This is a genomic window from Mycobacterium sp. UM_CSW, assembly GCF_000455205.1.
Classification (GTDB): domain Bacteria; phylum Actinomycetota; class Actinomycetes; order Mycobacteriales; family Mycobacteriaceae; genus Mycobacterium.
In genome coordinates this window covers 1-51,958 of sequence record NZ_AUWQ01000058.1, presented here as the reverse complement: position 1 = coordinate 51,958, position 51,958 = coordinate 1, and the positions used below count along the sequence as shown (strand labels likewise).

The following is a 51,958-nucleotide window of genomic DNA, read 5'->3' as shown; positions in this document are numbered from 1 at the left end:
CCCGCCGGCCGCACCGGCGCCGCCCAGGCCGCCGGCCCCGCCGTTGCCGAAGATCCCGGCCTGCCCGCCGTTGCCGCCGGCCACGCCGGAGATGGTGGAGTCCCAGCCTTTACCGCCATTGCCGAGCAGCAAGCCACCGTTCTGGCCATTGGGGCTGGCTTGGGTCCCGTCGGCGCCGTCGAAGAACAGCGGGGCACCGACGAGCTGCTGGCTGGTCTGGTTCAACTCGTACATCACGGTCCCCAGGATGTCCGTCCTGGGCGGCGGGGTCGCCCCGGAGGCGTCGGCCACCGCGTTCCAGATCGGCGCGAAAATCGAATAGGGCGAAATGCTGGCGGCGTTGGTCGCCTCGGCCGCCGCATATGCCCCGCCCGACCCGGTCAGGGCCTGCACGAACTGGGATTGAAACGTCGCCGCCTGAGCGCTCAAGGCCTGAAACTGCTTTGCGACGTCGGAGAACACGGACGCGACCGCCGCCGAAACCTCGTCACCGGCCGCCGCGACGACACCGGTGGTCGAGGCCGCCGCCGCCGAATTTGCGGCGCTGACCGACGAGCCGATGCTCGCCACCTTCGCCGCCGCGGCCGCAAGCACATCCGGCGCTGCGATCACATAGGACACGGCTGACCTCCGAAGACCGCCTCCGGCTCGCAGGCCTTCACACGACGATCACGATCCACTGACGAAAGTGAAAACGTATCCCGTTGCACACGTGTCTTACAACGTTTCACGGGATTTCGTCCATCGTGTTCCGCACCCGCGGCGGGCCGGTCGGAAACGGCGACGAGGCGGCGTCCCGGCGTACGCGCTTGCCACTGCAGCGCGGTCACCGTTGCCAACCCCGGTCATGATCGGCACACATAACGTCATTCATCTCATCCCGCCGTAATCGATCCTAAATCACGATCCGGTGCGGCATTCTCAACTTTGCGTATCTTTCGGTCGTCCGGCGCAAAAGTTCGCGAAAACGCGCCGGGTTGCCGCTACCGAGGACGTCGGATGCCATCGGCGGGGCGCGTCGACGCGCCGAGAGCCGTCCGCCCCGGTTGGCCGGCTGCCCCGAACCGGTGAAATTTCCGTTGCCGGCAATTTCCCGGGCTCGTCGGCGCCCGTCTCGTCGTCGCCGTTCGGGCTGGTGAACTCCAATTACGTTCGGCAGCCGGCGTGCGGGTCGGCAAACCAAGTGAAAACCTAAATTTGCGTCAGGGAAACTTCGCCGGCTTCGAAAAGGAATTTGCCCTCCCCGAGCCCAACGACCCGTACCATCGACCCTTCCACGAACCCCGGCCGGTACCAGATGCCATGTCAAGCAGGGCAATCAGTTCGTAATGTCCGCACGGGAGGTCCATTTCCGGGCGATAGTTGCCGACATGAAAATGTTTACTGGATCCATTCTCACTTGGCAGATGTTTAATAGCGAAATGCCGCGGGTAAAAATTGCTAAAACTGCCTTCCAGATGGAAAATTACCGATACTGGATCGGTGGCGCGCGATTGGGGGAGCATGGACGAGGACGACTTTCTGGTCGCCGTGGGGGAAGCGGCGCAGGACGCGGTGTGGAAGACGCAGCACCCACTCACCCACCACTTGGCAGAGGACGACCCGCGCCGCGTGCAATACCTGCGTGAGTACCAGATGGCAGTCGGTCGCCAAGTGCTCGCCGCGATCGAGAAACTGCGGCGCGGCGGTTCCTGCCTTGACACACCCAGAGAATGCGCGCCCGTAGCTGATTTCGCGTTCCTTCCGGTAGCGCAGGTGCCGGGTGAGCGCCTCCTTCCGTAGGCCTTAGCCGACTCGACGCCCGCGCCGGACCCCACCCCGGGGTCCGGCGTATGGCTATCACGAATCGCCCACATCCTTCGGGTGGGCAACGGTAGTTTCAGTGCTGTGCCGCCGGTATGGCTGCGGCAATTAACGCTGCGCTCTTGGCGTCCCGTGCGGACGGACGAAGGAGGATGGGTGAAAACCATTCCTAAAATGCTGGTCTTCGGTGTTGTCGAGTTCGTCGTGTTCGGCGCGATGCTGTTTTTTCCCGCGGGCACATTCAATTACTGGCAGGCATGGGTTTTTCTGGTGGTCGTCGGAATCACGGCCTGGATCCCCGCGGTCTACCTACTGCGTAGGAATCCCGCCGCGCTGGAGGCCCGGATGCGAGGGGGGCCGGTGGCCGAGGCCCGGCTGGCGCAGCGCGTCATCATCGCCGGCTTGTACGGATCGCTGGCCGCCATGGTCGTGGTCAGCGCCCTCGATCATCGCTTCGGCTGGTCGCCGGTGCCGACGGCGGTCTGCGTGTTCGGCGACGTCCTGGTGGCCATCGGGCTGGGCGTGGTGGCGCTGGTGATCATCCAGAACAGCTACGCGTCGGCGACCGTCCAGGTGCAGTCGGGCCAAGAGGTCGTCTCCAGCGGTCTGTACGGGCTGGTGCGGCATCCGATGTATACGGGCAACGTGATCATGATGGTCGGCATCCCCCTTGCGCTCGGTTCTTACTGGGGACTGGTTTTCGTCGTTCCCGGCCTGCTCGTGCTGGCCTCGCGCATCCGCGACGAGGAGAAGCTGCTCCAGCAGGAGTTGAACGGATACCGCGAGTACACGCAGAAGGTTCGCTACCGGCTAGTGCCATCCATGTGGTAGCGACCGCGCCGGCCCCGGGTGCGGCTAATCGCCGGCCGGGCTGGCGGCGGGAACGTCCACCGCGCAGGCATGTCCGGCCAAGCGCTGGCTCAACCGCCTGACCGACGGGGCCTCGAACAGCGCGGTCACCTCGAGGTCGGCGTCGAGGGCCGTGTTGATCGTGGCGGTGGCTCGCATCGCGGCAAGGGAGTCCCCGCCGAGGTCGAAGAACGACTCGTCGATTCCGACGTGGTCCACCCCGAGCACCTGCGCGTAGATGCCGGTCAAGATCTGTTCGACCAGGCTGGTGGGGGCATGGTGGCCGTTGCCGTTGCCGTTGTGGTTGTGATCGGGCACTGACGGCGCCGGCGCCGGGTGGTAGCTCGACCGGTCCGGGCGCGCGTGCTTCCCGTCGTCTCGTACCTCGATCAACGACAACGGTCGCGTCGGGCCGGTGGTCATCGCGACCAGCGTCTGCTGGAACCGCTCGATCAGCGCCTCGATGTCGGCCGGTGAGAAAACGTCCGCGCGGAATTGGACGTGCAACTCCAACTCTCGGCCCGGCAATGCTTGGACGGTGAGCGGGTAGTGGTAGTAGTCGCGGTTGGCGATGTCGGTGATGGCCAACCCGTCGGTCCCCGCCAAGGCGGCGGGATCGGCGGGGTAGTTCTCGTAGACGAACACGGTGTCGAAGAGCCTTGCGTGGCCGGTGACGCGGTGGACCTCGCTCAGCGCCAGATGCTGGTGATCCAGCGTGCGGTTGTGTTCGCCTTGCAACTGATCCAGCAGGTCGGCGGTGGTGGTCTCCCCCGTGATGGTCGCCCGCACCGGCACCGTGTTGATGAACAGGCCGACCATCGAGTCCGCGCCGGGCACCTCGGCCGGCCGCCCGGAGACCACGGCGCCGAAGGCGACGTCGCGCTGGCCGGTCAGCCACGTCAGCAGCTGCGCCCAGGCGGCCTGCAGCACGGTGCTCACGGTGGTGTGCCGCGTGCGCGCCAACTCGCCAAGCGCGCGGGTGGTGTCTTCGGGCACCCGGAACGACGCAACGCCGCGCCGGCCCAGCCCGAACCAATCCGGCGGCCCGACGAGTGTGGGCGCGGCGAAGCCGTCGAATATCTCGCGCCACACCGCGCGGGCGCCGTCGACGTCGCGGCCGGCCAGCCACGACACGAACCTGCGATACGAGCCGGCCGCGGGTAACCGCTGGCCGTAATAGCTGGCGAACAGTTCGCCCAGCAGGATCGGCAGCGACCACCCGTCCAGCACGATGTGGTGATTGGTCAGCACGAACCGGTGCCGGTCTTGCCCGGTGCGGATCAGCGCGACCCGCAGGGCGGGATGGTCGGCCAAGTCGTAGACCGCGGCGCGTTCGGCGGCGCAGATCTCCTGGATCTGCTCGTCGACGTCCGCATCGCCCCCGCTGAGGTCGAGATAGCGCCACGGCACCACGGGGTCGGCCGGGATGATCTGCACCGGTTGGTCGAACCGCGCGCTGAAGCGGGCCGCCAGGTTGGGGTGGCGGGCGACCACGGTGTGCACGGCGTCCCGCAGGCGGTGCTGGTCGAGCCGACCGCTCAGCGTGACGTCGAGCTGCACCGCGTACACGTCGTCGCCGCCCTGGGCGGTGCTGGCGTGGAACAGCAGCCCCTGCTGCAACGGGGTAAGCGGCAGCACGTCGGCGATGCGGTATTGCCGCGCCAGCTCGTCGATCTGCAGTTGGCTCAGCCGGGCGGGCGTGATGTCCGACGGCGTCAAGCCGCCGCCACCGCTGCGCACGTGCGCGCAGATGCCGGCCAGCGCGTCGAACCACAACCGGCTCAGCCGGGTGACCCGCGCCTGATCCAAAGCCGACGGGGCCCACGTCCACCCCGCGCGCAGGCGGGGACCGGTCTCGGCGTCCAGGGTGCCCGCGTTGAGCTCGACGGTGTGCATCAGCGGCATGGGCGTCGCCGCGGCAACGCCGGTCACCGACCAGCCGTCCTGGCGGATCTCCCAGATGTCCCCGGACACCTCGGTCGCCGCGGCGCCCAGCCGCCCGAGGTAGTTGAACCCGATCGTCGGGTCCGGCCCCTCCAGGTCGACGTCGCTGTTCAGGTAGCGCAGCATCCCGTAGGTCAGACCGTCCGGCAGGGCGCGAAGCTGCTCCTTGGCGTCTTTGATCACCGCGCCCAGCCCCGCGTCGCCGGCCAGGACCTGCGCCCAGTCCAGCCCGCCCACCGCGAGCGCAACGGGGTACTTGGTGGTGAACCACCCCACGGTGCGCGACAGGTCGACGGTAGAGTCCAGCTCCTCCTGGCGCCCGTGGCCTTCCGCGTCGATCACGATGGGCGCGGCGCCAGTGCCCAAGAACTCGGCACAAGCCAAGGCGAACGCGATCAACAAGATCTCGTGGATGCCGGCGTGGAACGCCGCCGGCACCTCGCCGAGCAGCATCCGGGTCGTCTCGGCGTCGAGCTCGACCGACAGGTTCCCGGCGGTCGCATAGGTATCCACCGCGGGTTGCACCGCCGGCAACTCCGCGGGCAGCGCGGCGATCTGCCGCCACGCGCGCGCCTGCTCCACGACCTCGGGACGGTGGGCGTGCTCGGCCAGCAGCGCCGCCCACCGGGCGAACGACGTCCGTGGCGCCGGCAACACGACCTGCTGGCCGCCGCGGTGCTGCGCCCAGGCCAGGTTGAGGTCCTCGAGCAGGATCCGCCACGACACCCCATCGACCGCCAGGTGGTGAACGATCAACAGCAGCTGCCCGGTGGGAGCCGCCCACAGCGCGCTCAGCATCACCCCGGTGGCCGGGTTCAACCGCGACCGCGCCGCGGTGACCGCGTCGTCGGACAGCACGTCCACCGTCTGCACGCACCCGCGCGCGTCCACCGCACCGGGCTCGGGCACCGTCACCGACCACCCGTCGGTGCCGTCGGTGTTGTAGTCGTCGACGCGCAGCCGCAACATTGGGTGCCGATCCAGCAAGGCCTGCAACACCGCCACCACGTCGGACGACGTCACCCCCACCGGGGCCTGCACCAGCACGGTCTGGTTGAACTCGTCGACCGGTCCATCCACGCTCTGCAGCCAGCGCATGATGGGCGTGGCCAGCACCGCGCCGACGCCCTCGTCGATCACCTCGGCGTCGTCGGCGACCACCCCGGCCGCCCGGGCGAGCTTGGCCACCGTCTGCTCAACGAAGATGTCGCGCGGCCGAACCACCACGCCGGCGGCGCGCGCCCGCGCCACCACCTGCATCGACAGGATGCTGTCCCCGCCGAGTTCGAAGAACGACTCCTCGACCCCGACCCGCTCCAGCCCCAGCACCTGCGCGTAGATGCCGGCCAGGATCTCCTCGACCGCATCGGCCGGGGCGCGGTAGTGATCGACGTCCTGATACTCCGGCGCGGGCAGGGCGCGGGTGTCGAGTTTGCCGTTGACCGTCAGCGGCAGCGCGTCCAGCGCCACCACTGCCGCCGGCACCATGTAGGCCGGCAGCCGGTCGGCCAGCGCGGCGCGCACCTCGGCCGGGTCCGCCGTCCCGGTCACGTAACCCACCAGGCGCTTGTCGCCGGGGCGATCCTCGCGGGCGATCACCACCGCCTGCTCGACGCCGTCGAGGCCGTTCAGCGTCGCCTGGACCTCGCCGAGCTCGATGCGATAGCCGCGGATCTTGACCTGCTCGTCGGCGCGGCCCATGTAACGCAGCTGCCCGTCGGCGCCCCAGCTCATCAGGTCGCCGGTGCGGTACATGCGCGCCCCCGGCCCGCCGAACGGACACGCGACGAACCGCGTCCCGGTCAGGCCCGCCCGCCCGATGTACCCGTGCGCCAAGCCGGCGCCGGCGACGTACAGCTCGCCGACCACACCGGGGGGCGCGGGCTGCAACGACCCGTCCAGCACGAAGAAACCCAGATGGCCCAGCGGCACCCCGATGGGGCTCACGGCCGTGTCGACGTCGTCGGCGACGATCTCGCGGAACGAGGCGTGCACCGTCGTCTCGGTGATGCCGTACATGTTGATCAGCCGGGGCCGGGCCGGGTGACTGTCCAGCCACGTGCGCAGGCGCTGCGGTTCGAGCGCCTCGCCGCCGAACACCACGGCCTCCAGCTGCAACTGGGACGCCAGCTCGGGCTGCAACGCGTCGGCGGCCTGCAGGGCGTAGAACGCCGACGGCGTCTGGCTCAGGACGCTGACCCGTTCGGTCACCAGCAGGGCGTGCAGGTCTTCGGGCGAGCGCACCACCGAGTCGGGCGCCACCACCACGCGCCCGCCGTAGAGCAGCGCGCCCCAGATCTCCCACACCGAGAAGTCGAACGCCAGCGAGTGACACTGCGACCACACCCGGCCCACCAGGTCCATGTCACCGGCCAGGGTGTCCAGCAGCCGGGTGACGTTGCGATGCGGGACCGCGACGCCCTTGGGCGTCCCGGTCGTGCCCGAGGTGTAGATGATGTAGGCGACGTCGTCCGGGCAGGCCGCGGGCAACGACGTGCCGAGGCGGGCGTCAACGGCGGGGGCGGCGGTGTCTTCGGAGGCGTCTTGGACATCGATGATCAGCAGATCGTGTCCGTCCAGCCGCGCGCGGTACTCCGCGGTGGTGATCGCGGCGACGGGCGCGGCGTCGCCGAGCACGAACTGCATCCGGGCCTCCGGCACCGCCGGATCGATCGGCACGTACGCCGCCCCGGTCTTCACCACCGCCAGGATCGCCACGATGGCCTCGGCCGAGCGGGGCAGCAGCAGCGCCACGCGCCGGCCCGGCCCCACGCCCCCGCGGACCAACAGGCGCGCCAACCGGTTTGCCGCGTCGTCGAGTTCGCGATAGGTCAGCGACCGGTCTTCGAAGGTCACCGCGGCGGCGTCGGGCACCCGCGCCACCTGCGCGGCGAACAGCTCCGGAATCGACACCGGCGGGCTCGCCGGTTCGGTCAACGCGACCCGATTGCCCCAGTCCTCCAACCGGATTCGCTCGGCGTCATCGAGCACGCCGATCGACGACAGCCGCCGGGTCGGGTCGCTGGTCATCGCCACCAGCACGCGCTGCAACCGCTCGATCAGGGTTTCGATGGTGGCCGCGTCGAACACGTCGGTGCGGAATTCCACCACCCCGCCGATGCCGGCCGGCTCACCGCCCGCGTCCAAGTGCTCTTCCAGGGAAAGCGCCAGGTCCATGCGGGCGGTGCCGGTGTCCACCGGCATCTGGGTGAGCTCCAGCTCTCCCGCGGCGAACCTGGCGGTGGGGTCGCCGGCGGTGTCGTGCAGGGTCCGCCAGGCCAGCATCACCTGGACCAGCGGGTGGTGGGTCAGCGACCGGGTGGGGTTCAGCCGCTCGACGACCACTTCGAAGGGCACGTCCTGGTGTTCGTAGGCGGCCAGGCTGCGCGCCCGCACCTGGGCCAGCAGGTCGGCGACGCTCGGGTCGCCCGCCACGTCCACGCGCAACACCAACGTGTTGACGAAGAAGCCGACCAGCTCGTCGAGCGCGGGGTCGCGGCGTCCCCCGATCGGAAAGCCCACCGCCACATCGGAACTCGCGCTGAGCTTGGCCAGCAGCACGGCCAGCGCGGCTTGCATCACCATGAAGTTGGTCGCGTTGTGTTCGCGGGCCACCCGCACGACCTGCCGCTGCAACTCGACGGGCCACTGCAGCACCACGCTGGCGCCCCGCTGATCGGCCACCGCGGGGTAGGGCCGGTCGGTGGGCAGCCCGAGCCGCTCGGGCATCCCCGCCAGTGCTTCCTGCCAGTACGCGAGCTGCGCGGCGATGGGGCTGTCCTGATCGTTGAGATCGCCGAATTGCGCGCGCTGCCACAGCGTGTAGTCGACGTACTGGACCGGCAACGGCGTCCAACCGGGTTCCTGCCCGAGACACCGACTGGCGTAGGCGACGGATATGTCACGCACCAGCGGGGGGATCGACAGGCCGTCGGCGGCGATGTGGTGCACCACGGCGACCAGCACGTGTTCGTCGTCGGCGACGCGGAAAAGCCTTGCCCGCAAAGGGATCTCGGCCCCCAGATCGAAGCTGTGCCGCGCCGTCTCCTCGATGCCCGCCTGCAGCCGGCGTGGCGACCACGCGGTCGCGTCGACCACGTCCCAACCGAAGTCGGCCTGCTCGGCGGGCAGCACCAGCTGTTGCGGTATCCCGTCGGGGGCGGCGAACAGCGTGCGCAGGCTTTCGTGGCGGCCCACCACGTCGGCCAGCGCCGCGCAGAACGCGTCGGCATCCAGCCGCCCGCGCAGCCGCAGCGCCACCGCCAGGTTGTAGACCGGTGACGGGCCCTGCAGCTGGTCGATGAACCACAACCGGTGCTGGGCGAACGACAACGGAATGACCGCGGGCCGCTCGACGGCCACCAACGGGTCCAGGCCGCCCTCGTCACCGTGCAGGCGCGTCGCCAGCTGGGCCACCGTGGGCGCCTCGAACACGGCGCGCACCGCGACGCCGGCGCCCAGGCCGGTGTTGATCGCGGCGACCAGGCGCATCGCCGACAGCGAATCCCCGCCCAGGTCGAAGAACGAGTCGTCCACCCCGACCCGGTCCACGCCCAACACCTGGGCGTAGATGCCGGCCAAGATTTCCTCGGTCGGATTGCTCGGGGCGCGGTAACGATCGGTGGCCTCGTATTCCGGTGCCGGCAGGGCCCTGGCGTCGAGCTTGCCGTTGACCGTCAGCGGCAACGCGTCCAGCGCCACCACCGCGGCCGGCACCATGTACGCCGGCAGCCGCTCGGCCAGCGCGGATCGCAGGGCGGCCGGGTCCGCGGTCCCGGTGATGTATCCGACCAGGCGCTTGTCGCCGGGGCGGTCCTCGCGGGCGACCACCACCGCCTGCTCGACGCCGTCGAACGCGGCCAGAGCGGCCCGGACCTCGCCCGGTTCGATGCGGTATCCGCGGATCTTGACCTGCTCGTCCGCGCGGCCCAGGTATTGCAGCTGCCCGTCGGCGCGCCACCGCACCAGGTCGCCGGTGCGGTACATCCGGGTCCCCGGCGCGTCCGCGCCGGCGAACGGGCAGGCCACGAAGCGCGAGGCGGTCAGCCCGGTCCGGCCGACGTATCCGACGCCGACGCCCCGGCCGGCCACGTACAGTTCCCCGACCACACCGGCCGGCACCCGCCGCAGCGACTCGTCCAGGACGAACAGCGCCGCCGTCGACACGGGCGCACCGATCGGAGCCGCGCCGGACCCCGCCTGCAGCGGCGCGCTCATCGAGGCGTACACCGTGGCCTCGGTGGGTCCGTAGGCGTTGACCACCACCCGCCCGGGCGCCCATTGGTCCACCACCTCGGCCGAGCAGGCCTCGCCGCCGAGCAGCACCGCCTCGGCCTCCAACCGTTGCGGGGACAGGGCGGCCACCGCCGACGGGGTTTGGGTGAGCACGCTGACCCGCTCCCGGGCCAGCAGGTCGTGGAAGTCCTCCGGTGAGGCGACGACGGACGGGGGCACCACCACCAGCCGCCCGCCGCCGAGCAGTGCGGCCCAGATCTCCCAGACCGAGAAGTCGAACGCGTACGAGTGGCATTGCGTCCACACCTGCGTCGCCGGCAGGGACGGGTGCGACGACTGCGCCAGGTGCGCCAGGTTGCGGTGGGCGATCGCGACGCCCTTGGGCGTCCCGGTGGTCCCCGAGGTGTAGATCAGGTACGCGATGTCGTCGGCCGACGGCGCCGGCAGCGCGGTGGCCGGTTGGTCCTCGACGGCGGGGTCGTCGAGATCAGCGATGTCGATGACCGTCAGCTCCCGCCCGTCCAGCCGGTCGGCCAGCCCGGCGGTGGTGACCGCGGCGACGGGCGCGGCGTCGCCCAGCATGAAGTCGATCCGGGCCGCGGGCAGCGCCGGGTCGATGGCCAGGTAGGCCGCCCCGGTCTTGAGCACCGCCAGCATCGCCACGACGGCCTGGGCCGACCGCTCCAGCAGCAACGCCACACAACCACCGGGGCCCACGCCGCGGCCAGACAGCAAGTGCGCGAACCGATTAGCGGCCTCGTCGAGTTCCCGGTAGGTCATCGTTTGGCCCGCGAAGGTCACCGCCGGCGCCTCCGGGGCGTGGGCCACCTGCGCGGCGAACAGCTCCGGCACCGACACCGCGGCCGGCGCGGGCAGGCTCAAGACCGCGCGGTTGCCCGCCTCGTCGAGGCGGGCGTGCTCGGCCTCGTCGAGCAGATCCACCGACGACAGCCGCCGCCCCGGGTCCGCCGTCATGGCGGCCAACACCCGCTTCAGCCGCTCGATCAGCGTTTCGATGCTGGCGGCGTCGAACACGTCGGTCCGGAATTCCACCGACCCGGCGATTCCGGCGGGCTCGCCGTCCTCGGTCCACGTCTCCCCCAGCGAGAACGCCAGGTCGGTGCGGGCGGTGCGGGTGTCGAGCGGCAGCGGTGTGACCTGCAGCCCGCCCAGGGTCAGCCCGGCGGGTCCGCCGGCGCCCTGCCCCTGCCCGCTCTGCCAGGCCAGCATCACCTGGACCAGCGGGTGGTGGGTCAGGCTCCGGGTGGGGTTGAGCCTTTCCACCAGTACCTCGAAGGGCACGTCTTGGTGCTCGTAGGCGGCCAGGCTGCGCGCACGCACCTGAGCGAGCAGTTCGGCGACGCTGGGATCGCCGGCCAGATCGACCCGCAACACCAGGGTGTTGACGAAGAAACCCACCAGCTCGTCCAGCGCGGGGTCCCCACGCCCGGCGATCGGAAACCCTACGGACACATCGGAACTCGCGCTGAGCTTGGCCAGCAGCACGGCCATGGCGGCCTGCATCACCATGAAGCTGGTGGCGTTGTGTTCCCGGGCCACCCGGGCCACCTGCTGCTGCAGCTCGGCGGGCCAGTCCACCGACACGGTCGCGCCGCGGTAGTCCGCGACCGGCGGGTAGGGCCGATCGGTGGGCAGTTGCAGATGCTCAGGCATCCCGGACAGGGCCTCTTGCCAGTAGGCCAACTGCGCCGCGATGCGGCTGCCGCTGTCGCTGAGATCGCCGAGCTGCGCGCGCTGCCACAGCGTGTAGTCGGCGTACTGGACCGCCAGATCGGCCCAGTCGGGAGCCTGCCCCACCCTGCGGCAGGCGTAGGCCACCCCGAGATCCCGCACCAGCGGGTTGATCGACGCGCCGTCGGCGGCGATGTGATGCACCACGGCCACCAGCACGTGCTCGTCGTCGGCAATCCGGAAAAGCCTTGCCCGCATGGGGATCTCGGATGCCAGGTCGAAGTGGTGGTGGGCCACGGCGTCGAATGCCTCGGCCAGCTGGCTTTCCGACCAGCCGGCGGCGTCGACGACGGCCCAACCGAAGTCGGCCCGCTCGGGCGGCACGATCAGCTGGCGCGGTATGCCGTCGTGCGCGGCGAACAGCGTGCGCAGGCTTTCCTGCCGGACCACCACGTCGGACAGCGCGGCGCCCAGCGCTTCTTCGTCCAAGGCATCCATCCGCCCGCGCAACCGCAGGGCGACCGCCATGTTGTAGATCGTCGACGGGCCCTGGAACTGGTCGATGAACCACAACCGGCTCTGCGCGAACGACAGCGGGATCACCGCGGGCCGCTCCACGGCCGCGAACGGCAGCAGCGGCTCCAACCGGGCTTCGTCCCCGCCGATTCGGGCCGCCAACTGGGCGACCGTGGGCGCCTCGAACAACGTGCGCACCGAAAGACCGGCATCCAGGCCGGTGTTGACCGCGGCGACCAGGCGCACGGCCGAGAGCGAATCCCCGCCGAGGTCGAAGAACGAGTCGTCCACCCCGACCAGCCGCGGCGGCTCCACGCCCAGCACCTGCGCGTAGATGCCGGCCAACAGCTCCTCGACCGCGGTGGTCGGGGCGCGGTAGTGATCGCCGTCGGAGTATTCGGGTGCCGGCAGGGCCCGGGTGTCGAGTTTGCCGTTGACCGTCAACGGCAGCGCCTCGATGACCATCACCGCCGCCGGCACCATGTAGGCCGGGAGCCGCTCGGCCAGCGCCGCACGCGCCGACGCCCCGAACGACACCGGATCGACGCTGCCGGTGACGTAGCCCACCAGGCGCTTGTCCCCCGGGCGGTCCTCGCGGGCGATCACCGCCGCCTGCTTGACGCCGTCCAGCGCCATCAGCGCCGCCTGGATCTCGCCCAGTTCGATGCGATAGCCGCGGATCTTGACCTGCTTGTCGGCGCGTCCGACGTAGCGCAGCTGGCCGTCGGCGCCCCACCACACCAGGTCGCCGGTGCGGTACATCCGGTGTCCCGGCTCCCCGAACGGGCAGGCCACGAACCGCGTCGAGCTCAGCGCCGGCCGGCCGACATAACCGTCCGCCACCCCGGCGCCGGCCACGTACAACTCCCCGACCACGCCTGCCGGGACCGGCCGCAGCCACCCATCGAGCACGAAGAATCCGAGATGGGCCAGCGGCACCCCGATGGGGCTGGCGATGCTGTCGACGTCGCCGGCGACGATCTCGCGGAACGACGCGTGCACGGTCGTCTCGGTGATGCCGTACATGTTGATCAGCCGCGGCAAGCCGGGATGGTTGTCCAGCCAGCCCCGCAACCGCTGCGGTTCCAGCGCCTCGCCGCCGAACACCACGGCCTCGAGCTTCAGGCGGGGTTCCGGCTCGGGCTGTGCCGCGTCGGCGGTCTGCAACGCGTAAAACGCCGACGGGGTCTGGCTCAGCACGGTGACCTCTTCGGCCACCAACAGGGCGTGCAGCTCCTGCGGCGAGCGCACCACCGAGTCGGGCACGATCACCAGCCGGCCGCCGTAGAGCAGCGCCCCCCAGATCTCCCACACCGAGAAATCGAACGCCAGCGAGTGACACTGCGACCACACCTGGCCCGCCAATTCCAGGTCGACGTCCAGCGTTTCGAGCAGCCGGGTCACGTTGCGGTGCGGGATCGCCACGCCCTTGGGGGTTCCGGTGGTGCCCGACGTGTAGATGAGGTAGGCGACGTCGTCGGGGGCCGGTGCCGGCATCGGGGTGCTGGGTTCGCGATCGATGGCGGGGTCGTTGATGTCGATGACCAACACATCGCGCCCGTCCAGCCGGTCCGCCAGGCCGGCGTTCGTGATCACGGCGATCGGCGCGGCATCGTCGAGCACAAACCCCATCCGGGCGGCCGGCACCGTCGGATCGATCGGCACGTACGCCGCCCCGGTCTTCAACACCGCCAGCATCGCGACGACCGCGTCGGCCGACCGCGGCAACAACAGCGCCACGCGCTGCCCCGGACCCACGCCCTGGCCGGCCAGCAGGTGCGCCAACCGGTTCGCCGCCTGCTTGACCTCGCGGTAGGTCCACGAGCGGTCCCCCGCGCTGATCGCCACCGCCTCCGGCGTGCGCGCCACCTGCGCGCCGAACAGCACCGGAATCGACACCGGCACACCCACCGGCTGGGTCAACCCCGCCCGGTTGCCCCACCGCTCCAGCTGGGCGTGCTCGGCGGGGTCCAGCACATCCGTCGACGACAACCGCCGACCCGGATCGGCCGTCATCGCCGCCAGCACCCGCTTGAACCGCTCGATCAGCGTTTCGATGTCGGCCGCGTCGAACACGTCGGTGTCGAATTCGACGCGCAGACCCATTTCCGTGCCGGGCATGGCCTGGACGGCGAGCGGGTAGTGGTTGTACTCGCGGTGGGTGAAATCGGTGATGGCCAAGCCTTGGTCACCTTGGCCGCCCGACAACGCGGCCGCGTCGAGCGGGTAGTTCTCGTAGACGAACATGGTGTCGAACAGCTGGTCCTGGCCGGTGATCCGGTGCAGCTCGCTGAGCGCCAGGTGCTGGTGGTCGAGCGTGTGCTGGTAGGCGTTTTGCAGTTGATCGAGCAGGTCGGCGGTGGTGGTGTTCGCGGTGATGCTCGCCCGCACCGGCACGGTGTTGATGAACAAGCCCACCATCGTGTCGGCGCCGGGCACCTCGGGCGGCCTCCCCGAGACCGTGGTGCCGAAGGTGACGTCGTGGCGGCCGGTCAGCCACATCAGCAGCTGGGCCCAGGCGGCCTGCACCACGGTGCTGACGGTGGTGTGGCTGGAGCGCGCCAGCTCGCCCAACGCCAGCGTGGTCTGCTCGGGCACCTGGAACGACGCCACGCCGCGCGGCCCCAGGCCCAACCGGCCCGGCGGGCCTATCAGCGTGGGGGTGTCGAATCCGGCCAGCGCTTCGCGCCAGGCTTCGCGGGCGGCATCTAGGTCGCGGCTCGTCAGCCAGGTCACGAAGCTGCGATATTTCGCCGCCGCCGGCAGCCACCGCCCGTGATAGCTGGCGAACAGCTCACCCAGCAGGATCGGCAGCGACCAGCCGTCCATCACGATGTGGTGGTTGGTCAGCACCAGCCGGTGCTGATCTTCGCCGATGCCGATGAGAGCCGCGCGGAAGGCCGGCTGATTGGTGAGATTGCAGACCGCCGCGCGTTCGGCGGCGCACACCTCGCGGATCTGCTCGTCGGTGTCCGGGCGGCCCCCGCGCAGGTCGACGTAGCGCCACGGCACCACGGGATCGGCCGGGATGATCTGCACCGGCTGGTCGAACTTGTCGGAGAACCGGGCCGCGAGGTTGGGATGGCGGGTGACCACCGCGAGCACGGCGTCGCGCAGGCGGTCCTGATCGAGCGGACCACTCAGCGCGATCTCCAGCTGCACCGAATAGATGTCGTCGCCGCCCTGGGCGGTGATGGCATGGAACCACAGCCCCTGCTGTAGGGGGGTCAGTGGCAATACGTCAGCTATCCGCATATTGCCGCTGAAGGTCGTCGATTTGTTGCTGACTCAGGCCGGCCGCGATGTCGGAGGGCGTCAACCCGCCCCCGCCGCCGCGCACGTGCGCGCAGATGCCGGCCAACGCGTCGAACCACAACCGGCTCAGCCGGCTGACCTGCGCGTGATTCAGGGTCGAGGGCGCCCACGTCCAGCGGGCGTGCAGCTGCGGGCCGGTGTCGGCGTCGACCGTGCTGGCGTTGAGCTCCACGGTGTGCATCAGCGGCATGGGGATGGCCGCGGCGACGTCGGTGACCGACCACCCGTCGTGACCGAGCCGCCACACGTCGTCGGACGCCTCGGCCGGCCCGCCGAGCCGTCCCAGATAGTTGAACCCGATCGGCGGGTCGGACGGGGGCAACTCGACATCGCCGTTCAGGTAGCGCAACAGACCGTAGGTCAAGCCGTCCGGCAGCGCGCGAAGCTGCTCTTTGGCGTCTTTGACGACCGTCCCCAGCCCCGCGTCACCGGCCACCACCCGCGCCCACTCCAGCCCTCCGACCGAGACCGAAACCGGGTATTTTGTGGTGAACCAGCCGACCGTGCGGGACAGGTCGACATCGGGGGCCAGGTCCTCCTGGCGCCCGTGACCCTCCACGTCGATGACGATCGGCGCGGCAGCGCTGCCCACGAATTCCGCCACCGCCAAGGCGAACGCGATCAACAGGATGTCCTGCACCCCGGCATGAAACGCCGCCGGCACCTCGTCGAGCACCGCGCGGGTGGTCTCGGCATCCAGCTGCGCCGACAGGCTGCCCGCGGTCTGGTAGGTGTCCACCTCGGGGCGCACCGCCGGCAGCGCCGCGGGCACCGCCGCGATCCGCCGCCAGGCGTCGGCCTGCGCCACCACCTCAGGGCTGCGGGCATGCTCGGCCAGCAGCGACGACCAGTGCGCAAACGACGTTCCGGGCGCCGGCAGCACCAACTGCTGCCCGCCGCGATGCTGGGCCCAGGCGATGTTGAGGTCCTCCAGCAGGATCCGCCACGACACCCCGTCCACCGCCAGGTGATGAACGATCAACATCAACTGCCCGGTGTCGGGCACCCACAGCGCGCTCAGCATCATCCCGGCGGCCGGGTCCAGCCGCGAGCGCGCCTCGATCACCGCCTCGTCGGACAAGGCCGGCACCGCGCGCAGGCACCCACGGGCGTCCACCGAGCCGGCCTCGGGCACCGTCAGCGACCAGCCGTCGTTGCCGTCGCCGTCGACCCGCAGCCGCAGCGTGGCGTGGCGATCCAGCACGGCCTGCAAGACCGCCACCACGTCGGCCTCGGTCGCTCCGGCGGGCGCCTGAACCAACACGGTCTGGTTGAACTGGTCGACCGGCCCCGCGACGCCGCGCAGCCAGCGCATGATCGGCGTCGCGACCACCGGACCGAGGCCCTCGTCGCTCGCGCCGGCGCCACCGGTGGCGACTTCGGCCACCCGGGCCAGCTGGGCCACGGTTTGCTCGACGAATATGTCCCGCGGTCGGCACACCACCCCGGCGGCCCGCGCACGCGCCACCACCTGCATCGACAAGATGCTGTCGCCGCCGAGCTCGAAGAACGACTCATCCACCCCGACGCGCTCCAACCCGAGCACCTGCGCGTAGATGTCGGCCAGGATCTCCTCGACCGCGTTGCCCGGGGCCCGGTAGCGATCGACGTCCTGGTACTCGGGCGCCGGCAGGGCCCGCTTGTCCAGCTTGCCGTTGACCGTCAGGGGGACCGCGTCGATCACCACCACCGCGGCCGGCACCATGTAGGCCGGCAGCCGCTCGGCCAGCGCGGCGCGCGCTGACGCTGCAAACGAGGCCGGCTCGACGGTTCCGGTCACATACCCCACCAGGCGCTTGTCGCCGGGGCGGTCCTCGCGCGCGATCACGACGGCCTGCTCGACCCCGTCCAGGCCGGCGAGCGCGGCTTGAACCTCGCCCAGCTCGATGCGGAAGCCGCGGATTTTGACCTGCTCGTCGGCCCGACCCACATACCGCAGCTGCCCGTCGGCGCCCCACCACGCCAGGTCCCCGGTCCGATACATGCGGGTACCGGGCGGCCCGAACGGGCACGCGACAAACCGCGTCGACGTCAAGCCCGGCCGCCGCCAGTACCCGCACCCGGCGGCGCCGCCGGCCACGTACAACTCACCGACCACCCCGGCCGGCACCTGCCGCATCCACGCGTCGAGGACGAAGAAGGCGTACCGGCCCAACGGCACGCCGATGGGGCTGAGGGGGCTGTCGACGTCGTCGGGGAAGATCTCCCGGAACGAGGCGTGCACCGTCGTCTCGGTGGTGCCGTACAGGTTGAGCAGCCGCGGCGATTCCGGATGGTTGTCCAGCCAGGTCCGCAACCGCTGCGGCTCCAGTGCCTCACCGGCGAAGATCACCGCCCGCAGTTGCAGCTGACGTCCGAGCTCGCGCGCGAGCGCGTCCGCGGTTTGCAGCGCATAAAACGCCGACGGGGTCTGGCTCAGGACTTCGACCCGTTCTTTGACGAGCAGGGCATGGAAATCCTCGGGCGACCGCGCCACCGACTCGGGAACCACCACCAGGCGCCCGCCGGACAGCAGCGCACCCCAGATCTCGCAGACCGAGACGTCGAATGCCAGCGAGTGCCACTGCGACCACACCTGCCCGGGGGCCAGCTCGACGTCCAGGGACTCCAGCAGCCGGGTGACGTTGTGGTGGGTGATGGCCACGCCCTTGGGGACGCCGGTCGTCCCCGACGTGTAGATGAGGTAGGCGACGTTGTCCGGCTCCGGCACCGGCAGCGCCGTGCCGGGTTGGGGGCCGACGGCGGGGTCGGCGAGCTGAGCGACGTCGATGATCAGCAGATCGCGCCCGCCGAGCCGCTCGACCAGGCCGGCGGCGGTGATCGCCGCGGTCGGCGCGGCGTCGTCGAGCATGAACTCGATTCGGGCCGCCGGCACCGCCGGGTCGATCGGCACGTACGCCGCGCCGGTCTTGAGCACCGCCAGGATCGCCACGATCGCTTCGGCCGAGCGCTCCAGCAGCAGCGCGACCCGCCGCCCCGGGCCCACCCCGTGGCCGGCCAGCACGTGCGCCAACCGGTCAGCGGCCTCCTCGACCTCGCGGTAGGTCCACGACGAGTCCCCGAACGTGATCGCCACCGCCTCCGGGGCGCGCGCGGCCTGCGCGGCGAACATCGCCGGAATCGACTGCGAAGCGGGCGCTGGTTGGCTCAACACCGCCCGGTTGCCCCACCCGTCCAGCCCGTCCAGCTCCGCGGCATCGAACAAATCCATCGACGAGATCCGCCGCCCCGGGTCGGCGGTCATCGCGACCAGCACCCGGCCCAGGCGCTTCGCCAATTCGGCGACGTCGAAATTCGCCAATGGGCTGTCGGTGCCCGCCGTGCTGAGGAAGATCTGGTCCCCGCCGCCGGAGAACATCAACGCGAACGCGCCCACCTGAACGGGGTTGGTGAAGGACGCCGACGCCGCGACGCCGGCGAAGTCCATGGTCATCTTCGACGGCATGAAATTGACGCTCACCCGATTGGCCGACCGCCCCTGACCGGCCTTGCGCTCCAGGGCGTGCACCGGGAACCGCTGATGCTCCAGCGCCTCCCGGATTCGCGCATCGAGATACTCACAGAAGCCGGCGACGGTGGATTGCGGCGAAACGCTCAACACCAGCGGCACCACCCCGGAGACCATCCCCGGCAGCGTCTTGGACTCCGGACGCACGCGCCTGCTGACCGGAAACTCGAGGACCACCTCCGAGCCCTCGGCGCACCACCCGCGCACCAACAGCGCACATGCCGCGGTGATGACCGACGAGCGCGGCACCTTCCACTCGTCGGACAACTCCTGAACTCGTCGCAGAACGGCCGGGTCCAGGCGAACCGGCGCGGAAGGCGCGGACCGCTCTCCCTCATCGGCGGCCGGGAGGAACCCGTTGTGCGGTCGGCTTTCCGGGGGCAGGTTCGCCGTCCAGTAGTCCTGATCGTCCCGGTAATCGGGGGACGCTTCGTACTCCGACTCGCAACGCACCAAGTCCGGCAACGAGCCGAAGAACGCGGGCGGAATGGTTGCGTTTGCAACAATCGCGGCGTACACGGTCGCAATTCGATTCGCGATAAGCGTGATTCCGGTACCGTCCACGATTATGTGATGGAAGCACCCGAACAAATAGAATTCATCGGACCATGTTTGAAATAACGTGAAATTGAAAAGCGGTCCGGCCGGGGGCATTGGTGTCTGTTGGATCGACAATGCCATTCGACGGGCTTCCTGCACCGGATGGCGGGTGTCGCTCAGGTCGTGGAAGGCCACTTCGAGGTCCGGGTAATCGATCGCCCTTTGAAAGACCTGGCCGTCCACCTCGAATACTGCGGCTCTGGCCGGTTCGGCCTCCCGCATCACATGGCGGATCGCCCGCTGAAGCAATTCGCGGTCTACGGTGCCGTCGAATCGGACAAGCACGCCAAGCTGCCACTCCGTGCCGGAGTGACCCGTTTCTTGCGCGAGCCAAATGTCCAGCTGTCCCCGCGTCAGCGGGAGAGCCCGGTCATCAAGTTCCATCCGGATTACCTATCAAACCCCTGTCCCGCCGCTAACCTTTCGCGCAGAGTTTTCGGCCGTATATCGGTCCAGTTCTGTTCGATGTAGTCCAGGCACGCTGCGCGGTCCGCTTCGCCGTACACCACCCGCCAGCCGGCCGGAACATCGGCGAACGCCGGCCACAGGCTGTGTTGTTCCTCGTCGTTGACCAAGACGAAAAAACTGCCGTCGTCGTCGTCGAACGGATTAGTGCTCACCGCGTCTCCAGACCGTCTAACTGGACATGGGTATAACAAGTTCTAAACCATACTGGAGGCCCACAGAGCTTGTCTAAGCCTTCGTGGAATTTGCGGCGGCCGGGATCTACTAACGCCATCGCATCCGGAATCTTGCCTAGACAAACTAAAGGTACGGTTTTACCGGGCGCTTGCCGATCGGTGGTCTGCGGTGCGGCATGGGTCCGTGCGCCCCTGCCGCGACCTGCGGCGACTGGCGTGACGAGCGCGAGGACGCCGACGCGGTGGCCTCCGTCGTCGACATGGCCCCGGCCCGGAGCGGCACCGGGAGATCCGCCGGGGGGTCAAAGTAACCGGGAACCGGTTTCGCCATCGGGCCACACCGCCCTGCCCGCGCGAGGCGCCGCGACCCTCGCTCGGCGTCGCCCGCACACGATATGTATTAGGTGGCGGAAACTGCGGCGCGTCGCCTCGGCGAGACCGTGCCGGCTGCCCGGCAACGCCCGCGGCCCTCGGGCGCCCTTCGAACGGCGAAAGCAGCCATGCCAGGGCGACCTGACCGATGAGCCGGCGGCGCCGGCCGGGGCGAATTGGAGGCGTCCGGACCAGATGAATTTATGACGTTAACCCGTCCGGGTTGAGCTCTCACCAGACGCGAGCCGGTCGTGTAGCATCCAACCTGATTGAGTGGCGCGAACAGTGTGTATTCGAAATCAAAATATCCACAAATTAGAGCTGGTTGGGGCGAAATAAATGGACAGCCATAGCGAATCTTCGGCGCAGGTTGAATCGAAGGATAATTCATCGGTTGCAATGTCGGAGCACCTCGCTGACGACCTGCTGTCCACGACCGCCGGCGGGTGGAAAAGCTTTTATAATTTGCTCAGCCGGCGCCTCGAGGACGCCGGGGTCGCCGATTCATCGTTCTTCCTCAATTACGGCTACGCCCCGATGGGATCCAACGACGAATCCGCGTTCACCATTCGCCCGGGAACCTTCAACGCCAACTCGGTCCGGCTGGTGTTCGAAGTCATCGGGTCGGTCGACCTCAACGACCGCACCGTCGTCGAAATCGGATGTGGCCGCGGCGGCAACGCCGCACTGGTGGCGGAGAAGTTCAACGCCCAGGTGATCGGCATCGACATGTCCTCCGAAGCCATCGCGTTCTGCAGCAAGACGCACGTCAAGCGTCCGATCAACTTCATGGTCGGCGACGCACTGAATGTCCCCCTCCCCGACGCGTCGTGCGATGCCATCGTCAACATCGAGTCCTCGCACTCGTACGGCAACCTGCCGAAATTCCTGGGTGAGGTGCGCAGGATCAGCCGGCCCGGCGGATGGTTCCTACACACCGACTTCTTGAGCCCCGAGGACTGGGACCAGGTGCGGATGCGGTTGAAGCGCTCGGGCTTCGTCACCGAAAACGACCGGGACATTACGGCGAACGTGCTGGCCTCGCGCGACCAGGCCAGCGACACCTGGGCCCAGGTCTACGGCGACGGAAATGCCCGCGTCGCGAACTTCCTCGCGCTGCCGGGCTCCGCCATCTACGAGCAGATGCGCGCCGGCCTGTTGGAGTACCGGATCCTGAGATCCCAACTACGCACCGAAGCCGCCTAGCCTCCGGGCAGACATCACCACTCGAGGTCCGAATAGAACAGCGTCGATACCTCGCTTGTTCGCTCTTTGATGGCGAGAATTTCGCGGTCGCTGAGCCGGCTCTTCCAGTTTGAGACATTCACTTTGCTGTTGCGTCTGATGCTGAATTCGTCGCCCCGCTCCGGTTCGGAAGGGTTCTGTTCACCCGAGCTTGACTCGATCGCTGCGTGGACGCCGGCCGTGAATTCCAGGCCGAGCGTCGCATAGATTTTCCGAAAACTGCCCACGGGGTCCAGGGACAATTCTTCGTGCTTGAGGAACAACCACCCCGGATGACGCGTGCGATACTCGTCGATCACTGCGTATATGCAGTTCCATAGGAGAGCGCCTACCGGGATGATTTCCTGCTCATGCTCGGCGAAATAACGAATCTCCGATTCGAAGTCCGCCAACCGGGTCTCGCGCATCAGTTGCGGCTGACGCAGGAAGTGGTTGAAGTCGAATTTCCAATTCAGAATCTTCAGGCTGGAGCACAGCGCCGCGGGATGCCGGATCATGACCACCACGTTCATGCCGAACTGGCGGGCCAACCAGGGCGCGGAAAACACGGCGTGCGGATCTTTCATGACCGCCGTGTCTTTTCTTATCCGGTGCGTGGAAAGATTGGCAAAGGCCAAGAGGCTTCGTCCCGCTTCGCGCACGCTCCTGGAGTGCAGGAAATTTGTTCGCAGCGGGTATTTGAAATCAACCAGGTCATCAAGATATCTCGAGAATCGGTGAGAATTCTCGTCCGTTATGTACTGGAATTTCGCCCTGATGGGATTGGCGAAGCCGCACAAATCGCCGTTTTCCGGAGTGAAGGGCTCGTGGATATAACCCATTCCCGGCGCGTGGGCGATCATTCGGCCGGTCCAGGTCGTGCCCGATCGGGGGGCGCCGGTGACGAGAATCCGCTTTCTGACCTCGGGTGGGTCGGCGCACTCCCCTGCAATGGCCACGTCCCGCGTGCTCCCGTCTAGTTTTTTGACCTGCTGGCGAGGCGCAACGGAACGTTATCGGCCTCCTGATTAGCGACCTGGTCGTTGACTTCCGGGAGATGATTACGTGGGCTCGGCCAATCCCACCGAATCCGCCTTATCCGATTCCGGCACCTGACCGGCCAGGTACTCGGCCAGCGACCCGATGGTCGGATAGTCGAATACCGCGGTGGCGCTGATCGTGAACGCGCCGCCGAATTGCGGAAGCAACCGGTTGCTGAATTCGACCGCCATCAGTGAGTCGGTGCCCAGCTCCAGGAACCGGCTGGTTGCCGCCGGCGGCTGCGCCAGCCTCAGGAAATTCTGGACCTCGTAGCGCAGGTATTCGGTCAGGAAGCTGCCGCGCTCCGCCTCGGGCACCTCGTGCAGTTGCCGCAACAACTCGCTGTCGCCGCGCGTGGCCGTGACAGCGCTCGGCAGCACGTGGTCGAGCATCGCGGGGCGGGAGGCGCCCAGCCCCTTCGCCGCGCGCTGCCAATTGGCCTTGATGACCGTCGCCTGCCCGGTTCCGTGGGCGAGGATCTCGTCGAGCGCGGTGAGCGCGGCCGAGGGTTCCAGCGGGATCAGGCCCTGCGCGCTGAGGTTGGCGCGGGCGGCGTGCGAGGTGGCCATGCCGCCCTTTGCCCACGGACCCCAGTTGATCGCCGTCGCGGGCAGCCCTTGGGCCCTGCGCTCGGCAACGAGCCCGTCGAGCAGCGCGTTGGCGGTCGCGTAGTTGGCCTGACCGGGCGAACCGATCACGCTGGAGGCCGACGAGTAGACGATGAAGAAATCGAGATCATCGTTCTTCGTGAGCCGATGCAGGTGGCAGCCGCCGAAGGCCTTGGGCGCCAGGGCCTTGCGGAACCCTTCGAGGCTCTGCTGCGGCAGCAGCGCGTCCTCGAGGACGCCCGCCAGGTGCGCCACCCCCGCCAGCGGCGGCAACTCCGCCCGGATCCGCTCCAGCAGCTTTTCGACCTCCGGCTCGTCGCCGACGTCGGCCGTGAAGACGTGGATGCGGCTCCGGTACCGCTCGGTGATGTCGTCGATGGCCAGCTGTGCGTCCGCATCGGGGGCGCGACGGCTGGTCAGCACGATGTCGCCCGCACCGAGCTGGGCCAGATGGGCCGCCGTGTGCAGGCCGAGCGCACCGACGCCACCGGTGATCAGGTAGCTGCGGTCCCCGCGCGGCTGCAGCGGTTGCGGCATCTGCAGCACGATCTTGCCGATGTGCCGGGCCTGCTGCATGCGCCGGAACGCGGTCTTGGCCTCCGTCACCGGGTAGACCTCGGCCGCGAGCGGCGTCAGTTCGCCGGCGGCCATGCTGTCCGCCAGTTCGGCCAGCAAGTTCCCGGTCCGCTCGGGTTCGTTTTCGATGCACCAGTCCAGCGCGATGATCTCGTAGGCGATGTCGGGACGGGTCGCCGCCATCTGCTCACGCGTCCAGATGTCGCGCTTTGCGATCTCGGCGAACCGGCCGCCCTGTGCGGTCGCCCGCACGGTCGCTTCGATGAAGCCCTCGTTCGTGAGGCTGTTGAGCACCACGTCGACCCCGGCACCGCCGGTGTCGGCCAGGATCTGGTCCGCGAAATCCGTGCTGCGCGAGTCGTAGATGTGCTGCACGCCCATCTTGCGCAGCGTCGCGCGCTTGTACGCGCTGGCGGTGGCGAACACCGTCGCACCGCGCTGCTGGGCTATCTGGATCGCGGCCAGACCCACGCCACCGCTGGCGGCGTGGATCAGCACCCGATCACCCGGCCCGACCTGCGCCCAGTCGAACGCCAGCCGCGTCGTCAGCGCCCCGGCGGGGATGGTCGCCGCTCCCACGGCGCTCACCCCGTTCGGCACGGCCGCCAGGAACCGGGCCGGCACGTTGACCCGGGTGGTGAACGACCCCGGCATGAAGCCGAAGACGCGCTGGCCCACCTCGAAACCGGTCACGCCGGAACCCACTTCGGTGACGACGCCGGAGAGGTCGCCGCCACCGATCCGTCCCGGATCGCCCGGGTACAGGCCGAGCACGTTGAGCACGTCCCGGAAGTTGAGGCCGGCGGCCTCCACCCGGATCTGCACCTCACCCGCGCCCGGCGCCGGGACATGGATCTCGGACAGACGAAGGTTGTCGATCGCGCCGCGCTCGGTCACATCCAGGAGGTAATCGCTCGAGCGCGGTACCTCGAGGTGTCCGTCGCGCGCCCACGGCAGCAGCCGCGGCACGAAATACTTTCCTTGTCGCAGTGCCAGTTCGGGCTCCTCGGCGGGTGTGCCGAGCAGGCCCGCCAGCGAGCGCACCGCGTCGTCGGCCCCGTCGCTGTCGACCAGCCGGCAGCGCAGGCTCGGCTGCTCGGTGATCACGGTGCGCCCGAAGCCCCACAGCGCCGCCTGCGCCGAGTCCACCGGCTCGCCGGACTCGGTCGCCACCGCGCGTTCGGTGACGATCCACAGCCCGCCGGTGAGCTTCAGGTCTTGCTGCGCCAGCAGCGCGCGCACCACCGTGAGCAGCTCGTCGATCTCGGTCTCGAGCCGCGTGGCGAATTCGGGGCCGGTTTCTTCCGTCTCGGGCCGCCCCGGGCTGCGCCAGACGACGCCGGAGACGGGGGCGCCGCGCTCCTGCGCCTCATTGAGCAGCCGCCTCCAGTGCTCGGGATCGGTGGCACGGTCCACCGAGACTGCGCCCGGCAGCTCGGCCGCCAGCCCGTCGAACCCGGCGATCAGCCAGGTGCCATCGCCACTCTTGTCGGCGCCGCCCGACGCCGGCGCGGGCACTTCCTCCCAGCCGAGGGTGTACAGGTTGCGGGTGGCATCGCCGCCGAGCCCGCGCAGCAGCGCCTCCCGCGGCGCGCGTTTGACCGTGAAGTCACGAATCTCGCCGAGCTGGCGACCGTCGCGGTCCACGAAGTCGAGGTCGAAGGCCTGCGTTTCGCTGTCCAGGCCGCCACTCTGCCACCGCGCGCGGCAGTAGAACCGCCGCGGCATCTTGTCGTGCAGCACCACCCGCCCATACCGCAGCGGCAGGAACAGGTCGCTCAGGCCCTGGCCTTCCTCGGTCGCCGAGAGCGCGGCCTCCAAGGCCGGGAAGGCGATTCCTGTGCACAGGTCGAGCAGCACCGGGTGGATCGGCTCGCTACCGAGCTGCTCGGCAAGCTCCTCGCCGATCGCGATGTCGCCGACCGCCTCGCCGTCACCGGCCCACAGCGATTTGAGCGACGTGGACCAGGTCGGACCCCAGGTCAGCTCCATGTCGGCGAAGGTGTCGAACAGCTGCTGCGGGCGCGTGCGCCCCAGCCGCTCGCACGCGGCGTCGATGGATTCCGTCGGCTCCAGCGCGGGCTCGTCCGCAGCGTCACCGTCGCCGCCGACGATCCGACCGTCGGCGTTCAGCGCCCACTCGGCGTCGCGATCGCCATACGGCCGGCTGTGCACCTGGAAGGTCCAGCCGCTGCCGTCCTCGAGGGGATGCACCGTCAGCTGCACCTCCCGGGAGTTTTTGTCCGGCAGGATGATCGGCTCGTAGAAGAAGACGTCGCGCACCTGGGCCGGAGCCCCGACCGCGGCGATGGCCATCGCGGCGTACGTCGCGCCCGGAACGACGACGGTGCCGTAGATGACGTGATCGGAAAGCCATGGCTGCGACTTGACCGACCACCTGCTGGTGTAGACCGAGTCGCCGGACGCGAGGTCCTTTGCGCTACCCAGGATTCCGGATGCGACGGCGCCGTCGATCGCGACGTCGGCGGTCTTGGGCCAGAAGCGACGGCGCTGGAACGGATAGGTGGGCAACTCGACCGTGTGATGCGGCCGGTGGTACAGCGCGGCGAAATCGGGCCGGTGGCCCGCCACGTACACCGCGGCCAGCGCTTCCGCCATCTGCTGCCAGGCGTCGACGCCCTTGCGCAGCGACACGATCGAACGCGGGGTGGCCGAGGATTCCGGCCAGGCCTGCACCGCGGCCCCGGTCAGGACCGGTTGCGGTCCGATCTCCATCAGCACCGAGCAGCCCAGCGCCGCCACGGTTTGCACGCTTTCGGCGAACTGCACCGGCTGGCGGGAGTGCCGCCGCCAATACTGCGCGTCCAGCGGGGTCTCCGCGGTGATCACCGCGCCGGTGCGGTTGCACACCAGGGGCAGGGTCGGAACGGCGAACTCGAAACCGTTTGCGAACGACTCGAATTCGTCGAGCGCCGGCTCCAGCAACTCCGAGTGGAAGGCGTGACTGGTTTCCAGCCAGGTGCAGCGGGTGCCGTCGCCGCTGAGCCTGGCGACGATCTGTTCCAGATCGCCCGCCGGACCCGACAGCGCGGTGTTGGGGCCGTTGTAAGCGGCAACCGAGATGTGCGGGAACTCGTCGGCGATGCGTTCCACTTGCTGCGCGTCGGCGAACACCGCCACCATCCGGCCACCCTCGGGCAGGTTCCCGAACAGCCGGCCGCGCTCGGCCATCAGCCGGGCCCCGTCCTCGAGGCTGAACACGCCGGCCACGCAGGCCGCCGCGTACTGGCCCACGCTGTGGCCGAGCACCACGTCAGGCTCGATGCCCCAGGACTGCCACAGCCGGGCCAGGCCCATTTCGACGGCGAACAGCGCCGGCTGGGCGAATGAGGTGTGCCGCAGGGTGTCTCCCGCGTCGTCGTCGAACATCACCTCGAGCAACGGGCGCGGCAGCATCCCGTCGATCGCCGCCGCGCATTGCTTCACGGTGTCGGCGAAAACCGGCTCGGTGTCGAACAACTCGCGCGCCATCCCCGAGTACTGGCTGCCCTGCCCGGTGAACAGCCACGCCGTCTTCGGCGGGTCACCGCACTCGCCGCGCACCGCACCCGGTCCCAGCCGGTTCTCGGCCAGCCCGGCCAGCAGATCGCGGGCTGCCTGGACCGAGTCCACCACCAGCGCGGCCCGGTGTTCGAAGTGCGAACGCCCCACCGCGGCCGTGTAGCACACGTCGGTGATATCGGCCTCGGGGTGCTCGTCCAGCCAGGCCCCGTACCGCCGCGCCAACGACACCAGCGCCTGCGGTGACCGCGCCGACAGGGGCAGCACGCCGACCGGTTCGTGTCCGGCGGCCTGCTCGGCGGCCGCGGTGACGTCGGGGGCCGAAGGTTCGTCGGGGACTTCGGATTTCGGCGGCGCCTCCTCGATGAGGACGTGCGCGTTGGTGCCGGAGAACCCGAAGGAACTTGTCCCGGCGCGGCGGGGCCGGCCGTTGGCGTGCCACGGCAGCGGCTTGTCCACCACCCGCACCGGCAGCGAGTCCCATGGGATGTTCGGCGACGGGTTCTCGAAGTGCAGGTTCTGCGGCAGGACTTCGTGCTGCAGCGACAACACGACCTTGATCAGGCCGGCGATCCCGGCCGCCGATTCGAGGTGGCCGATGTTGGTCTTCGCCGATCCGATCAGCAGCGGTTGGTTCGGGTCACGGCCGGCGCCGTAGACGGCCGCGGCCGCCTGGACCTCGATCGGGTCGCCGAGCGAGGTGCCCGTGCCGTGCGCCTCGAGGTAGTCGACATCGCGGCCCTCGACACCGGCCCGCGCCAGCGTCGCGGCGATAAGCCGTTGCTGCGCACCACCGTTGGGCACCGTCAGACCGCTGGACGCGCCGTCCTGGTTGACCGCGCTGCCCCGGATGACGGCGCAAATCTGGTCGCCGTCGCGCTCGGCGTCGCTCAGCCGCTTGAGCACCAGGATCCCGCAGCCTTCGCTGCGCGCGTAGCCGTTCGCGGCCGCGTCGAACGTCTTGCAACGGCCGTCGGCGGCAAGCATTCTGGCGCGCGAGGTGGCGACGATGGACGCCGGGCTCACCAACACATTCACCCCGCCGGCCAGCGCCATGTCGCAGTCACCGGAATGCAGGGCCTGGCAGGCCTGATGGACCGCCACCAGCGAGGCGCTGCACGCGGTGTCCACCGCCATCGCCGGCCCTTCCAGCCCGAGCGCGAACGCGACCCGGCCCGCGATGACATTGAGCGCGTTGCCGGTGATGAAGTGGGCCTCGATGGTGTCGACCGAGTTGGCGTTCAGCAGCTGCGAATACTCGTTGGCGGCCACGCCCACGAACACGCCGGTTCGACTGCCGCGCAACCCCGCCGGCGCGTACCCGGCACGCTCCAGGCCCTCCCACGCGATCTCGAGCATCAACCGCTGCTGGGGATCCATCCACACGGCCTCGCGCGGGGAGATGCCGAAGAACTCCGGATCGAATCCGTCGATGCTTTCCAGGTATCCGCCGTAGCGGGTGTAGATCTTGCCCGGCGCCTCGGGATCCGGGTCGTAGTACTCGTCGACGTCGAAGCGGTCGTCCGGGATCTCCCGGATCGCGTCGACACCGCCGGACAGCAAGTCCCAGTACGCCTCGGGATCCGGCGCGCCCGGGAAGCGGCAGGCCACCGCGACGATCGCGATCGGCTCGTCGGTGCGCGCCGTCACCGCGGCCGCGGCCGGCGAAGGCTGCGCCGCGGCGGTCGCCGGCGCCGGGGCGTCCAGGCTGAGCACGTCGTTGACCAAGAAATTCGCGACGTCGGTGATGCGCGGGTAGTCCATCGCCAGGGTCGACGGCAGCTCCGCGCCCACCGCCCGCTCGAGCCGGCGCCGCAGTTCGACGGCCATCAGCGAATCCATGCCGAGGTCGAAAAGCCCGGCCTCCTCGCGGATTTCCGCGGGGTCGATGCGGGTCACCTCCGCGACCGCGTCGCGCAGATAGTCCACGACGAGCTTCTTCCGCTGCCCCACCGGGGCGGCGGTGAGCCGTTCCACCAATTGGGTGGAGGACCCCGACGCCGACGGGGCTTGCTCCGACTCGGGCACCTCGCGCTGCAACTGCGTGAAGAAGGATCGCTTGCCCGCCATCTGGTAGAGCGGCAGGAACTTGGCCCAGTCGATGCGGGCCACGACGCCCTGCGATGCACCCTTGTCCGAAGAGGCCATCAGCTCGGCCATGCCCGCCAAGGCGTCGGCGGGCGACAACGGCCGGACACCACGCTTGTCCAGTTCCGCGCGGGCGGCCTCGTCGGCCATGCCGGCGTTCGCCCACGGGCCGAAGTTGACGCTGACCCCGGGGACACCCTGCTCACGCAGCCGCCAGGTCAACCCGTCGAGGAAGGCATTGGCCGCACTGTAAGCCGTTTGGCCGCCGGCGCCCCACACCCCGGCGATCGAGGAGGTGCTCAGGAAGAAGTCCAGCTTCAGGTCGGCGGTGGCTTCGCTCAGATTCCAAGCGCCCCAAACCTTCCCGGCGAACACCCGATCCACTTCGGCGTCGTCCAGGGCTTGCAGCGGGGTGGTGCTGATCTCGCCCGCGGCATGGACGACCCCGGCCAGCGGCGGGAGGTCGGCCCGCAATGTGGCCAAGACATGGGCGACGTCGTGCGGGTTGGAGACGTCGGCCGTGATGACCCGGACTTCGGCGCCCGTCTGTTCGCCGATCGCGTCGATGCGTTGTTGCGCGGCCTCGCTGGGTGCGCGCCGGCTGGTCAGCACCAGGTGCCGGGCGCCGTGCGCGGCCAGGTATCCGGCGACCTCGAGCCCGATCGCGCCGAGCCCGCCGGTCACCAGATACGTTGCGTCCTCACGCAGCGCCAGCGGCGTCGCGGCCGGCTGCCCCGTGCGTCGGGTCAGCCGGGGAACGTAGACCGCCTGGTCCCGAAGCGCGAATTGGTCTTCACCGGCCGGTGCGGCCTCCAGCTGCTCGACGAGCCGGGACCACTGGTCGGCGCCGCCACCGGCCAAATCCGCCAGTCCGCCCCACAATCGGGGATGTTCCAGCGCGGCGGCGCGACCGAAGCCCCACAAGCACGCCTGCGCCGGTGACACCTTGTCCGCGCCGGTGACCCGTTGTGCGCCACGGGTTATCAGCCAGATGGGCGCGCGCAGTTCGGCGGCGGCCGCGGCGCAGAAGAGTCGCCGCGTTCCGCTCAGGATCTGGTGTTGCATCCGCAGCAGCGACTGCGTCGACGGCGTCGTGTCCGATCCGAGGCCGGCGAGGTGCAGGATCCGCAGCGACGGTTCGTCCGCGACCGCGGTACGCAGCACGCCCTGCAGCCGGTCCGCGTCCGCGTCGGACACCGGCAGGCCGACGATCTGGTGCCGGTGCCCGCGCGCGGTCAGCGCGTCGACCAACGGCTGGACCGCCGCGGCGTCGTCGGCGACGAGCAGCCAGGCGGAGCCCTCACCGGCGCCCGAGGCCTTAGCGGCGGACTTCTCCCAGCGGATCTCGTAGCGGGAGTCCACGATGGACTGGGCGTTGCGCTGTTGGTTGTGTTCTGCCGCAAGCTGTCTCAGCACATCGACGGTCTGCGGATCGGTGTTCCCGCCGCCGAGCAGCGCCGCGAGCTCCTCGATCCGGCCGTCCTCCAGGAGCCCGACGGCTTGGGTCCGCACGGCCGAGGCCTGGCTGGAGGTCGGGGTGGGCGTGGCCCGCTGCTCACGGAACCAGTACTCGCGGTGCTGGAACGGATAGGTGGGCAGGTCGAGCTTGCGCGCCGTCACCGGCGCCAAGGCGGCGAAGTCCGGCCGGTGCCCGACGATGTAGGCGTTGGCGAGCGCTTCGGTGATCTGGCGATGATCGGCGATGTTCTTCCGCATCGACGCGATCGCCCGCGGCGCGGTGGCCGGGTCCGGCCACGCCCGCATGGCCGCCGCGGTAAGGATCGGTTGCGGGCCGATCTCCAGCAGCATCGTGCAGTGCAGTTCGGAAAGCGTGCGCACACTCTTGGCGAACTCCACCGGCTGGCGCGCGTGGCGGCGCCAGTACGCGCCGTCCAGTTTCGCGCTTCGGCCCAGGGCCGCGCCGGTGCGGTTGCACACCAACGTCTTTTGGGGAGCGCCGAACTCGAACCGGTTCGCGTACGCCTCGAATTCATCGAGGACCGGATCGAGCAGCGCCGAGTGGAACGCGTGGCTGGTGTCCAGCCAGTCGCAGCGCACACCGTCGGCTTCCAGGCCGGCCACCGCCTGGTCGAGATCGTGCACGGGTCCCGACAGCACGGTGTTGGCGCCGTTGTAGGCGGCCACCGACAGGCTCGGGAACTCGTCGGTCATGCTTTCCACCCGCTCGGGGGCGGCGAAGACCGCGACCATCCGGCCGCCGTCGGGCAGGCTGCCGAACAGGCGGCCGCGCTCGGCCATCAGCAGCATTCCGTCTTCGAGCCCGAACACGCCGGCCAGGCAGGCCGCCGTGTATTGGCCGACGCTGTGGCCGATCACCACGTCCGGTTCGAAGCCCCACGACTGCCAGAGGCGGGCCAGGCCCATCTCCACCGCGAACAACGCGGGCTGTGCGTAGCTGGTCTGCCGCAGCGCGTCGTCACCGTCCGGGTCGAAAATCACGTCCAGCAACGGTCTTTCGAGGACGTCGGCGACCGCCGCCGCGCACCGGGTCATCGTCTCGGCGAACACCGGCTCCGTCTCGAAGAGCTCCCGGGCCATGCCGGCGTACTGGCTGCCCTGACCGGTGAACAACCACGCCGTCTTCGGGCGGTCGGTGCAGTCACCGCGCAACAGGCCCGGCGCCGGGCGATCGTCGGCCAGCGCGGTCAGCTGCTCCCGCGCGGAGTCCGTCGAATTCACCACCAGGGCGGCCCGGTGCTCGAAGTGTGATCGCCCGGCCCCGGCCGTCAGGCAGACATCGGCCAACGAGGCGTCCGGGTGGGCAGCCAGCCAATCGGCGTATGCCTTGGCGAGCTCCGCCAACGCGGCCGGGCTGCGCGCCGAGAGCGGCAACAGGCTGAACCGCCGGTCGTCCGACGGCGCCGCGGTTGCAACCGGGGCCACCTCGGGCGCTTCCTCGATGATGATGTGCGAGTTCGTCCCGGAGAACCCGAACGAGCTGACCCCGGCGATGCGGGGCCGCCCGTCGCGGGGCCAGGGCAGGGCCTCATCCACCACCCGCACCGGCAGCCGGTCCCAGGGAATGTGCGGCGAGGGCTTGCTGAAGTTCAGGTGCTTCGGCAGCACCTCGTGCTCGAGCGACAGGATCACCTTGATCAGACCCGCGATTCCCGCGGCCGCCTCCAGGTGCCCGATGTTCGTCTTCACCGACCCGATCAGCAACGGCCGGTCGGCGTCGCGGCCCTTGCCCAACGCCGCACCGGCGGCCTGGACTTCGATCGGATCACCGAGCGAGGTGCCGGTCCCGTGCGCCTCGAGGTATCCCACGTCGCCGGGTGCGACGCCCGCGCACTGCAGCGCCTCGGCGATCACCCGCTGCTGGGCGACGCCGTTGGGCACCGTCAATCCGCCCGACGCGCCGTCCTGGTTGACCGCGCTGCCCCGGATCACGGCCCGGATCCGGTCGCCGTCCCGGATGGCGTCCTCGAGGCGCTTCACCACGACGACACCGGCGCCCTCGCCGCGCACATAACCGTCGGCGGACGCGTCGAAGGTCTTGCACTTCCCGTCCGGGGCCAGCATGTGCGCGTGCGAGAAGGTCATCGCGGTCTTGGCGCTGAGCAGCACGTTCACGCCGCCTGCCAAGGCCAGGTCGCATTCCCCGAAGCGCAGCGCCTGGCAGGCCTGATGGACGGCGACCAGCGACGAGCTGCACGCCGTGTCGACGGACACCGCCGGGCCCTGCAGCCCCAGCCCGTAGCTGATGCGGCCCGCTCCGGCGGCGGACGACGTCCCGATCGCTACGTAGGCCTCGATCTCCTCGTAACTCAGCTGTTCGGATATCAGGCCCAGATAGTCGTGGGTGCCCAGGCCCATGAACACACCGGTCTTGGTGTTCGCCAGAGCCGACGGCGCGGTGCCCGAATGCTCCACCGCCTGCCACGCCGTCTCCAGCAGGATCCGGTGTTGCGGGTCGATCAGCATGGTTTCCCGGTTGGACAGCCCGAAGAACGGCGCGTCGAATCCCGTTACGTCGTCGATGAACCCGGCCCGGCGGCTGACGATCTTTCCGGGCGCGTCGGGGTCGGGGTCGTAAAACTGGTCGACGTCCCAGCGGTCCGGTGGCACCTCCGAGAGCGCATCCCGGCCTTCGGCCAGCACCTCCCAGAACGCGTCGGCGTCGGCCGCGCCCGGAAGGCGCACCGCATACCCGACTATCGCGAAGCTGTCACCCGTCCCCTGTGATCCACGAAGATCGCTCATTTCCGACCGCCGATCATCTGCTGTTGCTTCTCGTCGTTGACCAAGACGAAAAAGCAGCCCCCGCCGTCATCGAAGGGATTGATGCTCAACCGCGTCTCCAGACCATCTACTCGACATGGGTATAACAAGTTCTAGACCATACTTGCTGGGTGAGACGCCTGTCACGCGAATAGGTAACTGAGACTGCCGTCACCCGGGTTGCCGATCGGCGCCCTTACGAGCCGGTCAGCCGGCCACCCGCGACCGGGCGAAATTCTCGACCAGATCGCCGGCGGCCTTGGTGCCTTTGGACGCAACGCTCATTTCGGCGGCGACTTCGCGCGCCCGGGCGGCGTACTCCGGGGCGAGAATGGTGCGGAGGTCCTGCAGAAGCGTTTCGGTGGTAGCGGTCGAAAGGCGCCGCGCGGTGCCCACCTTCAATCGTTTGATCTGATTTCCCCAGAAGAACTGGTCGGGCAGCTTCCACAGAATCAACGCGGGGACGCCCGAGCGCAGCGCGGCGTTGGTGGTGCCCGACCCTCCGCGGTGCACGATCGCGCGAACCGTGGGGAAGATCCGGGCGTAGTTCATCGTGTCCACCACCTTGACGTGGTCAAAGTGGGGGCCGTTGCTGTAGTCGCTGCCGGCCGACACCACCAGCCCGCGCACCCCCAGCTCCGCGGTGGCCGCGCCGATCATGGTCATGATCTGGATCGGGTCGTCGACCGGGATGCTGCCGAAGCCGAAAGAAATCGGTGGCTCGCCTTCGGCGATCCAGGCCGCGATCTCGTCGTCGGCATCCGTCTGCCACTCCAGCGTCAGCGTGCCGACGTTGGGCCGCTCCTTGGTGAATTCCGCCCACTGGGCCGGCAGCCAGGGGAACAGCGCCGCGTCGTAGGCCTGCAGTTCCAGCGACCCGCGTTCGACGATCCGTTGTGGCGCGGGTTTGGTGGCCTTCGGCAGGCCGAGCTCGCGGCGCTGCGCGGCCTCCACCTTTTTGCTCAGCAGCCAATATCCCCACTCGTACGCCCTTACCTGCCGGGCGGCGGTGGCCCGGATCGGGTTGTAGTGCAGCGTGGCCAACGGAATGTTGTAGTACTCCGCGACACTGCTGGCCTGCTCCTCCCAGCTCTGGCCGGTCAACAGCAGGTCGGCGCCCTCCGCCGCCGACACGAGCGTCCTGCTCATGTCCATCCAGCAGCCGGTGAAGACGTCCCATCGGTCGCGCCAGAACTTGATCAGGCCCGCGACTTTCCAGGGGTGGCGGCGAAACAAACTCATGAAGCTGCGCAACGGTTTCATGCTCTCGGACCAGTCGACCCCGTAGGCGACGGCCTGTAGCCCGAGCTTCTCGACGAAGGCGATCTGGTCGGGCGGGACGGCCATGCACACGTCGTGCCCGCGGCGCGCCAGCTCACGGCCGACGACGGCGACCGGCTCGATATCGCCACGGCTTCCCCAGCACGCCAGCACAAACTTCATGGAGCTCCCTTGCTCTTCTACTTGGGTCTAACAAGTGCTAAACCATACTTCTGCCGGTCAATAAATGCGCCTGAAGCGGGCGAAGTTCTCCAGGCGGTCGGCGGCGTCCGCCGCGCTTTTGGCGGGTTCGGTCATCCGGGTGGCCAGCTCGCGGGCACGGGCGGCGTAATCCGGCGCGAGGATGGTCCGCAAATCCGCGACAAGCGATCGCTCGGTTGCGGTCGAAAAGCGCCGGGCGGTACCCACCTGGAGCCGCTTGACCGCGGCTCCGTAGACCGCGTGAACGAGGTCCCAATAGAGGATCAGTTGGGGCACCCCCGCGCGCATGGCAACAGGTGTGGTGCCCGAGCCGCCGTGGTGTACGACCGCGCGACAGTCGGGAAAGACGGTCGCATAATTCAGTGCGCCCACCACCTTGACGTGGTCGACGCGGGGGACGTCGCTGTAGTCAGTCCCGCCGGCGACCACCAAGGCCCGCTCGCCCAACTGCGCGCAGGCCGCGGCGATCATGGCGATCGTGTCGGCGGGAGATTCGACCGGAATGCTGCCGAATCCGAAGAAGATGGGCGGCGTTCCCGCGCCGATCCAGGACGAGACCTCGTCGTCCGCGTCCGTCGGCATTTCCAGCGTCAGCGTGCCCACAAACGGGCGCTGACCATCCCACTTCGCCCATTCGGCCGCCAGCCCCGGAAAGCACGCCTCGTCGTAGGCCTGGATTTCCAGCGATCCGCGTTCGGTAATCCGTCGCGGCGCGGACCCGGTTGCCTTGGGCAGGCCGAGCTCCCGGCGCTGGGCGTCTTCCGCCTTCTTCATCCCGCGCCACGACACCCACCAGAACGCCGCCACCGCCGCTCGCCGCAGCCGCGCCGGCAGGAAAGGCAGGGTCTGGCCGTTGGGGCGCAGCGGAAAGTAATGCAACGTGGCCAACGGAATGTCGTAGTACTCGGCGATGTTGGCGGCGGCGTCCTCGAAATTGATGCCGGTGAATATCAGGTCGGCCCCGTGCGCCAGCGACTTCAGCGTCGTGCTCATCTCCTGCCACCCCAGCAGCAGGGGCCCGGCGATCGCGAGCCGCGACCTGATCAGCTCCCGAACCCGCCAGGGGTGACTGAAAAAGCACGTCCAGAAATCGCGGTGCGAGTCCAGGATGGACCGCGCCTCGGGTCCGAAGCCGACCGCCCGAACCCCCGCCGCCTCGGTGAAGGCGACCAGATCGGGCGGGACGGCCATGCACACGTCGTGCCCCCGGAGCACCAGCTCGCGCCCGACGGCCAGGTTGGGCTCGACATCGCCGCGACTTCCCCAGCTTGCCAACACAAACTTCATCGCGGCCCTGGACCTAGGTCATCCGGTTCGGTCGCGCCGGCGGGCCGGGTCGAGCTTGCCGAGGCCGGTGATTTCCAGGCTGACCGACTTCCGTTGTCCGGCGGCACCGAGCATGAAGAAGATGTCGCCGACCGGAGCGCCCAACCAGAATCGCCAAAACCGCTTGCGGAAGAACTTCCAGACGTAGCTGCCGTCGCCCACCAACCAGTATCCGGCGATCCAGGGCAGATAGTAGGTCGCGCGCTTCCACCGCGAGACGACCATCTCGAGATTCATCTCCATGATCTCGAGGCCCCACGCGCGGTATCGCCACTGAAGCTCGTACTTGCTGACGAACTCGAAGAACGCCAGCATTTCGGCGTTGGTGACGAGGTATTCGTCGAAGACGAGGATGGATCCTTCGACGAAGCGGTCCTTGCAGGTTTCCAGCGCGTGCAGGCAACTTTCGTAGGTGTCCAAATCCATGTGGAACAACGCGATGGGCGCGGCGGGGTGTTCGGCCAAGAACGGGGCAAGGGTGTCGTAGGTGCTCCCCTTGACGAACTGCACCTTGCGGCCGAGCGCGTCGGGGACGCCGTCGTGCAAGCTCACGCCGGTGTCTTGCATCGAGCGTTGCGCGAGCGGTTCGGACAGCGAGAAGGTGCCCTGCCTGATGAGGGCCTGGTCGTCGATCTGCCAGTCCTCGACGAGGCCCTCGAAGGTGTCGAAGCCGTAGACCTGGCGGCCGGAAGCGTCCGACATGAGCCTCGTCGACCACCCGAGCCAGACGCCGAGGTCGAGCAGCAGTTCGTCGGAGTCCTCGCGGGTTGGTTTCGGTAGTCGCGACGCCTCCCACAACAGCGTGTGGCCGCGAATCTTGCACCGGCGCATGTCCTCGAGCGTGCGGGCGATGAACGCGCGATATGCGTCGTCGTATACCCGGGTGTCCCGGGCATACAGGTTCGGGATGTAGCGGTCGCGGTCGCGATAGACCAGGCGGGCGATCAGCCACAGCAGCAGAAGGCCGCCCAGCGCGGCGAGGAGGACCGGCTGGACATAGCAGGCCGCGGCCAGCAGAAGCGCGTCGCAGACGAGAACCGCTTTCCATACCGTGTGGAGATTCGTCCGATCGACGTCCGGACTTTGCACGGTCGGGCTATCGACGACGCTCACCGCACCTCCACGTTGGTCATGCGCGAGCTCCGCCTTCCCAAGACGATGAACAATGATTCGCAAACATACCCAATGCGTTCAACACGTGTGTGATACTTCCCCGGACCGGGGGGACACGTCCTCATTCTTCTTCTCTTCAAGGTTGCTTCGTGCTTCATGCCGACCGCGTTGGCCCCAGCGAAGGACTGCGGAGCCAGCGCTCAGTAGCGTCGGGCTTTCGCCCCGACATCGAGGGCCTGCGCGCTGTCGCGGTCGCTGCGGTTGTGCTTTTTCACGCCGGCCTGCCGGGTGTGGGCGGCGGGTTCGTCGGCGTGGACGTGTTCTTCGTCATCTCGGGCTTCTTGATCACCGGGCTGCTGTGGCGCGAGGTGAGCTCCGCCGGCACCGTGAAGTTGAGCCGCTTCTACGGAGCCCGAGCTCGGCGGCTGCTGCCGGCCTCGGCCGCGGTCGGGGTGGTCACCGCGATCTGCTCGGCCGTCCTGCTGCCCCCGTTACAGGCCCACGGCGTCCTGGTGGACGGCATCTACAGCGCTCTGTATGTCAGCAACAATCACTTCGCGCATGAGGGCTTGAGCTACTTCTCCCCCGCACAGCCGCCGTCGCCGTTTCAGCACTACTGGTCGCTGGGCGTCGAGGAGCAGTTCTACCTGGTGTGGCCCGCGTTGATCATCGGCACGACCTGGCTCATATGGCTCGTACGCCGGCGCACCAAGGCCGAAACCCCGTCCAGGCAGACCCCGTATCTGGTGGTCCTTGCCCTGGTCGCGGCGGTGTCGTTCACGCTATCGCTGGCCGCCACCTTCGTGGCGCCCTCGGTGGCGTTCTTTTCCCTGCCCACCCGGGCGTGGCAGTTGGCGGCGGGCGGCCTAGTGGCGCTCATGGCCACCCAATGGCGCCGCCTCCCGGCGCGCGCCGCCACCATCGCGGGATGGGCGGGTCTGGCGGTGATCCTGCTCGCCTGCAGCCTGCTCGGCCCGGGCACGCTGTATCCGGGCACCGCCGCGCTGCTGCCGGTGCTGGGTGCGGTACTGGTGATCGGCGCCGGCTGCGCCGCGCCCGCCGAGGGCTGCGGACGCGTGCTGGCTGCCACGCCGATGCGCGCGATCGGCCGCATCTCCTACTCCTTGTACTTGTGGCACTGGCCGGTGCTGCTGCTCGCACCGTTCGTCGTGGGCCATCCCCTGGGGTTGGCCGGCCGATTGGCCACGGTCCTCATCTCCGGCGGACTGGCCGTGCTCACGGTGCGTTTCATCGAGGACCCCTTCCGATTCGCCGCCCCGATACGCCGGTCCGCGCTCGCGAGCCTCGCGCTGGGTGGCGTCGCCACCGCGGCCGCGGTTTGCGTGGGCGTGGTGATGATCGCCCGGGTGCCCAACCCGGTCGGCGGCGGCGCGCCGGCCGCGCGGTTGACCATCACGGCATCGCCCCCCGCTCCGGGCTCCAGCATCGACGCGTACGACGCGGCGGTACACGACGCGTTCGCCCAGGTGCAGGCGGCGGTGGCGGCGGCGACAAACCTGAGGGCGGTGCCGTCGAACCTGGAGCCATCTCTCGCCCACGCGGCCGCCGAATACCGAGCCGAGTTCTTCAACGGCTGCCAACACAATCTGTTGGGAGGCGGCCAGCCCGGGTGCGTGATGGGCGATACCGCCTCGAAGACGACGGTGGCCCTCTTGGGTGACTCGCATGCCACGATGTGGGCTCCGGCGTTTCAGCAGGTCGCCGAACAGCGGCACTGGCGGCTGGACACCCTGACCAAAGGGGCGTGTCCCCCGATGAGCCTGCCCATCACCGGCTTCGTCGCCCGCATGGTCGACTACTTTCAACGCTGCGAGCAGTGGCGTGGGGAGGTCATGGCCCGGTTGCGCGCCGAGCACCCCGGGCTGGTCGTGGTGAGCATGTCCCGCGGGTACGGCGGCCTGGACTACCTGCCCAAGCCGTACGACCGGGCCTGGTCCGACGGCCTGACCCGCCTGGTGCAGCAGCTGCGCGGTGCCGGCTCACAGGTGCTGGTGCTCGGGCCGGTTCCGAATCCTTACGAGTCGGTGCCGATCTGCCTGTCCGATCACCTCGACGACGCGACGGCCTGCTCGTCGCCCCGGGCGAAGGCGCTGAACCGAGCTGGCATCGCCGATGAGACCGCGGCCACCAAGGCCGGCGGCGGACGCTACGAAAACCTCACCCCGCTGTTCTGCGCCGGCGACCGGTGCCCGGTCATCGTCGCCAACACCATGGTGTATTTCGACGATCACCTGACCAGCCAGTACGCGCAGGCGCTCGCGCCCGCGATGGGCGCGCTGGCCGACCGCGCGCTGTCCGGCGCGGCAGCCACGGATACGCTGCCCGGCCGCACCTCTACCGGCGGTTGATCCGTCCGGCAGGACAGTCGTTTTCCTACCGTCGATACCGCTGACCGAGCTGCAAGGTCTGGGTATGATCACGCGGACCGCACCCAGGCGATGCCTGTCAATGCCTGCCGGTCACCTGATTTCCACCGAGCAACCGGAGGCGTCGGCCCTTGTCAACACCCGTTCTCATCACTGGCGGGGCCGGATTCATCGGGTCGTCGCTCGCGCGCCGCCTCGTCGGCGCCGGTTACGACGTCGCCGTCATGGACGTCCTGCACCCACAGGTGCACGGCAAAAGCGCGGCGATCGACCTCCCGCCGTCGGTGCGGTTCTTCACCGGCGACGTCACCCACGCCCCGGACTGCGACGCCGTGCTTCGGTTGGTCCGCCCGACCCAGATCGTCCATCTGGCGGCCGAGACGGGAACGGCGCAGTCGCTTTCCGAGGCCACCCGCCACGGTTCGGTGAACGTGGTGGGAACGACCCAACTGCTCGATGCGCTGAGCCGCTCGGGACACGCGCCCGACCAGTTGGTGCTGGCGTCGTCACGGGCCGTCTACGGCGAGGGCTCCTGGCAATGCGGCTCGCAGATCTTCTACCCGCAGCCCCGCAGCCACGCGCAGCTGCAGGCCGGTATCTGGGATCCGCAGGGGCCCACCGACGATCCGGTGGTCCCGCTTGCGAGCTGCGCCGGCCGAACCGAGCCCCGGCCCACCAACATCTATGCCGCGACCAAGCTCGCCCAAGAGCACATCCTGGCCGCTTGGACGGCCGCGCACGACACCAACCTCAGCATGCTGCGCCTGCAGAACGTCTACGGACCGGGACAGTCGCTGACCAACTCCTACACCGGAATCGTCGCCCTTTTCGCACGACTGGCGCGGCAGCGGTGCGCGCTGGAAGTCTACGAAGACGGACACATCCTGCGTGACTTCGTCTACATCGACGACATCGTCGAGGCCCTGTTCGCCGCGATCGAGAAACCCGCGAACGGGACGCGCTGCCTCGACATCGGGTCGGGAATCCCGACGACCATCCATCAGCTGGCGGAAAAGATCGCCACCATCTGCGACGCCCCCCGACCGAACGTCGTCGGGAAATTCCGCGACGGTGACGTACGCGCCGCCAGGTGCGACATCGACCCGGCCAAGAACGAGCTCGACTGGCGTCCGAAGTGGACGCTCGAGGACGGTCTGCCCGCCCTGCTGGAATGGATCGGCGAGCAACCCGAATCCTCGGCGTAGCAGCGGCTCGGGGCCCGGCCGGTGGGCCCGCGAATAGTGGTGAAGTCGCTCAGGCGTGTTGAACGCGTGTGTGATAATTCCTCGATTCAAAGAACGTGTCCGCTTCCAGGTAGGTGACCTTGCGCCAGTCCGACAGCGTTCGCCCTACCGAAGAGGCGCGGGGTCGGCCCTCGGCACAGTCGCGGTTCCGACCGGATATCGAGGGGTTGCGCGCCGTCGCCGTGCTGGCGGTAGTCCTGTTTCACGCGGACGTGCCGGGGATCGGCGGTGGATTCGTCGGCGTAGACGTCTTTTTCGTCATCTCCGGCTTCTTGATCACCGGACTGCTGTGGCGCGAGGTGAGCAGCGCCGGCACCGTCCGGCTGGGCAAGTTCTACGGGGCCCGGGCCCGCCGACTGCTGCCGGCGTCGGCCACCGTGGGCGTCGCCACCCTGATCGGCTCGGCCGTCCTGCTCCCCCCGTTACAGGCCCGAAGCGTCATCTTCGACGGCATCGCCAGCGCCCTGTATGTCAGTAACTACTGGTTCATTCAGCAAGGCGTCGACTACTTCGGCGGCATGGCGCCGGCTTCGCCGTTCCAGCACTACTGGTCGCTCGGGGTGGAGGAGCAGTTCTACCTGATCTGGCCGGCCCTGATCATCGGGACGGCGTGGCTGATCCGGCGTGCGCGTCGGCGCACCAACACGGACGCCGCCTCCTCGCCTTCATCTCAGCGTCCCTATCTCGTGGTCCTGGCGCTGGTCGCGGCCGCGTCGTTCGCGCTCTCCCTGGCGGTCACCTATCTGGCGCCCCCCGTGGCGTTCTTTTCGCTGCCCACCCGGGCCTGGCAGTTGGCCGCCGGCGGGCTGATCGCCCTCACCGCCGGCCAGTGGCGACGCTTGCCGGCACGATCCGCCGCGCTCGTCGGATGGGCGGGCCTCGCGGCGATCCTGGTGGCCAGCAACCAGTTGAGCTCGTCCACCCTGTACCCGGGTACCGCCGCGCTGCTGCCCACACTCGGTGCGATGTTGGTGATCGGCGCCGGCTGTGCCACTCCGTCGCAGGGATGCGGCCGGCTGTTGGGCACGTCGCCGATGCGCGCGATCGGCCGGATCTCCTATTCGTGGTACCTGTGGCACTGGCCGGTGCTGCTGCTCGCCCCGGCGTTGCTGGGTCACCCGCTCGGGCTGGCCGCCCGGTTGACGGCGGCCATCGTCTCCGGAGCGCTGGCCGCACTCACGCTGCGATTCATCGAAAACCCGCTGCGGTTCGCCGATCCCGTGCGCCGCTCGGCGCGGGCCAGCCTCGCGCTCGGCGGAGCGGCCACCGCGGTGGCGGTCTGTGTGGGCGTGGCGCTGCTGCTGTGGGTGCCCACCCCGGTGGGGCGCGGCGCACCGGCCGCGCCGCTGTCCATCACCGCGGCGCCTGCCGCGGCGGGCTCCGGCATGGCCGCCTACGACGCCGCGGTACAGCAGGCGTTCGCGCAGGCGCACGCCGCGGTCGCGGCATCGGCCGACCTACGGGCCGTACCGTCGAACCTCGATCCCCCACTGGCCGACGCCGCGGAGGAACACCGGGCCTTGTTCCGCGACGGCTGCATGCGCAATTTCTTCCAAGACGGACAGCCCGAGTGCGCCGGCGGCGACACCGCCTCGGCGACGACGGTGGCGCTGGTCGGCGACTCCACCGCCGCGATGTGGAACCCGGCCTTGCAGCAGGTCGCCACCCAGCGGCACTGGCGGCTGGAGATGATGTCCAAGGCGGGTTGCCCCTTGCTGGACCTGCGCATCCTCAGCCCCACCCTGCACCGGGAATACACCGAGTGCACGCGGTGGCGCGGTCAGATCATCGCGCGGGTGGGCGCCGAGCACCCGCGGCTGATCGTGCTCGACGTGATGCGCCGCTACGGCGACCGCTATGGTTTGCCGTCGGGGTTCACGTCCTACGACTCGGCGTGGAACAGCAGCTTCTTCCGGCTGGTGCGGGAGTTGCGCGGCACCGGCGCGCAGGTGCTGGTGCTCGGGCCCATCCCCGACCCGCAGTCGTATGTGCCGATCTGCCTCTCCGGCCACCTCGACGACGCCACGGCCTGCTCGCCACCTAGATCGACCGCGGTGAACGAGCCCGGCATCACCGCCGAATCCGCCGCCACCGCCGCCGGCGGCGGACAATACGCCGACCTCACCGACTTGTTCTGCACGACCAATCGCTGCCCGGTGATCGTCGGCAACACCCTGGTTTATCTCGACCCCGGGCATCTGACTTTCCAATACGCCCGGCTGCTGGCACCGGCGATCGCGGCGCTGGCCGACCGCGCGCTGGCCCACGGTTGAGCCCGCCGGTCAGCCGATCCGCTTGAGGCGCGCGAAGTTTTCCACCAGATCGGCGGTGACCGCAACGCTCTCGGCGGGTTTGGTCATCCGGGCGGCGAGGTCGCGGGCATGGATGGCGCATTGCGGATCGAGGATGGTGCGCAGGTCCGCGACCAACGATTTCTCGGTGGTGGCCGAAAAGCGCCGGCCGGTGCCGACTTTCAGGCGTTTGACCCGAGCTCCCCAGAGCCCCTGATCGGGCAACGTCCAGAGGATCAACGTCGGCAGTCCCGCGCGCAGGCCCGCGTTCGTGGTGCCGCAGCCGCCGTGGTGCACGAACGCGCGGCAGGCGGGCAACGCCGCGGCGTAGTTCATCACGCCCACGACCTTGACGTGCTCGGAGTGGGGGACGTTGCTGTAGTCCGAGCCGGCCGCGCACACCAGCGCCCGCTCGCCCAACTGGGCGCACGCCGAGCTGATAATCGCGAGCGTGTCGGCAGCGGATTCGACGCCGACGCTGCCGAATCCGAAGCAGATCGGCGGCGTTCCGGCGGCGATCCACGACGCGACTTCCTCGTCGGCGTCCGTCGGCAACTCCATCGTCAGTGCGCCGACGAACGGCCGTCGCCCGCCGAATTTCGCCCATTCGGCCGCCAGCCCGGGGTAGCACACCTCGTCGTAGGCCTGGATTTCCAGGGACCCGCGTTCGGCGATCCGGCGCGGCCAGGGGCTCGTCGCCTCCGGCAAACCGAGGTCGCGGCGCTGGGCATCCTCGACCTGTTTTCCTCCGCGCCAGGCCAGCCAGTCGAGCGTGCGCGTCGCGGAGCGGGCCAGCGGCGCCGGCAGGAACGGCAGCAGCCGGCCGTTGGCCCGCAGCGGGAAGATATGCAGGGTGGCCAGCGGGATGCCGCAGTACTCCGCCGCGTTCAGCGCGTCGTCCTCGAAGTTCATGCCGGTCAGCAGCAGGTCGGACCCCTCGGCCAGCGAGATCAGCGTCGCGCTGACCTCCGGCCGGCACTGAGAAAGCGGGGCCGAATACTCGGCCGACAACCTGCCCAGCTCCCGGATCTTCCAGGGGGTGGCGAACAGGCCCGCCCAGAAATCGCGATGCGGGTCCAGGATGGCTTTCAACTCGGGCCCGTAGGCGACCGCCGTAGGCCCGGCCGCCTCGGTGAAGGCGACCATTTCGGGGGCGACGGCCATGTGCACGTCGTGCCCGCGGCGCACCAGCTCGCGGCCGACAGTGACGTAGGGCTCGACTTCGCCGCGAGTTCCCCAGTTTGCCAGCACGAATTTCATCGGCGAGATCCTTTGCCTTTCTCGGGTCCCCGGCTCAGCCGCCCAGCAGCATAACCAGGCCGCCGCTCAGGAGTGGCGGATTCGGCCGAGAGGCATTGAACGTGTGTGTGATAATGCCTCGATTCGATGAACGCCTCCTCAGACAGGTGGGTGACCGTGGTCCAGGCCGAAAGCGTTAGCCCGATCGGGGCGGCGCAAGATCGGCGCTCGGCACACAAGGAATTCCGCCCGGACATCGAGGGCCTGCGCGCCTTGACGCTGGTGGCCATCCTTCTCTTTCACGCCGACGTGCCCGGCGCGAGCGGTGGGTTCGTCGGCCCGGACATCTTCTTCATCATCTCGGGTTTCGTCATCACCGGGCAGCTGTGGCGCGAGGTGAGCGGCACCGGCACGATCGGACTGCGCAAGTTCTATGCCGCACGCGTCCGCCGCCTGCTGCCGGTTGCCGCCCTCATCGGCAGCGTGACCGTGATCGCCTCGGCCGTCCTGTTGTCGCCGTTGCAGGCCAAAGGCGTGGTGGAGGATGGCATCGCCTGCGCGCTGTACGTCGGCAACTACTGGTTCATTCACGAAAACGTCGACTACTTCGGCGGCCATCAGCCGCCGTCGCCGTTCCAGCACTACTGGACGCTGGGCGTGGAGGAGCAGTTCTACCTGGTGTGGCCGGTGCTGATCATCGGTACCTGGTGGCTGATCCGGCGCACGCGCCGGCGCACAGCCACTACTACTAATACTTTGTCGAACGCTCCCAAGCGCACCTTCCTGACGGTCTTTGCGCTGGTCGCGATTTCGTCGTTCGTACTCTCGCTGCTGACCACGTACCTGGTGCCCCCGGCGGCGTACTTCTCGCTGCCCACGCGGGCCTGGGACCTGGCCGTCGGCGGCATGCTGGCCCTCACGGCCAACCAGTGGCGTCGGCTGCCGGCGCGCGCCGCCGCGATCACCGGATGGGCGGGGCTGGGCCTGATCGTGCTGGTCTGCAACCGGCTGACCCCGGCCACGCCGTATCCGGGCACCGCCGCGATATGGCCGTTGCTCGGCACGGTCCTGGTGATCGGCGCCGGCTGCGCCCTCCCCACGCAGGGCGCCGGCCGCATCCTGGCGTTCAAGCCGATGCGCGAGATGGGCCGGTTGTCCTACTCGTGGTATCTGTGGCACTGGCCGGTGCTGGTCCTGGCGGCGCCGTTGCTCGGCCATCAGCTGGGGCTGGTCGGCAGGCTGGTGGCCGTCGTGATCTCCGGCGGCTTGGGGATTCTCACGCTGCGCTTTGTCGAGAACCCGCTGCGCTACGCCGCCCCGCTGCGCAAGTCCCCGCTGGCCAGTTTCGCGGTCGGCGCGACCGCCACCGCGGTGGCAGTGGGTGTGGGCGTGGCGATGCTGGCGTGGATACCGATCCCGGTCGGCCGCGGCGCCCCGGGCACGGCGCTGACCATCACCGCGGCACCCGTCCCACCGGGCGCCGGCATGGACGCCTACGACGCTGCGGTGCAGCAGGCGTTCGCGCAGGCGCAGGCCGCCGTCGCGGCGTCGGCCGACCTGAGGGCCGTCCCGTCGAACCTGCAACCCCCGGTGGCCGAAGCAACGGCCGGCCAGACTGCGATGTGGTCCAGCGGCTGCTTCCGCGGGGCCAACCAAAGCGGGCAGCCCGAGTGCGCGACGGGTGACACCGGCTCGAGCACGACGGTCGCCCTGGTCGGCGACTCGCACGCCGCCATGTGGGACCCGGCGTTTCAGCAGATCGCCGAACAGCGGCACTGGCGGCTGGAGATGATGGCCAAGGCGGGCTGCCCGTTGCTCGACGTGCCCATCGCCAAACACCTCGACGGCCTGATCGAAAGCTTCATGCACTGCGACCAGTGGCGGGCGCTGATCCTGGCCCGGCTGCGCGCCGAACACCCGCGGCTGGTCGTGGTGAGTATGTCGCGCGAGCACAGCGAGGGCAGCTGGCAGGCGGGCTACACGCCCTACGACCCCGCGTGGATCGACAGCCTCAGCCGCCTGGTGCAGCAGCTGCGCAGCGACGGCGCCAAGGTGTTGGTGCTCGGACCGGTCCCGGACCCGGGCACGGTGGTACCGCAATGCCTGTCCGGCCACCTCGGCGACGCCGCGGCCTGCTCGCCGCCACGGTCGTCCGCGGTGAACGACGCCGGGATCACGGCCGAGACCACCGCCACCAAGGCCAGCGGCGGGCAGTACGCCGACCTGACCGAGCTGTTCTGCACCACGAACCGCTGCCCCGTCATCGTCGGAAACACCATGGTTTACCTCGACTGGAACCACATCACAGCCGAGTACTCCGGGCAGTTGGCACCGGCGATGGGCGCGCTCGCCGACCGCGCGCTCGCCCGCTAGTCCCCCGCGGGCCCCTTGAGATACCAGGGGTTGGCCCGCGCCCAGTCGATGGTGCGGCGGATCCCCTCCTCGACGTCGACCTTGAGGCGCCAACCCAGCTCGCGCTGCGCCTTGGTGGAGTCCGGGATACGACGAGGGATGTCCTCGTAGCGACCCCCATAGCGCGCCGCCGTGTCGACGACTTCGGGTTCCGACACCGAGTCAACGTTGGCGATCTTGATCGCCAGCTCGATCGCGTCGCGCATTGTGGTCTCGGTCATGCTCCCGATGTTGTAGGCCTCACCGATCGCCGCGTCGCTGTCGGCCGCCAGCAGGGTGCCGGCGATGGCGTCGTCGACGTAGGTGAAGCACCGCGTTTGGTCACCCGAGTCGTAGAGCAGCGGTGGGAGACCATTGAGGATGCGGTGAACGGTCTGCGAGATCACGAAGATCGGGTTCTGCCGGGGGCCGTAGACGTTGAAGTACCGTACGACCGTCACCGGCAGTCCGTGGGCGGCGTGCATCGCGAAGACCAGGTGCTCGGCCATGGCCTTGCTGGTGCTGTAGCTCCAGCGGGCCGTTCTGGTGGAGCCGAGTACGCGGTCGTCGTCCTCCGCCCACGGGGGGTTGGGGTTCTTGCCGAACACCTCGGAGGTGCTGGCGAACACCACGCGGGTGCCGTGCCGCTGGCTCAGCTCCAGGACGTTGCGCGTGCCGGTCACGTTGACGTCGAGAACCTGCAGCGGGTCCTTCATATAGTTCTTGACGCCGACGACCGCGGCCAGGTGGAAGACCTTGTCGACGCCGGGCGTCAGGGCCTCGGATAGCGCGGCCAGGTCGGTGACGTCGCCTTGCACGAACCGGAAGTTGGCGTGCCGGTCGAAGTCGATGCTGGTGTCGCGAGTGTTCTTTGCCTGGTCGAAGACCGTCACCGTGTCGCCCCGGTCCAGCAGTGTGGACACCAGATGCGACCCGATCAGGCCGTAGCCGCCCGTTACGACGACATGGGACATATTCGCTCTTTCAGTTCTATGTACGGGTTTACCTTCGCCTGCAGTATGGCTACCGGCCGATCCCCTTGTACACGAAACCGGCGGCGCGCACCGCCGCTGGATCGAAGCTGTTGCGTCCATCGAGGAACACGCAGCCGGGCGCCGTCAGATCCGCCAGGCGGGCCAGCGGGATCTGGTGGAATTCCCGGTGGCCGGCAAGCACTACCAGGGCGTCGGCATCCTTGACCGCCGACTCGATGTCCGGGGTCAACGGAATATTGGTCACCGTGGGCGCCTCCTCGTCGGGCACCCAGGGGTCATGGATGGACAGCTCGCAGCCGGACGCCTCGAGCAACTCGACGACGTACTTGGTGGGCGTGAGCCGGCAGTCGCCGGTGTTGTTCTTGAACGCGATGCCCAGCACCGCGATCTTGCTGGTCTCGATCGCCTTGTTCTGCTCGGCGAGCAGCTGGGTGAGCAACCCATAGGTGTAGGCGGGCATGGTGTCGTTGACCGTGCGCGACGTGCGCGGGATGCCCAGCTCCAACCCCAGCGACTGGCCCAGATGATTGACGAACCACGGATCCTTGGTCAGGCAGTAGCCACCGACGCCCATGCTCGGCCGCAGGATGTTCACCTTGTGCGTGCCCTTGGGCATCGAGTTGGCCGCGTCGATGACCTGCAGCCCGTCCATGTTCAGCCGGTCGCACACCTTGGCCAGTTCGTTGGCCATCGCGATGTTCAGATCAATCCAGAGGTTGTCGGCGAGTTTCACCATCTCGGCCGTCCGCGGGTCGTCGACGACGATGGATTCCACGCCCAGGGCATGACGCCACAGCGTCGAGCAGGCCCGCGCGGTGACCTCGTCGACCGCGCCGACCACCACCGGGATCGACGTCAGCTCGTGGATGGCCTGGCCCTCGGCGAGCCTTTCCGGGCAAAACGCCAACCCGAAGTCGACCCCTGCCTGCAGCCCCGAGACCTCTTCGAGGATCGGCAACACGATGTTTTCGGTGGTGTCGGGCGGGACCGTGCTCTTGAGGATGACCAGGTGGCCGGGGTGCAGGTGCTCCCCCACCGCCCGCGCCGCCGCCTTGATGTCATCGACGATGGGCTCGTAGTCCGGACCCAGCGGCGTCCCGACCGTCACGATGACGAAGTCATTGTGGGCCAGGGCGCCGAAATCGGTGGTGGCCCGAAGGCGGCCGACGCGCACGTTGGTGGCCACCATCTCGCCGAGCCCCGGCTCGGGCACACTCGTCTTGCCCGAGTTGATCTCGTCGACGACGTTCTGCCGCACGTCGATCCCGGTCACGGGCCAACCGCGATCGGCCAGCACGGCACCGATCACCGTGCCGATGTAGCCGAAGCCGACGACTGCGATCCCTGACCGCATGCCACGGACAAGTAAATCGGTCTCAGCGTCGCTGCGCCCGAACACGCCTTCAGCCATCGCGGAACCCAACCCTTCGGTCCCCCGTGCGCGTTGTGGAATGGAAGGGGCCTCCCGCCCCTGGCTAACCCGTCCGGCAGTCTAATCCAACACCGGTACAATAGACCAGAAGTTTGGACAGGCGTCCGGAGCTGGGCTGGGAGTACCGCCTGTGGGCGACCGCGATAGACCGGAAGATCCCCGCGCATGACTGATAAGGTCCCCGGCATGGGCCTGTTCGTGCGCGAATACGGGCCGGCCGGGGCACCGACAATCGTCTTCCTGCACGGCGCGTATACGAGCGGCTGGTACTGGGAACCGGTGGTCGAACGCCTGCAGCAATACCGCTGTCTGGTCCCCGATCTGCCGCACTACGGCAAAAGCTTCGAGCAGGGGCCGTTCGAGATGGGCCGGGCCGCCGCGGCGGTGGCGGAGCTGATCCGCTCCCGGGTCGACACGGGCAGGGCGCACGTGGTGGGGCTCTCGCTCGGGGCCCAAGTCGGGGTGCAGTTGCTGGCAACCGAGCCGAAGCTCGTCGATCGGGCGGTGCTGTGCGGGACCATCCTCAACAGGGTGCCGTTCGTGGAGGTGACGCGGCGCCTGATGTCACTGCCCGCCCGGAACTCGGCGTACCGCTGGATGGTCCGTCGCTACCGGACTGCTTGGCAGGCAAGGGTTCCCGCGCCCCACATCGACGACTACCGCGAGGATGTACGCCTGATAACCAGCGGGCAGCTCGCCGACGTGACGATGGCGTCCTCGGGTTTCAGGCTTCCCGCGGAACTCGGCCAATCCGATTCGCCCACGATGTTCGTGACCGGCGCCAAGGAGTTGCCGCTCGTCCGGCGATGGGCCGCGGCGCTCGCCGAGCAAATGCCCAACGGAGTCGACCGGGTCGCACTCGGCATGCCCCATGACTGGCCCACGCGCTATCCCGAGCTCTTCGCGCGCACCCTCGACGCGTGGTTCACCGATGGTGCGCTGCCGCCCGAGATCGCGCTGCCGAAGTCGCGCCGTCGCTGAGCGGCTCAGCCCGGCTGGCGTAACGGGAGGCCGGCGGCGCGATAGATCGCGTCGATGACGGTCATGTTCTCGATCGCGCCGTCCGCGGTCGTCTTCACCGGCTCCCCACGCAGCACCGCCCCGGCGAACGCGTCGAGCTGGTACGCGTAGGTGGTGCGCCGCGGGAAGCGCTCCACCCGCTTTCCGTCGGCCGAGCGGAGCGAGAGCCGGGGCAGCAGGTGCGGCGCCGCCGGGCTGAAGTAGCTCAGCTGGCCGCGATCGCCGATGATCTTGGCGTTCGCCCAGAACAGATTCGACGACCACAGCGCACAATGCAGCCGGCCCGTGTGCCCGTTTTCGAACCGCACCTCCGCCGTCATGACCCGGTCCACCTGAGGACCGTCCAGTTTCGCCTTCGCGGAGACGACTTCGGGCGTCGAGCCGCCGAACGTGCGGAGCATGTCGACCGTATAAACGCCGGCATCCATCACCGCGCCGCCGGCGAGGGAGTAGTCGTAGACGTTGGCGTTGGAGCGCTTCGGCAGCAGCACGCAGACGGCGACCTCCACCCGCTCCAGCTTGCCCAGCTCCCCCGACGCGATGATCTGCTCGACGCGCTGGGTGAGCGGATGGAAGCGGTATTGGAGCGCCTCCATCACGACCCGGTCCGACTTGCCGGCAAGTTCGGCGATCTCGCGGGCCTCGGCGGCGTTGGCGGTGAACGGCTTTTCACACAGCACGTGCTTGCCGGCGTCGAGCGTGGCCCGGGTCCACCTGCCGTGCACGCTGGTCGGCAGCAGGTTGTAGACCGCGTCCAGCTCCGGGTCGGCGACCAGCGCCTCGTAGCTGTCGTGGGCCCGGGGGATGCCGTGTTTGGCGGCGAAGTCCCGGGCGCGGGACGCATCGCGGGAGGCCACCGCCGCCACGACGACCTCCGCGTTCTCCTTGGCCGGCGTCAGGAACGTCGTCGGCGCCCAACGTGAAGCACCCAGAATGCCGATCCGTACCGGGGCGCCGCCTGCAGACATGGGGGCGATGCTAACAGCCGATCCGGCTGGCCACCGCAACAATTTTGAACGGATCGGACGACGGCAACGCGATGCTAGGATCGCGATTCGCCCCGGACCGGGCAAAGCGTTGGACATCATCCGCTGAGGAGCTCGATTGGCTGACGGCGAGCTGAGCGCGCGCGAGGCCGAACGCGTTGTGTGGGACGTGATCGTCGTAGGCACCGGCATGGGCGGCGGGATGCTGGGCTTGTCGCTGGCCCGCGCCGGCCGCCGGGTGCTGTTCGTCGAAAAGGGCCGCTCCACACTGCCCGG

The 51,958-nt window shown here is 69.0% G+C and carries 23 protein-coding genes; 9 read left to right on the top strand and 14 right to left on the bottom strand.

The window, feature by feature from the left end; all coding sequences use genetic code 11:
- Positions 1 to 621, bottom strand: a 621-nt coding sequence (locus N415_RS33285) for a PE family protein (RefSeq protein WP_275450760.1), incomplete at its 3' end; no start/stop codon positions are given.
- 882 nt (positions 622 to 1,503) lie between these two features.
- Between N415_RS33285 and N415_RS19860 the strand changes: the two genes are divergently transcribed.
- Positions 1,504 to 1,782, top strand: coding sequence for a hypothetical protein (locus N415_RS19860; protein ID WP_068185782.1), 279 nt, complete (start codon positions 1,504 to 1,506; stop codon positions 1,780 to 1,782).
- A 177-nt stretch (positions 1,783 to 1,959) separates the two neighbouring features.
- The gene (locus N415_RS19855; protein WP_068185779.1) at positions 1,960 to 2,634 is read left to right on the top strand and encodes an isoprenylcysteine carboxylmethyltransferase family protein; all 675 of its coding nucleotides are present in this window, start codon (positions 1,960 to 1,962) and stop codon (positions 2,632 to 2,634) included.
- 24 nt (positions 2,635 to 2,658) lie between these two features.
- On the opposite strand, the gene N415_RS31590 is transcribed toward N415_RS19855, so the two are convergent.
- Genes N415_RS31590 through N415_RS19840 form a run of 3 tightly spaced genes read right to left on the bottom strand, consistent with a single transcriptional unit; the run spans position 2,659 to position 20,082 of the window.
- Positions 2,659 to 15,276 carry a non-ribosomal peptide synthetase gene (locus tag N415_RS31590; protein ID WP_068185777.1) on the bottom strand — a complete coding sequence of 4,206 codons (12,618 nt, stop codon included), beginning with the start codon at positions 15,274 to 15,276 and terminating at the stop codon, positions 2,659 to 2,661.
- A 4-nt stretch (positions 15,277 to 15,280) separates the two neighbouring features.
- On the bottom strand, positions 15,281 to 19,846 hold the full coding sequence (locus N415_RS31970; RefSeq protein WP_068185775.1) for a non-ribosomal peptide synthetase: 4,566 nt from the start codon (positions 19,844 to 19,846) through the stop codon (positions 15,281 to 15,283).
- Positions 19,847 to 19,851: 5 nt separating this feature from the next.
- Positions 19,852 to 20,082, bottom strand: coding sequence for an MbtH family protein (locus N415_RS19840; RefSeq protein ID WP_067160589.1), 231 nt, complete (start codon positions 20,080 to 20,082; stop codon positions 19,852 to 19,854).
- A gap of 792 nt (positions 20,083 to 20,874) precedes the next feature.
- On the opposite strand from N415_RS19840, the gene N415_RS19835 reads away from it, so the two are divergent.
- Positions 20,875 to 21,681: a class I SAM-dependent methyltransferase gene (locus tag N415_RS19835; protein WP_068185772.1), complete on the top strand. Its 807-nt coding sequence runs from the start codon at positions 20,875 to 20,877 to the stop codon at positions 21,679 to 21,681.
- A gap of 14 nt (positions 21,682 to 21,695) precedes the next feature.
- Here the strand turns inward: N415_RS19835 and N415_RS19830 are convergent, their stop codons facing one another.
- The 6 genes from N415_RS19830 to N415_RS19810 all read right to left on the bottom strand — a co-directional run bounded on the left by N415_RS19830 (position 21,696) and on the right by N415_RS19810 (position 37,697).
- Positions 21,696 to 22,658, bottom strand: a complete 963-nt coding sequence (locus tag N415_RS19830) for a sulfotransferase (RefSeq protein ID WP_081665368.1) — start codon at positions 22,656 to 22,658, stop codon at positions 21,696 to 21,698.
- A 102-nt stretch (positions 22,659 to 22,760) separates the two neighbouring features.
- Positions 22,761 to 33,758 carry a type I polyketide synthase gene (locus N415_RS19825; RefSeq protein WP_068185766.1) on the bottom strand — a complete coding sequence of 3,666 codons (10,998 nt, stop codon included), beginning with the start codon at positions 33,756 to 33,758 and terminating at the stop codon, positions 22,761 to 22,763.
- On the bottom strand, positions 33,755 to 33,847 hold the full coding sequence (locus N415_RS31585; protein WP_158089850.1) for an MbtH family NRPS accessory protein: 93 nt from the start codon (positions 33,845 to 33,847) through the stop codon (positions 33,755 to 33,757). The genes N415_RS19825 and N415_RS31585 overlap by 4 nt, the downstream gene beginning before the upstream one ends.
- Positions 33,848 to 33,983: 136 nt before the next feature.
- Positions 33,984 to 35,219, bottom strand: coding sequence for a nucleotide disphospho-sugar-binding domain-containing protein (locus N415_RS19820; protein ID WP_068185763.1), 1,236 nt, complete (start codon positions 35,217 to 35,219; stop codon positions 33,984 to 33,986).
- A gap of 57 nt (positions 35,220 to 35,276) precedes the next feature.
- On the bottom strand, positions 35,277 to 36,545 hold the full coding sequence (locus tag N415_RS19815; protein WP_068185761.1) for a glycosyltransferase: 1,269 nt from the start codon (positions 36,543 to 36,545) through the stop codon (positions 35,277 to 35,279).
- An 18-nt stretch (positions 36,546 to 36,563) separates the two neighbouring features.
- Entirely contained in the window at positions 36,564 to 37,697 is a 1,134-nt protein-coding gene (locus tag N415_RS19810) for a class I SAM-dependent methyltransferase (protein ID WP_068185758.1), read from the bottom strand.
- A gap of 185 nt (positions 37,698 to 37,882) precedes the next feature.
- Here N415_RS19810 and N415_RS19805 point away from each other — a divergent pair, with 185 nt between their 5' ends.
- The 3 genes from N415_RS19805 (at position 37,883) to N415_RS19795 (ending at position 43,601) form a co-directional block, all read left to right on the top strand.
- Complete coding sequence (locus tag N415_RS19805) at positions 37,883 to 40,066, top strand: acyltransferase family protein (protein ID WP_239645626.1); 2,184 nt, start codon at positions 37,883 to 37,885, stop codon at positions 40,064 to 40,066.
- A 149-nt stretch (positions 40,067 to 40,215) separates the two neighbouring features.
- Positions 40,216 to 41,289 (top strand): NAD-dependent epimerase/dehydratase family protein, encoded by a 1,074-nt coding sequence (locus N415_RS19800; protein WP_068185752.1) that lies wholly within the window; start codon positions 40,216 to 40,218, stop codon positions 41,287 to 41,289.
- Positions 41,290 to 41,408: 119 nt separating this feature from the next.
- Positions 41,409 to 43,601, top strand: coding sequence for an acyltransferase family protein (locus N415_RS19795; protein WP_239645625.1), 2,193 nt, complete (start codon positions 41,409 to 41,411; stop codon positions 43,599 to 43,601).
- A gap of 9 nt (positions 43,602 to 43,610) precedes the next feature.
- Here N415_RS19795 and N415_RS19790 read toward each other — a convergent pair whose 3' ends face one another.
- Positions 43,611 to 44,879 carry a glycosyltransferase gene (locus N415_RS19790; RefSeq protein ID WP_068185748.1) on the bottom strand — a complete coding sequence of 423 codons (1,269 nt, stop codon included), beginning with the start codon at positions 44,877 to 44,879 and terminating at the stop codon, positions 43,611 to 43,613.
- Positions 44,880 to 45,005: 126 nt separating this feature from the next.
- On the opposite strand from N415_RS19790, the gene N415_RS19785 reads away from it, so the two are divergent.
- Positions 45,006 to 47,231, top strand: a complete 2,226-nt coding sequence (locus N415_RS19785; protein ID WP_068185745.1) for an acyltransferase family protein — start codon at positions 45,006 to 45,008, stop codon at positions 47,229 to 47,231.
- Here the strand turns inward: N415_RS19785 and N415_RS19780 are convergent.
- Together N415_RS19780 and N415_RS19775 are read right to left on the bottom strand one after the other, a co-directional pair.
- Positions 47,228 to 48,223, bottom strand: coding sequence for a GDP-mannose 4,6-dehydratase (locus N415_RS19780; RefSeq protein ID WP_068185742.1), 996 nt, complete (start codon positions 48,221 to 48,223; stop codon positions 47,228 to 47,230). The two genes, N415_RS19785 and N415_RS19780, sit on opposite strands and share 4 nt — an antisense overlap.
- A 49-nt stretch (positions 48,224 to 48,272) precedes the next feature.
- Positions 48,273 to 49,598, bottom strand: a complete 1,326-nt coding sequence (locus N415_RS19775; RefSeq protein WP_068185739.1) for a nucleotide sugar dehydrogenase — start codon at positions 49,596 to 49,598, stop codon at positions 48,273 to 48,275.
- Positions 49,599 to 49,841: 243 nt separating this feature from the next.
- Here N415_RS19775 and N415_RS19770 point away from each other — a divergent pair, with 243 nt between their 5' ends.
- Positions 49,842 to 50,657: an alpha/beta hydrolase gene (locus tag N415_RS19770; protein WP_081665366.1), complete on the top strand. Its 816-nt coding sequence runs from the start codon at positions 49,842 to 49,844 to the stop codon at positions 50,655 to 50,657.
- A 5-nt stretch (positions 50,658 to 50,662) separates the two neighbouring features.
- Here N415_RS19770 and N415_RS19765 read toward each other — a convergent pair whose 3' ends face one another.
- Positions 50,663 to 51,664: a Gfo/Idh/MocA family oxidoreductase gene (locus tag N415_RS19765; RefSeq protein WP_068185733.1), complete on the bottom strand. Its 1,002-nt coding sequence runs from the start codon at positions 51,662 to 51,664 to the stop codon at positions 50,663 to 50,665.
- Positions 51,665 to 51,842: 178 nt separating this feature from the next.
- On the opposite strand from N415_RS19765, the gene N415_RS33125 reads away from it, so the two are divergent.
- Positions 51,843 to 51,958, top strand: a 116-nt coding sequence (locus tag N415_RS33125; RefSeq protein ID WP_343203462.1) for an FAD-binding protein, incomplete at its 3' end; no start/stop codon positions are given.

Coding starts and splice junctions, on each gene's coding strand:
- N415_RS19860 (WP_068185782.1), top strand. CDS start 1,504: ATGGACGAGGACGACTTTCTGGTCGCCGTGGGGGAAGCGGCGCAGGAC.
- N415_RS31970 (WP_068185775.1), bottom strand. CDS start 19,846: ATGGAACTTGATGACCGGGCTCTCCCGCTGACGCGGGGACAGCTGGAC.
- N415_RS19835 (WP_068185772.1), top strand. CDS start 20,875: ATGTCGGAGCACCTCGCTGACGACCTGCTGTCCACGACCGCCGGCGGG.
- N415_RS19825 (WP_068185766.1), bottom strand. CDS start 33,758: ATGAGCGATCTTCGTGGATCACAGGGGACGGGTGACAGCTTCGCGATA.
- N415_RS19820 (WP_068185763.1), bottom strand. CDS start 35,219: ATGAAGTTTGTGCTGGCGTGCTGGGGAAGCCGTGGCGATATCGAGCCG.
- N415_RS19815 (WP_068185761.1), bottom strand. CDS start 36,545: ATGAAGTTTGTGTTGGCAAGCTGGGGAAGTCGCGGCGATGTCGAGCCC.
- N415_RS19790 (WP_068185748.1), bottom strand. CDS start 44,879: ATGAAATTCGTGCTGGCAAACTGGGGAACTCGCGGCGAAGTCGAGCCC.
- N415_RS19785 (WP_068185745.1), top strand. CDS start 45,006: ATGAACGCCTCCTCAGACAGGTGGGTGACCGTGGTCCAGGCCGAAAGC.
- N415_RS19780 (WP_068185742.1), bottom strand. CDS start 48,223: ATGTCCCATGTCGTCGTAACGGGCGGCTACGGCCTGATCGGGTCGCAT.
- N415_RS19775 (WP_068185739.1), bottom strand. CDS start 49,598: ATGCGGTCAGGGATCGCAGTCGTCGGCTTCGGCTACATCGGCACGGTG.
- N415_RS19770 (WP_081665366.1), top strand. CDS start 49,842: ATGACTGATAAGGTCCCCGGCATGGGCCTGTTCGTGCGCGAATACGGG.
- N415_RS19765 (WP_068185733.1), bottom strand. CDS start 51,664: ATGTCTGCAGGCGGCGCCCCGGTACGGATCGGCATTCTGGGTGCTTCA.